We start from the raw sequence: 57,671 nt of genomic DNA, 5'->3' as shown, positions 1-57,671 counted from the left end.
CCCTCCGGGCTCACGGCCTCGACGGTGAGCACCGCCGAGGACCTGGTGAAGCTGGGGGAGAAGCTGGTCGAGTTCCCGGCGCTGATGGACATCACCAAGCTGCCGGAGTGGAAGGACCCGTCGGGCAAGACCTGGCGGAACTACAACACGCTCGTGCCCTACGACAACGCCCTGGGCATCAAGACCGGCTCCACCACCAAGGCGGGCGGCAACCTGCTCTTCGCCGCGCACAAGATGGTCGACGGCACGGACCAGCTCATCGTCGGGGCGGTGCTCGGGCAGTACGACAGCAGCTCGATCATCGACGCGGTGAACGCGGCCAGCAAGAAGGTCATGCTGGCCACGCTGGACCTGCTGGAGGGCGCCAAGATCGTCAAGAAGGGCGATGTCGTCGGCACGGTCGACGACGGTATGGGCGGCACCGTCCCCGTCGTCGCGACCAAGGACGTGAAGGCGGTCGGCTGGTCCGGTCTCACGATCAAGCTCGAGATCACCGACGGCGGCAGGACCATCCCGCACTCGGCGGCAGCCGGTACGCATGTCGGCACGCTCACCGTGGGTGAGGGTGCGAGCCAGGTGCAGGTGGCGGTCGCGCTCCAGAGCGACCTGAAGGAGCCGGCGGCCGGCGAGAAGCTGACCCGGATCGGCTGACCGGTTCCGGCCGGAGCCGACCAGCGGTTCCACCGGCCGGACGGCGGCCGAAAAGGCGGAACACGGGGTGGGTGAGGGGCGCCCGAAACGGCGCCCCTTCCCCGCTCGCGCACGTGTTAGCGTCCCGGAACAACCCAAGGACGCGGGGACGGCGTCTGCACGGGTGAACGGCGAACGGTGCACTGCGCATGAAGCCCGTACGGGGCCCGGTGACGGGGCTCGGGGAGACAGGGAGAGCCGTAGTGACCACCGCGGAGCCGAAGCCCGGCCGCGAGGCGGCCGACAGCAGGGGCGCGAGGGGAAGCGACACCAGCATGCGGACCAGAGTGCCTGCCCCGCGTGTCTCCGAGCCCGATGTCGGCGCACCCGTGCCGACCCGCACCATGAAGTGGCTGCGGCACCCGGTGACCATCGCGACGGCGGCCGCGGCTGTCACGCACGTCCTCTGGTTCTTCTTCTTCGCGAACAGCGGCGGCGACATCGCGGCCCAGGACGCCTGGGCCGAGTTCGTCGGCCGGCACCCCGGTACGGCATACAACCTGGCCTGGTACGGGGGGATGCACCCCGTCTCGTACAGCGTCGTGTCGCCGTACCTGATGTCGGTGCTCGGGGTCCGCACGACGATGATGATCGTCGGTACGGTCTCGGCGGCGCTGACCGCGCTGATCCTGGTCAGGGTGCGGGCGGTCCGCAATCCCATCGCGTGCTCGCTGGCCGGTGTCTTCGCGTACCTGTGCAACGCCCTGTCCGGCCGGGTGACGTTCGGCCTCGGCATGATGTTCGCGCTCGGTGCGGTGGCGGCGGTGTTCTGCTGGCCGTACCTCCGGTGCGAGCACCGGCTCCACCGGAGCAGCTGTCGCTGCGCCCCCCGTAGGCGGTGGGCGAAGGCGGCCGTGGCCGCTCCGCTCGCCGGGCTCGCGACCGCCGGCAGCCCGGTGGCCGGGCTGTTCCTCGGTGTGGTCGCCGCCGCGCTGTTCCTGAACAAACGCCGCCCCGGCGCGTACGCGCTGGGGCTGGCGCCGGTCGTGGTGGTGGCGCTGTCGGCGTGGCTGTTCCCGTTCTCCGGTACGCAGCCGATGTCGATCGCGACGCTGTCCCTGCCGTTCGTCTTCGCGGTCCTGGTCTTCTTCCTCGTACCGCGCGACTGGAAGACGGTACGGACGGCGGCCGCGGTGTACGGCATCGGGACGCTGCTGACGTACGTCGTGGACTCGCAGATCGGCTCGAACGTGTCGCGCATGGCGATGCTGTTCGCCGGTGTGGTGCTGCTGGCCGCGCTGCCGTACGTGGAGCCCCGCTCCCGGCGCTGGTACGCGCTGGTCCTCGTGTTCGCGGGGCTGAACTTCTGGATCGGGTTCAAGGGCGTTGACGACATCGTCAGGACCGCGCCCACGGCGTCCTGGACCCGCGAGCTGGCCCCGCTGGTCAACCAGCTCCAGAAGGTCGGCGCCGAACGCGGCCGCGTCGAGGTGATCCCCCCGAGCAGCCACCGGGAGGCGTCCGCACTGGCCCCGGTGGTGAACCTGGCCCGCGGCTGGAACCGGCAGGCCGACATGGAGCGCAACCCGCTCTTCTACGACGACACCCTCAACTCGGTCAACTACCGGCAGTGGCTCGACCGCTGGGCCGTGCACTACGTGGTGCTGCCGCAGGGCTCTCCCGATTCCAGCGGTGCGCTGCAGGAGACGGAGCTGGTCGGCAAGGGGCTGCCGTACCTGAAGCCGATCTGGTCCGACTCCAGTTGGCGGCTCTACTCGGTGGACAGCCCGGTGCCGCTGGCCGATCCGCCGGCGACGGTGGACGAGGTCGACGCGGGAAAGCTGACCATCCATGTGAAGAAGCCCGGCCGGGTACTGATCCGCATCCCGTACTCGCGCTGGCTCGCCGTGCTCGACGAGGAGGGCCGCAGCGTGCAGCGCCCCCAGGAGACCGAGGAGTCCAAGAAGCGTGAGGACCAGGACATCCCCAAGGACTTCGTCAACACGGACGGCTGCCTGATCAAGCTGGAGGAGGACCAGTACGGCGACGAGTGGACGGAACTGCTCGCCCCGCACGCAGGCGTGTACCGTCTCGGCGCCCCGTACCAGCTGTCGCCGGGCACACCGTGCCCGGACGAACTGCGCTGACGCCCGGGGCCGGTTCCGCGCAGAGGTGCGGGGACCGTCCGGACCGATTCCGGACGATCCCTCCCCTGCGGAGATGACGGAGACGGCGGAGACGCCGCACTGGGTTCGTGTGAGGGGCCGGTGCCCAGCGGCTGTCCGCCGGGCACCCGCCCCTCCGTCACCTGCCCGCGTGGTCAGGGCCTCGGCGTGACGGCCCCCGCATCACGGCGCCAGCGTCTGGCCGAGGTGGGCCGCCGCCGGGGTGCCGAGGTTGGAGCGGCCGTAGTAGACGGTGCTCTTGGCGGAGATTCCCGCGCTGCCGCTGTCCAGCTGGAGGAAGACGCCGTCCCCGGCGTTCTCGCCGTCCGCGCCGATCGCCAGGTCCGCACGGCCGTAGCCGGACAGGTCCTGGAGGAGGACGGAGGAACCCATCCGGTCACCGGACTCCGTGTCACCGGAGACGTCGGCCGTGTCCTGGCTGTAGGTGACCGAGCCGGCACCGGAGATGCCGGTGGAGGTGCCCTTGAAGAGGATCACCGCGCCGGCGTCCACCCGGCTCACACCGGCCCGGGTGATGTCCTCGTTCGGGGATCCGGCCATGACGTCCGCGTACCCGTCGAGGTCGTAGTCGCCGACGGCGACGGAGGCGCCGAGGTCGTCGCCCGTCTCGCCGCCGCCCGGCACATCGGCGGAATCCTGTCCGAGAGTGATCGCGCCGGTCGCGGTGAGGCCGGTCGTCGTGCCCTTGAGCAGGGTGACCGTGCCGCCCTTGGCGGTCGTACCGGACTCGGTCGTGCCCGGCTGGCCGACGACGAGGTCGTCGATGCCGTCGCCGGTGACGTCGCCGGCGGCCAGGGAGCGGCCGCCCTTCGCGGAGAGGATCCCGACGCGCTGCAGCCCGCCGGACGAGCCCTTCAGCCACAGGACACGGGAAACGCCGGTCGGGTCACGGAAGTTGACGGCGGCGTCCGCGTAACCGTCCCGGTTGAAGTCGCCCGTGGCGACGGCCGCGTAGGAGACGGCCGCGGTGTAGGCGGTGGTGTTCAGGTACCCGGACGTGGCCGCGCCGGTGCCGGAGTCGTACGACCACCAGCGGCCGGGCTTGCCGGGCGCGACGGAGAGGATGTCGGACTTGCCGTCCGCGTTGAAGTCACCGGCGGCGACGGAGGTGCCGAGCTTCTCACCGGCGGCGCGGGTCGCGGTCGCGGTTCCGTACGACGTGCCGGTGTTGAGCGCGGGGCCGTACATCACGGAGATCAGGCCCGAGTCGGCGTGGCCGCTGGTGTCGTCCTCGCCGGGTGAGCCGATGACCAGGTCGCCGTATCCGTCCCCGTTGACATCGCCGTACGCGTTCGACGCGCCGAAGAGGTCACCGGACTCGCTGCTGCCGGGGACGCCGGGGCTGTTCTGGTCGATGATCTTCCCGGCCGAGGCGACCGGGCCGTCGTCGCCGCCCGGGACGACCGTGAGCGAACCGGCGCTGCCGCCCGCCTGCGGAGTGCCCGCGACCAGGTCGGTCACGCCGTCACCGTCGAAGTCCGAGCGGGTGAGGGCGTGCGAGACGCCGGGCGAGGCGGCGAGGGTACGGATGAGCGGCAGCTTGCCGTACAGCGCGTCGCCGGGGCACAGCGTGGCGTTGGTGTCGCGGTGGCCGAAGACCCGGGGCAGCGTGATCGAGGTGCCCTCGGGGACCTTGTTGCCGTCCTGGCCGAGCGGCGAACCGGACACCAGGGTCACGTTGGAGCTCGGGCTGATGCCGTACATGCCGAACTTCCAGGCGACGACCCGGGAAATGGCCTCCAGGCCGGCCCGGGTCGGCTTCAGCGTCATCGTGTTGCCGATGTACGAGATGCCCACCGTGTTGGTGTTGAAGCCGACGTCATGGGCGCCGATCACCGGGAGGTCCATGCCGCCGCTGCGGCCCTCGAAGATCTGGCCGCAGCGGTCGACGACGAAGTTGTAGCCGATGTCGTAGTAACCGCGGGCGAAGTGCTCCTGCTGGATGGTGCGCATCCGGGCCATCGACTGGCTGCACGGGACGCCGTTGTCCTGGTCGACGCCGGTGTGATGGATGACGGCGGCCTTGATCTCCTGACCGTATTCGGGCGTGCCGTCGTAGTCCGTGGAGGCACCCCACTGGGCCTGGGTGATGATCGGCGGCTCGACGACGGTCGAGGGCAGCGGATCCGGGACGGTCGGCGACGGGGAGGCCGTCGCCGTCTCGCTGGGCGTGGCCGGCGCCGTCGGGGTCGCGGCGTCGGTGGACGGAGGCGTGGTGGCCGCCGGTGTGGCCGCGTCGGTGACCGGGAGCGACGGGGTCGGCGTGGCGTCCTTCGCGTACGCGACGGGCTTCGGGGTGCCTGTCGGGTCGGTGCCCGGGTCGAGGAGTTTCACGTCCATGCCGGACGGGAGCGCGGATGCGGAGCCGTCGGCGGCAACCACCCGCACCTCGACGCCGTCCGAGGGCCCGGTCCACACCGCGGAGGTGCCGCCGCGGGTGGCCGCGTCCTCGGCCTCTTTGCCGTCGGCGGAGAAGGGGTCGTCGGACAGCGCCTGCCAGTCCGACCACTTACCGGTCTCGACCTGCTTCGAACGTATCTGTGCCGTTCCCCTGAGCTCGGCGGCCGGGTCCGACCAGGTCAGCAGGACGGCGCTGTACTCCTTGGTGTCCTGCTTCGGCAGCCCCTTGCGACCGGCACCCTGACCGGCGAGCTCGACCGTACGCACGGCCGCGGCGCGCCGCTGGTGCTCGCCCGCCGTCCCGTGGCCGGCCGGACCGGCGACCGCGTTGGTCGCTGTTCCCACCCCGCTCAGGACGACGACGCCGACGGTCAGGAGCGCCCGCCTCCGCAGGCCCAGCGGTCTGGACGAATGCCTTCTTCTCGTGCTCAATTCCCCACCCCATTGATTCCGTTCGTGGTCACGTGAGCACCACAGGTCGCCTTGATGGCCCCATGCATCCAGCGTCTGTGAAGCGTGGAGTGTCACACCAAGAGGCTTGACCGGCCCGGCCATTGGGCGCGCCCGCCCGTCACGGGTGGGCAGTTGGACGCGGGCCGGCGAAACGCCCGGCGGGCGGCATGGCGATGACGATCAAGGTCTACGAGGTGGACCGACCCGGGCTCACCCGCGTGTTACGGCCTCAGGCCGAGGTCGTGCCCGTCGGGAGGGTGGACCGCAGCGCGGCATTCCCGGAGTGCGAGTGTCCGCGCCACCGGCCGCCCGGGTGCGACTCCGCGTACCGGCTGTTCCTCGGGCACCCCACCCAGTGCGCCGCCTGCCGAGCCGGGGCCGCGTGCCCCACCTCGGTGAGGCTTGGCCGCGCCTGTCGGGAGGCTCGCCGATGAGCCGGTCGATCATGCGGTTCGCGCAGTGGACGATCGGCGCTCCGCGAGGTGAGGCGCCCCGGCCGGTCCGGCGCATCCGCTGCTGCGGCCCCGGCTGCGAAGAGGAATCCGACCGCAGCCCCTCGCGCCTCGCCCCGGACAGCTGGGCGCTCCGCCATGCCGGCCGGACAGGGCGCACGGAGGCTGCGCTGACGGGGGCGGCGGGCTGGAGCGGCGGGCTGGGATGGTGGCCACTTTCCATGCTGGAAAGTAAATGCCATGATGGCAAGTGTCGGGCCGGTCGTGTGCCCTCGGGAAGGAATCGGTGTGCTCATGTCGTCGCAGGAGAAGTCGTCGCAGGAGAGCGGGTCCGCGCTTTCGGAGAACGGTGGCGGCCGGACGACGGCGTACGCCGAGGGCGCGCTGAAGGGCGTGGAGAGGGCCAGGGAGCGGGCTCGCATCGAGGCCGGGCGGACTCCCGCGTGGTACGGCCCGGCCGTGGCGGTGACTCTGGTGCTGCCGAGCGCGGTGCAGGCCTGGAGCCGGAGCCGGGGTGGCTGGGCGACGCCGTTGGCGCTCCTCGTGTCGCTCCTGGGGCTGGCGGCCGTGTTCGCGCTCGTCCGGGCGGCGAGGCGGACGGCTGGGGTGCGGGTGACGCGTTCCCTGCCCTCGCGTCTGAGCCGGAGCCGGATCGCGCTTCCGGCCGTCCTGGCGGCGGGCCTGGTGGCGGGGGCGTGCTGCTGGGCGGCGGGGGCCGGGGAGGCCGCGACCCGGATCACGGCGTTCGCCGTATGGGGGCTCGGCGTGTGGGGTGTGTGCCTCGTCCGTAACGCGGCGATCGACCGTGCGCTGGGGCGGCTCGCGTGAAGGGTGATCCGCCGGGGCGGGAGCGGGCGGCGCTGGACGAGGCCATTCACCATCCGACCCGGCTGGCCGTGGTCGCCTTCCTCTCCGCGTGCGACGAGGCGGATTTCGCCGCCGTCCGCGACGGCTGCCAGGTGTCCGACTCGGTCCTCAGCAAGACCGCGTCGGCACTGGAGGCCGCCGGCTACCTGGGCATCCGCAAGGGGCACGTGGGCAAGCGCCCCCGGACCTGGCTGTCTCTGACGTCCGCCGGCCAACAGGCCCTGGCCGGGCACATCGCGGCGCTCCAGGAGATCGTTGCCACGGCCAGGACCGCGGCCGCCCGGGAACCCGCCGGCCCGGGCGGGCGGGCGGCGCCCTCACCCGAGTGACGGGCCCCGGAAGATCCTGTCGAGGCAGTGCCGCAGGACGGCGATGGCGGATTCGGCGTCGCGCTGCCGGGTCAGAACGCTGATCCCCAGCCCCGCGGTCATGGCGAGCAGGCCGACGGCCTCCGTCCGTACGTCCACGTCGGGTCCGACGAGACCGGCGTCCTGGGCCCGTGCGAGCAGGCCGGCCACGGCGTCCTCGGCTGAGTCGGGGCTCTGGAGGAACGGCTGCGCGGCGAGCACCTCGTCCGTGACGGCAAGCACGGCGTACGAGGTGTAGACGAGGTGGAAGGCGCGGCTCTCCTCGTCGATGGGCAGCGAGGCCAGCAGCAGGGCCTCGATCGTCGCACGCGGCCCCGGGGTGTCACCGGCGGCCCGGACCCGGGCGGTGACCCGCTCGCCGAACTCCTCGGCCAGCTGCTGGAGCCCGTAGAGCAGCAGCTTCTCCTTGGTCTGGAAGTAGTACTGCACCAGCCGCAATGACACCCCGGCCTCCGCGGCCACGTCCCGCATCCCCACGGCGTGCAGTCCCAGTCTCCCCGCGACCCGGACGAGGGCCCGGCCGATCTCGGTGCGCCGTTCGTCGTGGTCCACGCGCTTTGGCATCGGCCGGATCTCCACCCGTCTGTACGACTCGTCAGCCCTGACCGGGCCTGCGACATGGTACCGCCGTACCACGAAGATGGTACGGTCGTATCATAAAACGAGCTGCTCCAGGAGGTGGCCCACCGTGTCCGATGCCAGGACCCGTAACCGTCCCCCGGCCGACGTCGGCCGATACGTGAACGACGCCTTGCGCGACCGGTACTTCGAGGCCTGCGACGCGCTGTACGCGCTGGGCGCCCCCGTGCGCTCGGAGCTCGACGTGGAGACCCGCTTCGGGACGACCCACGTGTACCGGTACGGCCCCACGGACCCCGCCGCCGCGTCCCGCACCCCGGTCGTCCTGGTGCACGGGGCCGGCTCCTGCTCCGCCATGTGGTACCCGAACACCGCAGCCCTCAGCGCCGAACGCCCGGTCTACGCGATCGACACCCCCGGCGACCCGGGGCGCAGCGTGCAGCGCGCTCCCATCCACCGGCCCGAACTCGCCGCGCAGTGGCTGGACGAGGCGCTGTCCGGCCTGGGCCTGGACCGCGTACATCTCATCGGCTCCTCGTACGGCGGCTGGCTCACCCTGAACCAGGCCCATCTCCGCCCCGGCCGCCTCGTGTCGGCCACCCTGCTGGACCCGGGCGGGCTGGAGAGGGTCGGCCTCCGCTTCTTCGCCTGGATCATCATTAGCCTCCTCGCGACCTCCGCCCCCAAGGCCCTGCGCCCCCGCCTGGCGGCCTGGCTGGCACAACCGGTGCTGGTCGTGCCGGAACTGCGCGCGATGATCAGGACGAGCGTCCGCGCCTACCGCGTACGCCGCCCGGCCCCGCTGCCCCTCGCCGAGGACGCACTGCGCACCATCCGTACGCCGCTCTACCTGCTGCTGGGCAAGCGGAGCCTGCTGGTGCACCCGCGCCGCCAGGTGGAGCGCGTACCGCGCCTGGTGCCGACTGCGACGGCCGAGATCATCGGCGCCACCGGACACGGACCACAGATCGACCACGCCGACGAGGTCAACGAGCGGATACTGGCCTTCCTGGCCAGGACGGACGCCGCCACAGCCACTGCCACGGGTGCCGACGCCGACTGACCCGCCCGGCCGGCGGGCGGGCGGGGGAGGAGGAGGGGTGGGGCGGAATCATCCCCCGGATCCCCGATTGGCTCGAACAGGCCCCTGCTCGACCGCCGCTCACGAACCACCAGCGCCCCCAGCCCCGGCTACGGCCGGTGGACTGGGAGGCTTTGGTGAGCGAGGCTCTGTGTCCAGCGCGTGAGCTCACGTAGGAGACCGTGCCGAGAGCAGGAAACAACGATGAAGGACCAGGCTGGGCGTGTGCCTTGACCCGGCCCTTCTTGGTGTCTGCTCCGGCAGACGCAATGGCCCGGCAGGATTCGAACCCGCGACACTTGCTTGAGCAGTTCGGTCGGGCGGATCTGACAGCGCATTTTGCCGTGCAAGGACCAGCCTCTCGCGACCGCCCAACGCCAGCCCTGTCTGATGTCGTTGATGTCAGATGGTGATGTCAGGCGCCGCACGTGGTCTTGACAACGGCTGCGCGCTCCTCGCTGAGTCGCCCCATGGGTTCCCGCATCTCCCCGTGACCGTATCGGGGACGCGACGGACACGCTCAATCGCCGGCCGGTCGATCTTCTTGACTGCGAGGAAGGGTTGCGCGAGGAAGGGTCGATCGGATGGACCACACAGCCACGAGCTGGGCGAGCCCGATAGGCACGCCGTCCCATGGCTGCGGCAACGTGGATTGAAGCCACCTGGTCCCCACGCAGATCAGTACGAGGACCAGGATCAGCAAAGGGCGCCGGACAATGTGCCTGACTATCGAGATGAACGACGCGCCGAACTGGCTCAGTCTCCCCAGCTTCATGTCCCGGGACTGTAGCGCCGCTTCCTCCGCCTTCACCACATACGCCAACCCGCCACTTGCCCCAGCTCCCATCCCGTCCGCCCTGAACCACGACCGCTCGGCTTTGCCTGGGGCGAAGGTCGTCGGGATGGGAGCCCACCACGCTCACCACGAATCCCCCGGCACTCGCGAACGGCGCCCCTCCCATTCCGGAATCTGAGCGCCCCCGCCGGAGGCATCGTCTTGAAGCCGTGGCTTGGTTCTCGGCTCATGCCCACGGGCCCATCCAGTGGGGTGAGTTCGCTCCGGGGTCCATGGTGGTTCAGCGTGCGGGGAATGCCGAGGGGGCAGGACTGAGTCGCGGGTGTCGGAGCGAAGCGTCATGGACTGGGCGGCTGATCAAGAGCGGCCCCGTCGTGAGCGGTCGTCGCCATTGCTGTCAGCTGTAGATGCCAAAGACCCCGGACCATGATCGGTCCGGGGTCTTTGCGCTTGTGCCCCCGGCAGGATTCGAACCTGCGACACCCGCTTTAGGAGTGGGATCGAATCCTTGCCGGGTAGTGCCCGAGCCTGCCGCGTGGTGCTGTCCAGCCTGGTCAGCGCCACGCGGCTTCGTACTCGGTCCTGCTCGTGACGCGTGGTGTCGGACCGTCCGCTCACGCATCGCGCACGCATGGAAGAGGTGTGAGGTCTCGCTGCCTCGGCGACGGCCGAAGGGCATATCTTGGCCGCCACCGACGACTGCCAGGGCCCGGAGGACCAACTGGGCGGCACCTGCGATTGAGGGTTGCGGTCGCTCGGTGCTGGTCGGAGGAGACAGAGGGCTGCCGTGCGTCAGGCGGGATCGTGTTCCTTCCAGGCCAGCACCTGGGCCGTTTCCAGGGGCCAAAGGTGGTCTCTGTTCTTGTCGGGGCGTCGAGTCTCGGCCCCCTGCACGTACTGCTCATGCCAGCGCAACTGTTCCCGGTGGAGCCCGGGGCGGGACAAGCGTCCGATGGCGGGATGACAGGCCGCGATCACCTGCGCGAGGACGAGTGTGGTCTCGGCGTCACATGAGGGATCACCGGGGCGGTCGTGCGGGATGCCGTACCACTCGGCGACCGCTTCTAGGGTGCGCCCACCGGGGCGGAATGGTTCGGCGTGTCGGTCCAGGACCAGCGGGTCGCAGATTGGCGACAATCCGTTGGCCAGGCGCTGGGACAATGGTGTGAGTCCATGCCGGAGCAGTTCGGTCTCCAACATAGTGAGCACGAACGGAGCGTGCCAGACCACTAGCGGTTCCTTGGCTGCCAAATGTTCGGCTAGCGCAGTCGCCAGTTCTTCCAATGCCTGGGAGGCAGGCTTCCCGCAGGCACGTGCGTGCTCCACCGAAATGCTGTGATTTTTGCGAGGTGCGACGGAGACAGGGCCGGAACCAGGGGCAATGAGCCAGGACTGGTCCGTTCCGTCGGTAATGCGCACGACCGCGCTGAGAATGCGGTCGACGCCGTAGCGGTTGCCAGTTGTCGCGATGTCTAGGGCCATGAGACGGCGTCGATGCCAGCCCGGATGGTGGCGGCGGGGCGGCGGCGCCGGCTCACGGACGTGTTCGCGGTGGTAGACGTCCCATCCGCCGAAGCCGGTATTCACGAGCACTCCGAGCCCTGCCGAAACGATCGATCCGCAGCCCTCGCACTCTCCGTCTCTCTGGTTGGAGCGCAATGCGGAGGCATCCGATGTGGTGCCGTCCGTGTCGGGTGTCGGTGCATGAGCCGGGTGGTAGACCACCCAGTCGCCCCACACGCTCCGGAGCAGCACGCCAGCCTCGGCCGCGACTTCCGCACCGCACCGGGCGCAGCGGCCAGCGTATTGGTTAGCCCGTACCGAACTGTTCACTACCTCACCTCGATGGTGATCTAACACCGGAGTAGAGCGTGGTACATGCTTCTTGGATCGACATGAGTAGGGCACTGACCCGGCGCGATGTCGTCGTGGCCGGCAAGCATTGGGCAGTGTCGGATTCATGGTGTTCCACCGTTGGGTCCGGCGAGGAGTCGCGCAGCACGATCGGGATCGAGGTCCCATTGCAGGGTGACCGTCGTCACGCTGTCCAACAGTTGGTAGTCGTCCGTTGGATGACCGGTGATGCCTTGAGCGATCGACGTCGCGAAGTTCGTTACGTCCGCATCTCGGAGAGCTGAGTCCTCAGCGAACTCGGCCTCCACCCTGCGAGCGAGGGAGTTGAGGAAGTCCATGACCTCGTCGATGACCGTGTCCACGGGGCGGAGTCTCGTGATGGTGCGGTGCGCCTGCTGGAACTGCCCCGCGGCTTGATCCGCGATGCTCTGGTGCAGAGCATGGGGCTCTCGCAGAGCCGTCAGATACGCCAGGCCGGAGAGAGTCTGGAGAGACTGGTGCGCACCGATAACGGCATCGGTGAGAGGAGTCGGATGGACCCCAGGTAGTGCCCTGCTCCAGGCATCAAAGAGGTCGATTCCAGGCCACAACGTCGTCTGGAGTTGGCGCGCGAGAAGCCTGATCGGTCTGCCGTCGACGAAGGGCACGAGCAGGACTGCACTGCGATTGCCCTGCGGCACGAGATGGTGACGCATCAGAGCGCTCAGCTGTTCCAGCGCTGCTGGCCATCGAGTGAGCTCGTCCAGCTCCACGCCTACCGCCAACTCAGTGGCAGGCCAGTACGTCGCGTCGGCAGCCGGGAGCGGCCGAGCGTAGACCTGAACAGAGAGCCCTGCGGCCTCGGCATCTGCCTGAAACCTGTGCTGGGCGGCGACTGCTCGTGCGTCGGCGGTTCTGCTGGCGAGTTCTGCCGCCCGGGCGAGCGCGCGCGTGGAAGGCCCGGACCGCGCTGCCGTCCTGAGTTTCCTCTCGTCCAGGGTGCCCCAGGCCAATTCCGCCAGGACCGCGTACAGGTCGGCAAGGGATTCTTCCAACCGATCAAGGACGGCTGGTGGTTCTTGACCGATCAGGTGCCAGCGCTCCTGGTCCCGCACGTTGGTCACGCAGTCCCGCAGGGTGTCGCGGACGTAGCAGGCCAATGCTCCGCGTTGCTGTGGGTCGATGATTCGCCGTGTGAGGTTGTCCGCGATTCCGTCCACGAGATGTTGGAGGTTATCCACCCCACCGCCTGGAGCAGCGTCGTCGGCGGACATCGCAGACAGGGAGGCGGTGTCGACTGGCAATGTGAGAGCTGCGGCCTGCTCGCCCAACGCCGCTTGCGCCGCAAGAAGTTTGGCGATGTCCTGAGGACGGCTGCGTCCGGTACACCAAATCCGGGTGAGATCCGTCAGGTACTTGTACAGCATGGGAAGCATGGTGCTTCCCGCAGATGCCCGACTCGTCCAGTCACCGGTTCCGGCCGCAGTCGTGGCTATCAGGGCCTGTGCGCGAACCCACGCCATCTGGACCGGTGCACGGTCGTTTTGGCGTGATATGCGGATGATTCCACTCGTGAAGTCGCCGAAGGTCAGAGGGATCCCGCCGGGCAATAGATTCTGGACGTCCTCGCTTTCGCAGTGCGGAAGACAGCGAAGCAGGATTTGGCCGAACGCCCGGGTCGACGGTTCCATATCCGGCTGAGCCAGATCGGACACGTGCAGCAAACGGGCGTACGCAACCGGACTACCATCTCGCTCCACCACGGACAGCTCGGTGATCCACGGGAAATGGGACCTGAGCCTTGTCAGGACGGCTTTCTCTCCGCCTACGAGCTCAAGCAAACCCACGGCCAGGGGCAATGACACCGCTCGCGCTGCCGTGAGGAGGTCTCCCAGCATCTCGACCGATGCGTCGGCCAGCAAACGGGCGAACGGGGAGCTCGTGAGTGCCGACGGCCAGCCTGTGAGGTCGAGATTGATTCCAATGAGCACCGCCAGGAACCGCTGAGCCTCAGCCGGCTCCCCGCACAGCGCTAGACCTCGCACCAACGCGGACGTTCCCAAACGCTCGGCCAACACGTCACGTAGAGGCGAGTCGAGTGGGCCATTCGTGGAGATTTCGGCCATGGCCAGGGCGATCTCGGGTTTCAGGTTGGGCAGTGGATCCCCGCCCAGCAGGGCCAATTGCAGGAGGGTACGACGAAGAGCGGGCGCCACCTCGTGCCGGTCGAGGATGCGCGCCCAGTCAGCGGCATATCGGCCGAAGTCAACCAGCCGCAGTGCCTGGAGAGCACCAGCCGTCGCAACCACCCCGGGCCTGTGTCCGAGCTCGATCGCGATCTGCTGCAGTACGACGGAGTCCAGGCTGGGACGTTCGCTGAGAACGCTCGCCACAAACGGCTGGAGTTGCGCGTCCGTCAGTATCCGCATCACGGCGATGACAGTCTCGCCCAACATCGGCGGCGGCACCGCATGCACAGCATCAGCCAGCCTGCCAGAACGCAGTTGATGAAGCCCGGACAGGTGTCCCGTCTGCTCATGAACGAGATGCTCGTCGACCAGCCGGGACAGTGCCACTCGCAGTTCTACGTCATCGATGCCAAGTTGCCGCTGGAGCGCCCGGATCGAGAGGTTGGCACCCCACCGATGGGCTACTGAAACCCTGGCCAGGATTTCGATCTCCGTCTGTCGTCCTTCGATAACCCGTCGGTCAATCTGCTCCGACAGAACATCCGAAAGCCGCTGTCCCCGCGTAAGGAGGTGGGTGAACTCCAGAGTCAATCCACCCGCTGCTTCGTACGCCTCCTGCCAGTGTGCGGCTTTCGTGACCCCGGACGCGGACAACCCGGCGTAGAGCTGCTGGGCGACCTCTTCATCGAGCGTGACCGTGATCCGGGTGCAGTCGGCCCGGCTGCGAAGCAGTAGCAAATCCTCGCTCCGAGCCGAGCCCAAAAGCAGGACGCCGGAAATGGGCGCGAGTTCACGGTGCAGGGCGTCCCACGCCTCTGCCGCTCCTATCCCGATGCTGTCTACCACGAATCCGACCGGTGAGCGTGTCGAGGGCTTCAACGCTCTAGCGAGTCGTACCAGCGAGGGGACGTTTTCGTTCCGCAAGAGCCTGACCCGATACCAGAGGACGTGCCTGGTCACGTAGGCGGCCGTCCACATAATCGTCGACTTGCCGACCCCTGACGGGCCGGTGACGAGGATGCTCTCCCCGCGGTCGATCGCCTTCGCGACCTGACCAGTCAGAGTCGGCCTGGGGGCGGGCAGCCCGGCAGCAATGTGGCCGGGCTGCACATCGATGCCTTCGAAGAAGCCGGTCGGCCGAAGCGGCCGGTCGAAGTCCACGGGCTCGCAGATGCCCGCAGCCAGCGCTTCTTCCAGCGATGCGCGATCGATGATTTCCGCGACTTCCTGCGCGATGCTCTCGATGCTCGTCCGGCTGAGCCCGGCCGCCTTCGCCAGGCTCATCTCCGCATTGATGTCAGCGTGGCCCGCCACAGCGTCGCGCAAGGCCAGCACGACCGGCTCCGCTGCTGTCGGCAGCAGCCCGAATCGTTGCACCACTGCGGTACAGGTCTCATCCGCCGCGATACGCCACGGCAGCACGTAGAGGCTGACAGTGGCGCACCAAGCGTCGATCTCCTCCCTTCTCAGACCGGCCTGAGTAGCCTTCGTGTCGAGTTCGCGCAGCACCGGATGATCCGTCGAAAGATCACTCAATGGGCTGCCCCATTGGCTAAACCACTCACCGTTCACAGGGCGTTCAAGAACGAGCACAGGTCGACCGGCCACTTCCGCCTGTTCACGCTTCGCGTGTGCCTTTGTCATGGTGATGAGATGCTCGGCAACGTCGGAAGCGGTGAAGTCACCGACCCGTTCCTGACGTGACTTCACCTGGACGTGCCAGGGCGTCTGGCCTTCACAGGAGAGGTCTTCAAACCCTTCGGGAACGATGCGATCGACGACGAGACCGCCGGACAGTACGCGGCCGCACAGCCACGCTCCGACGGCGTCCTGGTAGTGGAAGCCGCGGCCGGCCCGTGCGCCCGAGCGCGTCTTCGTCCACAGGTACCCTGCGGGTTCGTTACCCGGATCGTTCTGTTGCGTAGGCGCGGCGGGCCGCAGTCGTCCTCGCTGCCGTTGGTTCTTGCTGGCCATGCAGGAAGCATGACAGTTCAGTCGGATAGCCGAGGCGAATTATCCAGGCGGGCTCTGCACAGAGGGACCTCTGGAGGCGGAAAAGATCACGCGGGGACATTAAGCGCGGCTGCAGTCCTCGACCGATCAGCCCTGCGTTGGCGTGGCACCTAGATGGAGCCACTGGCGTCCCAGCCCCTCCAGTCGCTGAAGCACAGTATGAGCGGTAGCGATTGCTCGGTATCCGCGACTCGACCTCTCCACGACCGCGAGACGCGCTGATGCCAGAAAGGCGAGTGTGCTCGTCACCTCGTCCGCGTCCACGCGCTCCCCACGAGTACGAAGTTCACGCCTGAGGTCGGTTACTTCGAGCCATGCACCTTCGTGCAGCGGATCTCCGGCTTCGAGGAGGAGGATGTCGAGCAGAACACGTTCAAGCTGAGCGTGACGAAGCTGATCCTGTCGAGCTTGGCAAAGCAGGTCGTCGCGCTGGTCGGCAGGCATAGCAGGGTCGATGAGTGGGTGAAGAGAGGCGGGGGTGAGAGGGGTGAGCGCCTGCGCCCGGACGGCTTCGGCCAGAGTGCCGGTATAGACAAGGGCGATTGAGGGATCGTCGTCGGCTTCTTCCTGCAGCCTGGGATCGAAGCCAGGTCCGACGAGCAGGGTGAGCTCGGCACCGACTTTGGCTCGATGGAGCGGAAGACGTGAGAGGGACTGATGGACGACGCGCCCCTTGGCAGACGTCTTGGCTTCGACGGTGAGGACGCGACGGTACACGCCCACGCCAATACGGACCACGCCGTCGGCATGACCCTGACCGCCGATGTGATGTCCTGGCATGCCGAGGTAGGAGAGGGCCGCGATGATTGCCCGCTCTAGGCGCTCGGGAGATGAACTCTCGTATGCTGCCGACTCAATTTCCGTAGCCAGCGCTTCACCATGCGCAGCAGCTGCTTTCAGCTCGGGCATAACGGCGGTCTCTGGAGGCACCGTTGAGTCCAGCGGGGACATGCACGGGGTGGCCGCCCGGAAGGCGCGGCCCAGAGCCGTGACACGGTATGTGGTCCACGAAGACTTGGCCACCAGGCCGCAGGCCAACAGCAGATCCAGACGGGCCTTGACCGCGGTGGCGTGCAGTTGGCGATTGCGAGAGGGCGTATACACATGTGCCCGATCGGCAAGGCCGGCGGCGGTCGCAGTGGTCACGTTATCGAGTTCGTGCAGGATCTCCGCGAAGTAGAGGATGTGGCCTTGAATGATCCGGGCCAGGTCGAGGGGCTCGTTGCTTACCACCCAAGCGGCGCCTGCCTCCGTGGCCGCCCAACTGGTTGACGAATCACGGCGAATCAGGCCCAGTGCTTTGGCCGCTTCCCGGGCACTCTTCGCACTCGATGGGGTCTTGATGCCTGGGAATGCCTCTTGGAGCAGGGCGGTGAACGCATTGTCAGTGATGGAGGGGATGACTGCCTCCGTAAGGAGTCGCAGCGCCTCCAGCCGACCATCGTTGTCCTGTCGTCCCGGCACGTAGAGGACTGAAGCGTGAGGGCGGTCTTGCAGGGCTTGCTGATTGAGCCGCTCGAGCAGCATGGCCACGGCTGGCGGGGGTGTCGGTAGGTCGCTCGGCTCGTCGTCGATCTCCTGAGTGCCAGGGACGAGTAGAGGATGGATTCGCTGCCCCGTTGCGGTCAGATGCACCTGTCCGTCGAACAGATCGGCCAAGCCGAGGGCCCGCAGCCAGTTCGTCCGGTCGCGGACCGGAGTAGGTGAGTCCCACGGGAGCCCGAAGCGTCGTGCAGTGTCCACCAACTCTTGGTGTGTTGCAGGCTGCTCGGCCAGTGCTCCCATCAGTTCCCCGATGAACCGGACATGCCGGTGGAAGATGCCGATCAGATCGCACGGATCGCCGCTCTCCAACCACTGTAGAGCTGACGCGGTTGGCAGGAACCGGCCTTCTGCCCTGCTCAGCACACCTGCTCGGACGAGTTCCGGCAGTATGCGACTGGAAGCCCGGCCCTCTACGGGAAGCGTGGAGTCGTGAGTTCGACCATCTGCCGATTTATGCAGACCGCTGATCAAGTTGCGCAGCTGGCTTTCCCACCCCGATACCGAGCCAGACATCTTGGGAACTGAGCTCGTACGCAACGACCAGGCGAGCGGGTAAATCATTTGCCCCATGGAGCGGGACAATATTTACAGTGCTGAAACCAAAGGGAGGATGATTGCAAATTGTGTCAGATTGATCAAGTAGTTCCCTTTGTGGCTATTTCTGAACGTTTTTCGCCATTTCTGATCGGTTATCGGCTGGGCAGGTAGGCCGGTCAGTGCGGACTGCATCGTGGACGCTTGAATGCCTACTGGAGGACAGGGGGTCGGCCGGGAGGAGGTTCCGTGCTTCGGGAAATCTCCGCGCCCTCGTTGCTCGTCCTTCATGCTGACGGGCATGCACCCTCGTGACAAAGAGATATGGCTGGCGATAAACCAGGGCGTCCGGGCGATCGACTGGGAGGCGTGGTTCGGTTGCCCGGAGGGCGCCGACTACTTCTCGCGCGCAGGCCACGAGGTGACCGCACGTGCGGTGGCCGGGCTCACCGCGTTCCTTGGCAGCGGTTGGCTGCCAAGGGCCGTGACCCCCTCCCCTGCCTCGGGCCGGGCGAGCGACACTTTCGTCGGTCTGGGCCGGGCCGCCCCAGTACTCCAGATCATGAAAGGCGCCGAGCAGGGAGCATGGGTGGAAGCGGTCCGGTGGTGGGCTGCGTACGCGCTTCTGGAGGAAGCAGGGGTGCCTGGCCTTGCCTCGGTTAGGCGGGATGTCCGACGCGATATCACCCTGTCGCGGTTCCTACACACCCAGACGCAGGCCCGGCTCGCGCTCATGGGGGTGTCCCGGGGACTCCCGGTCGAGCTGGAGCCGACGAAAGCCAGCGGCGGTCCCGGCGATATCCGAATCGGTCCGGTCTTCATCGAGGTCGTGACCTTCGCCGAGGACCAGAAGCTCCAGGATTACGAGAAGTTCCGCCAGAACTGCCGAGTCCACCTCCTTACCCTGGACAGGGACCGCGACATCCACTGGGAAGGCGACTCCCCGAACTCCTCAACGGCGACGACTTCGAGACGTGGAAGAAGCGGACCGAGGAGGCCGCTCAACAGTGCGCGGACTTGGAGACTGCGGTTGAGGTTCTCAGTAACGCCGGGAGGCGGCTGACCGTCCACCCCGGAAATGCGCCCCAAGGCACCACCTTGACCGGGGAGACCGTGGAGAGCGACCAAGGCAGGCGGCTGCTAGGCAAGGTGCGGGGCAAATGCCACAAGACGGCAGGGGCAGGCACCGCGTGGATTTGGCTTTCCGATGCCCTTCGCTGCAATGTCCCTCCCGGCCAAGACTGACGCGCTCGCGGATCTGTTCGGGCCGCTCTTGGAGGAGTACGTCCATGTCGCCGGAATCATCGTGTCGAACGCGGCCCGCCGACGCCTACCGCTCCCGCTGGACGAGGACGCGCTGCGCCCTGCTGCACAGGGCTTCCAACGGGGCCTGCCCCTCGACCGGATCCGCGAGACGATCGTGATCCCCCGGAAGATACTTCTGCCTGATCAGACGAACCTGATCGCCAGAATGTGCGATGCCGAAGCTGCTGTACTCGACTGGGCCCTGCTGAGACTCGATGTCCCCGGGGGTGTGAGGTCGCTGCTGGCGGATTGGTCGACGACGCGCCAGGTTTCCCCGCTGTGGACGCCCTGAGCCGGCCTCGGCGGTAAAGGTGTGTGGAGTCACCTAACCCAGTACTAAGCACCCGAGAGCAAGCTGGCTAACGACTGGCCGGGTTACAGCCAACTTTCGCGGAATGCGGCTTGTTCACGTCGTTACTCGCCGGTCTCTGTTGATGAAACCGCTCCTTTCTCGCATCCTGGAAGGCTTTCCGTCGAGCCATGACCTGGGGGATAGGTGTCTCATAACTCTGCTCTGCGTGCGAACAATCCAGAGGCGGTCCACCGCACGCGCCAACTTATCGAATATATGCGCGAAATTGTTCGCGGGTCGTATAAGCCGGTGCGGGACTGCCAGAAGTATCCGGAGGTCCTCTGGCTCTCCAGCCTGCCGGACGACAGGCTGCGGAGGCACCCGGACGGCGACCGGCTGCTGCTCAAGGTGCCACACCGCCCGCCAAGGCCGGCTCCTGCGCTGCCCGAGGTGCTGGTGGGGTGGGTCGACCCCGAGGCCGCCACTACTGCGACGCCCGAAGCGCCACCGCTAGCCGAGTCGGGTCCGGGGCAGGGGTGGCAGGAGGACGAGAACGGAGACCTGTTCGAGGTTTCCGAAATCCTCCGGGAGGAAGCACACGAAGTGCTGCGGGCCTACTCGCGATGGCTCGATGCGTGGCGTAAGTGGTCGGAAAAGGAGCGCGTCGACCGGCCGTATCGGGAACTTCATCAGCAGCTGTACCGAATGGTGACCAGAATTCAGCAGGACGGTGAGGAATACGAGGCTGTGCTGGGTGCCGGATTCCTGAATATCGGATCTGCGCGTCCGTCGGCGCGGATAGCCCGGCACATCCTGACGGCGCCGCTGGCACTCGCTATGAATTCCACCAATATGACCATCACCGTCGCTCTCACGCCTGGCGACCCTGCACGGCTGGAGGACAGCGATTTCCTCGGCGCGGACGAGGGATACAGCACACGGCTACTGAGCCCGCTGCGGGACCGTGTCGACGCGGACGGCTTCCATCCGCTGTCCCGTGACTCCCAGGATGCGCTTGCTGATTGGTCGGAGAGGGCGTTTGGTACCGATCGCGTGGTGGCGTTCCACCATGGCTGGGGCCGCCCGCCCGCCGACCCGGTGCTGCCGGTGCCCACACTCGGATTCACGCCGGCGATCATTCTCCGTCAGCGGGGCCAGGGCGCCCTCGTGAACTTCTACGATGGCATCGCGAACCGCCTCGCCCGGCCTGGTGCAATCGCGCCCCTGGGGCTGGCTCAGTTGTTGTACCAGCTGGAAGCAGAGGACCGCAGGGTGTGGGGCACGGCGGGTGACCGGGACGTGCCCCCCGCCCTCGGCCCCGACCCGCTGTTTCCGCTGCTGTCGAACGAAGCCCAGCGGGAGGTGCTAAGGCGCCTTCAGACCGATACTGGCGTCGTCGTTCAAGGGCCGCCCGGCACGGGAAAGACGCACACCATCGCCAATCTCGTCTGTGCCTTGTTGGCAGACGGCAAGAGGGTGCTCGTGACGAGCGAGAAGAGCCAGGCGCTGAAGGTCCTGCGGCAACAACTGCCAGCCGAACTGCGCAGCCTATGTGTCCTCCAGGGCGGCCGGCGCGAGGACGGCAGTGGAGACCTTGAGCAGTCCGTGCGCGCACTCTCCCAGCTCAGTGCCACTCAGTCGACGGAGCGTCTCGACGTACGTATCAAGGGCCATGAGTCGCTGCGCTCGAAGCTGTCCGACACCCGCGCGCGGCTTCGGGACGAACTCCGCACTGTTCGTGAGGCGGAGTGGTACGAACACCTCGATGTGGCACCCGGTTACGGAGGGCGGCTCGCGGAGATCGTGGAGACCGTCGCTGCTGGTGCACCGAAGTACGACTGGATGCCCACCCTGCCCGCATCGGCACCCCGAGAACCTTCGCTTAGCGAGGACGAGGCCCAGCGCCTACTAGGGCTAGTGGCCCGGCATGGCGCTGAGGTGCTGGAAGAGCATGCCGCTCGCTGCCCGGACCCCGCAGACTTTGTGGCTCCCGTGTTGTTCGAAGAGGCGGTCAGCACCTTGGACGCAGCGGTGCGCTCCTGCGCCGAAGCATCATCCGACACGCTGTCCGTCGAACTCGCGAATCAGGGGCCCGATCTGATCACGACGTTGGTAGAGCTTCTGGATGCAGCTGAGCACGCACTCCAGAGTGAAGGGCTACCAGGTGAGCCAGCGGCGTGGTTGCCGGGCGAATGGACCACGCGTGCCCTGCGGGACGGTATGGCCGGCCAGCGTAGCCAGTTGTGGGACGCAGTGCGCCGGTCGGCCGCACGCGCTGAGGAGGTGCAGAGCGCGCTGCAGCGAAATCCCTTTGCCGTGCTCGACGTACCTGACGTGGCGCTCGCCGAGGAGTCGCGCCTTATCGCCGCTGGGAGGGACCTCGAACAGTTCCTGCGAGGTGGCGGCAAGCTGCGGAAATTGGTGCCGAAGCCGGTCCAGAAGGAAGCCCAAGTTTTGCTTCAAGGTTGCCGAGTGGACGGGCGACTGCCCACTACGCCGGAGGAGATTTCCGCACTCGTGGCTCACCTGGCCGCACACCAGTGCGTTCGGCAGCTGAACGAGCGCTGGCAGAGTGTCGGCGCACCTGCCGTCGAGGGTTCCACGGAGGTCGCTCTGTCGGAGCTGCTGGACCGGGTGCCGACGCTCCGTGCGGTGGACGGGTTCACTCAGTCCGTGCGTACGCTGCACGACGTTCTACTCAAGGCCCGAATCAAGGCCACAGTGCGGACGGCGCAGCAGTGGGACGACGTCCGTACATCGGCGAACTGTGCGGGACTGCTGCTGGAGGCCCGAGCGGCGGAGGAGAGGCTCCGGTCGATCGGCGAGCAGCTGCCGCGACCCGATGCCCACGGAGTGGCTGAGCTGGCGGAGGTGCACCGAGCCGTCACCACCCGTGATCCGCAAGCGTACGTGGCCGCGATCGAGTCACTGACCGAGGCATTCCATCGCGAGGCCGATCGCCGGGAGGCCCGCAGACTCCTGGACCGACTGTCCGGGGATCACCCCGAACTGTCCCGTCGCTTTGCCGAGTCCCCGACTGATGAGGCTTGGGAGAGCCGCCTCGTGCACTTGGACGGTGCCTGGGCATGGCGGCGTGCGCGTACCTTCCAGGACACGATGCTGACACCTGGCAGGGAACCCAAGCTGGAGGGGGAGCTGGAAGCGGTCGAGGCGCAGTTGAAGAGCACGGTGACCCAACTGGCGGCCGACAGGGCGCTGTACCACTGCTTGGACCGGATGACGGCCGGCCAGAAGCAGGCGCTGAGTGCCTACGCGTCGGCCACGGCGAACGCCGGCAGGGGAATGACGGCACTCGGCAAACGGCATCTTAAAGCGGCTCGTTCCGCGATGCGTGACGCACGTGACGCGGTGCCGGCGTGGGTTATGCCGATAAAGCAAGTAGCCGAAATGATCGACCCCGAACCGGACGCGTTTGATGTCGTCATCGTGGACGAGGCAAGCCAGGTCGGTTTGGACGGCCTGATGCTGCTGTGGCTCGCTCCGAGGGTCATCGTCGTGGGTGACGACAAGCAGTGTGTTCCGTTCTACACGGGCGGTAAGCACGAGCGCTTCAACGAACTCCTCGACTCACTCCTGCCCCATCTCACCGACTGGCAGCGGGACGGGCTCAGCCCCAAGTCGAACCTCTACGACCTGCTGTCCGCGCGATTCAGCGAGACGATCCGACTCACCGAGCACTTCCGATGCATGCCAGAGATCATCAAGTGGTCCTCCGCTCAGTTTTATCCCGACAACGAACTCGTACCCCTGCGGCAGTACGGAGCGGACCGGCTGCGGCCCCTCGAAGTCGTCCACGTCCATGAAGGCCACTGCGAAGGACGGCGAGAGACGCTGATCAACAGGCCCGAGGCTGAGCGCATCGTCGCCAAGTTGCAGGAAATCGCAGAGGACGAGGCGTACGCGAAAAAGAGTCTCGGAGTGATCGTGCTCCGTTCCGGACACCAGACACGGCTGCTGGAGAATCTCATCGACACACGGATCGACTCCGCGGTCCAGGAGCGGCACAACATGCGTGTGGGCACGGCCGAACAGTTTCAGGGGGACGAACGGGACGTCATCCTGCTCTCTCTGGTAGTCGATGCTGACAACACTCGGGCCCTGACTGGCCAGGGCGACGGAAGGCGATTTAATGTGGCCGCCAGCCGGGCCCGTGACCAGATGTGGCTGTTCACTTCCGTCACGCCGGACCAGTTGCGCAGCAAGGACCTGCGCCACTCCCTGCTCACCTATATGCAGGCGCCGCCGGAACTCCAGGGAAGCTCTCCCGGCCTTTCCACGGTGTCACCCGACGAACGATGCGAACCGTTCGACTCTCTGTTTGAGCAGCGGGTATTTCGCAGGATCAAAGAAAACGGCTACCACGTCGTTCCCCAGTGGAAGGCCAGCGGCAAACGTATCGACCTCGTCGTCGTCGGAGAGACGGGGCGCCTCGCCGTGGAGTGCGACGGCAGCCCGTATCACTCCTCCCCCGACCAGATCCGTGACGACTACGAGCGAGAGCGGGAACTGCGGCGGGCAGGCTGGCAGTTTTGGCGTGTCCGGAGTAGCGAGTTCGCTCTGTCTCCCGAGGATTCGCTAGCGCCGCTGTGGAAGCGCCTTGATGCTCTGGGCATCCGGCCCGGGGTCATCGAGCAGACCCAGGGCGAATCGGCGAGCACATGGGTCCCGGTCGAGGTGGACGATGCCGACCTCACCGCCGATGAACTCGACGCCATGCTCGATGAGGATGCGTCCGTCCATCTAGAAGGAGTCTGATGTGAACGAGATTTTTGACGACAGCACGCTGACAGAGATCGCCCACCTGATCTGCGGGGACGAGACGTCGCTTCACTACCGGAAGGGGTACGAGATTGCTGCGTTCTTTCAGCGGGCGGGCTGGGACGACGTTCCGGACTACGACGGCACACCTAGACACAAGTGGGCCCGGGAACTCCTCAAGGAGCGGCAGGAGGACGGCACGGACGACGCCAAGCGCGCAATCCTGCGCCTCGCGAACCGCCTTGAGTACTACAACCAACAGCACGAGTACCGCGCCACGCTAAAGCGGCTTAACGAGGTACTCGTGCTCGACGGGCGCCGGATCGGCGCGGACGGAGGTCAGCCGGCCCTCGTCCGCTGCGAAGCCGGTTTCGAAGACGAGGTACTGCAGCTGCCGCGTGTCGAGCTGAAGGTCTCTGTGAAGGATGTGGTGAGCGACCCGGATCTCGCTACAGCCGTGCAACTTAGGCTGGACGAGGCGCGCACCTGCTACGAGCACGGCGCCTACACGTCGGCGATCATCATGCTGGGCAGCCTTCTGGAGGGGGTGCTCGCCCATGCAGCACAGGTTCGCACCGCGGACGAACGCATGCCGAAGCCGTTGCGGAACATGGGGCTGAATGACTTCGTGGACTTCGCATTCAAGAACAAATGGATCGAGCACGATGCCAAGCTGGCCTCTGAGCTTGTCCGGCACTACAGGAATCTTGTCCATCCCCTGGCGGAGAAAAAGACCGGACACAGTCCGAACCGCGACACGCTGGACATGTGCTGGCCGGTGGTGAACGCCACGCTGAACGATCTTGCGGCGACAGCAACAGCCAGCCTTATCCCGACCTCTGTACCTGTACACGCAGAGCGAGGTCGTAGCCGAACCCCCAATGCCTCCACCCAGCGCCCAACGCCAGCCTCCGTTGCTCGTCGTCCGGGCGGCGCTCCAGTGGTGGGCACCTGAGCTGAGGGGCCAAGATGAACGCTTGCGGAGAAGTGCGCATCGCGCCATTTAGCGGCCGGTGCGGACTATCACCGTGAGGGCCGGCGAGGCCAAGACGAGTGCTGAAGTGCTCCTCGCAGGCGTTGCGAGGAGCACGGGTAAGCGTCCGTAGGCGATGGCGCCTCAGCGGTTGGAGGAGGCACGATATGCCGAGAATGGAGCCTGTGGTCGTGACGGTGCGCTGGCCGCGGTGGTCGATGATTCGGCCTACCCGGATGCAGGCGAATGGGGGGACCCGCGCGCCCGCCATCTCACTCGAAGGCAAGCCCACGAAAGGCGTTGCGGATGTCCGTCAAAGGCTGTCGGTCGCGGGTGTAGTAGAGCTTGTTGGTCAGAAGGACTGCCCAACGTTGCTGACGAGGTGAGATCCACATACCGGTGCCCGTGAACCCGTAGTGGACCCAGACTGCTTGGGCGGGAGCAGTACCGGGCGCGGGGTGCCAGAGCAGACCGCGTACCGGCTGCAGCTCGCCGGTCTGGATGGTCAGGGATTCCCCGGTCCAGGCGGGGCCGAACCCTGCCCGGCTGGGCGTGTTGCTGGGGTTGAGCATGTAGCGCAGGAAGGCGCCGATGTCGTCCATGACGGTGAAGGCGCCGGCGATCCCGCACACTCCGTCCAGGAGCCGTGCGGAGAAGTCGTGGGCGGTGCCCTTGAGGTGGGTGTCGGTCTCCGGGTCGAGTTCGGTCGGGGCGCATCGGGAGGCGGTCTCGGGGGGCAGCGGCCCGAAGCGGGTCGTATGCATGCCCAGTGGCTGCCACGTCCGCTGTGTCGCGAGCTCGTCGAGGCGCTGGCCGGCGAGATGCTCGGCGAGGTATCCGAGGATGAGGGCGGCTCGATCGGTGTACTCGACGGCCTCGCCGGGGGGACGGTGCAGGGCTTCGTGGAGGACTCCGTCGCGGACGTCTTGTGGGTCCGTGCCGTAGAGGTTCCTGAGCTGGGCTCGCAGCGGAACGCCGGCCGTATGGGTTAGCAGCTGGCGGGCGGTGACGCCCCCGAGGGGGTGGCCGTCGACTTCGGACCAGAAGGTGGCGAGTGGGATGTCGAGATCGAGTTTGCCTTCCTCCCAGAGGGCGCCGATCGAGGCCCACACCGCGAGGATTTTCGTCAGGCTGGCGGCGTCGAAAATGGTGTCGGGCCGCATCGGCGTACCGGGGGCGTCGGGGTCGAGCACGCCGGTGGAGCCGGAGGCGTGGATGCCGGCAGCGTCACCGACGGCCCATACGGCGCCTGGGTAGACCTTGTCGCGGACGCCTTCGCTCAGGAGCTGTTCGATGCTGTCGGTGCGGTACGTCATGGTCTCCCTGTTCGCCGTGTGCATCCCGCCGGGTCAGCGTAGTGACGTGGGCGGGTCCGGTGGGCGATCGGCGTGGCGGCACTGTCTGGTGTGTGACGTTCATGTGAGCCGGCGGCCCAGGTCGGTCAGGGCTTTAGCGGTCGTCGAGAGCGGGTAGCGGGCGGCGTTCGCGTAGCCCGCCTGTCGGAGAGCGGGCAGTAGTCCCGGTGCGGTCCGCAGCCGGTTCAGGTCGCGGGCGAGTGCGGTGGACTGCGTGAAGTCGGTGGCCACTCCGGACCTTGCGAGGACCTCGGTGAGGCCGGGCACTGGCTGGTACAGGACAGGCAGGCCGCAGGCTTGGGCCTCCAGGGCGACGAGGCCCATGGCCTCCAGGGTGGTGGACGGCAGGACCAGCACGTCGTGTTCGGTGAAGGCTTTCCACAGCTGTGGACGGCGGAGCCAGCCGAGATAGCGGGCCCGCACACCTGCCCGTCGAAGCAGCGGGGTCAAGGCGCGGAACTGGGCTCTGGGCGCGGCGACGCTCAGCTCGACGCCCGGCATGGGCGCCAGGCCGGTGATGAGGCGCTCGACGCCCTTCTCGGATGTCAGCCGTCCTGCGTACAGGACTCGCAGATGGCTGGTTGACGTGCGGGCGGGCCGGGCCGGTGGATCAGTGAGCAGATGGTCGGGGATGCCCCACGGGATGTGGACGACCTTGCGGCGGTCTGTTTGCGGGGCGAGTTTGAGCAGGTGATCGGCCATGGCGCCGGTGGAGACCACGATTGCGTCGGCGGCCCTCGCTGTCTCGCGCAGCACTTGGAGCTGGTCGCGGTGGGCTTCGGCAAACAGCAGGTCGGTGCCGTGAACCATCGCGATCCTCGGGTGTGCCGGAAGTGCCCGGAGCAATGCGGGGGTGGCGCCGAACGCGAGATGGTGCAAGTGCAGAACGCCGATCTGCGCCGGATCGATGGCTGTCATAAGGGCCCGGCGCAGGGCTGCGACGTAGCGACTGAAGCCGGCACCTTCCAGACACTTCCCGGATACGGACAGCAGGTCGAGGCCCGATGGGAGGCGGGGCCTGGGGCCGCCCGGGGGTGCCAGCATGAAGGCCCGTGCGGGAATGAGGGGCTCGTCGCCGGTATAGAGATCGAGGAAGAGTTCGACGCTGCCGCCAGGGCTACCCGCAGGAAGGTCGAGGCAGGTAGCAGCCAGCGGGCCCGCGGTCGAGCGAACGACGGACTTCACAAAGCTCCTTGGGGGATCTCTTCGTACAGGCGGGAGATGTCGATGCCGTTCGTCGCCGCGTATTTGGCTCGTTGTTGCTGGTAACTGGACGGGCTGCCGACGGTGGTGAGGAAGACGAGCTTCCCGAAGGTCATCCCCGGGTAGACGCGGGCGGGCTTGGCGACACGGATCTCCAAGGTCCAGCGAATCGCGTGGCCCTGGTGGCCGAGCGGAGCGGAGACGTGGACCCAGATGCCGAGGGCGCCGATGGTGCGGTCCCCGTTAAGGAGCTGTGCGTACGTTTCCGAGCCGGTCTTCTCCAGAGTGATGCCGAGGTAGAGCACTCCGGGTTTCAGGACCAAACCGGTCGTGGGGATGGGGTGTTCGGTGAAGGTGGTGCGGGAGGCGGCGTCGAGGTCGCCGTCACAGATGCGGATCGTGTCGCCCAGCCGCCAGTCGTAGGAGTTGGGTGAGATCCGCTCGGGCTCATAGGGGGAGATGGTGATCTCTCCCGTGCTGACGGCAGCGGCGATGGCTGAGCCTGTGAGGATCACGAGGCGACCGCCTGGATGGGCGCGGTGTCCTGCCAGTAGCGGGAGGACTGGGGGCCGGCGGCACCCTGGTACTTGCCGCGGTACAGGTCGACGTCGCCGGTTGAGACGAAGAACATGATCTGCCCGATCTTCATGCCCGCGTACACCCGTAGCGGGCGGATGGGCGAGAGCATCAAGGTCCACTGTCCGTGGAAGCCGATGTCGCCGATCGGTGCGGTGATCTCGACGAACAGGCCGAGGCGTCCGACCGAGGAGCGGCCGAAGAGCAGGGGGACGAAGATGTCCGAGCCGACCTCCTCCACGGTGTGGCCGAGGTACAGCTCGCCGGGCTGCAGGACGTATCCGTCGTCGCCGATCAGGATCGAGCGCGTGGGATTGGTCTGGTGGGCGTCGATCACCTTGGCGGCATACGTCAGCAAGGTCGGACCGAGGCGGACGTTGTAGCTGTTGGGGTTCGTCTGGTCCGGGGTGAAGGGGGTGATCCGTAAGCGCCCGTTGGCCACGGCGGCCTTGATCTCAGGTCCGGTGAGGATCATTACTGGCCTCCTTCTTGGGAGTCGGCGGAGCCGGGGAGCGGGGTGGTCAGGACATGGCTTACGGCTTGGCGAAGGCGTAAGCCGGCTTGATGAGTTCGCCCGCCGAGGTAGCTGTCGGCGAGGTAGTCGGTGGTCAGCACGGTGCGGATCGCCGGGGGAAGAGGTGCAGGGGCGACGATCAGGGGGCCGACGAGTTCGGTGAGGTGGTCGAGCAGCTTGCCGTGGTCATGGACGTGCTGCTCGGGGAGGAAGGCATGCACGAGCTGGTTGCCGAAGGGCTCGATGGCCAGCAGGTCGCCGAGGGTCAGCGTGGCGCCGAGTGGCGTGGGACGCAGGGCGGTCTCGTTGAGGATGACCGCGTCAGCGCCGAGGCCGGAGTGCAGTCGGCCGGCGATCTCTTCGAGCAGTCTGCGGCGATCCAAGGGCGCATCGCGGAGGCGCTCGTTCACAGCGCCGATGGGGCTTCTCAGCCGCAGTCCGATGGCTGAGATCTTTTCCATCAGCGAGGTGAGTTCGTGTGGAACGGAATGGGCATCGGGGAAGGATCCGATGCGGGCGCCCCAGCCGCTGCCGACAGGCTCGGCTGCGGCGTATCCGACACCGAGTTCGCGGCCCTTGACCACGCGGGTGTCGCCGACGTGCACGGGGCCGAAGCTGTCGCTGTGGCAGTGCCCGGCGAAGATGACATCGGCGCGCGGGCAGGCTGCGGCCAGCTTCAGGTCCTCCTCGAAGCCGGAGTGGGACAGCACCATCCACGCGTCGGCGCGGTGGTGGTTCTCCTGCATCACTTGGTGCAGAGCCTGTGCCGGGTTGCTGATGCGGTGGCCGGCGCGCTGGTCGGCAGGGATGGCGTTGAACGCCTGCGGGCCCAGCACCGCGGTGACAGCGACTCGTCGTCCTCCGATGTCCTGGATGCGTACGCGGTCGAAGAGCGGCGTGCCGCAGTCGTCGGTCGTGTTCGCGCACACCGTCATCCGGTGAAGCTGTGGCTCGAAGTAGTGCGGCCACCCGTGGTTTCCGGGCGCGAGCAGGTCGTACAGGGTGGTGAGGACTTCGCGCTCGATGCGTCCCTCGCCGAGGTGGTAGTAGCCGCTCCCCTCGAAGAAGTCTCCGCAGTCCACGATCAGGCTGTCGGGCCTCGCAGCGTGGAGGTGGGCGAGCATCGGAGCGGCCGCGTCGAAGGCGGAGTGGACGTCGGTCGTCGCGATGATCTGTCGCAGTTGCCGGTTCACGGGATCACCTCGCAGATGTCGGCTCCGAGGGCGTGCAGCTTGACGGGCAGGTCGGCGTGGCCGCGCCGGAGCTGTTCGAGGCCGCCGAGGGTGGTCACGCCGCGAGCGGTGAGGCCGGCGATGAGCAGGGCGGAGCCCGTGCGGATGTCGGTGGCCTCCACCCCGGCACCGGTCAGCTGCTGCGGCCCGGCGAAGCGGCACTGCGTGGGCGAGAGCTCGTCGATCGTGGCTCCGAGCCGGCCGATCTGGGGCAGCAGGTTGCGGTGGCGGCCGGGGTTGATGTCGTCGGCGAACAGGTGCGTGCCGGGCAAGGTGAGGGCCAGAGCCAGCAGCGCCGGCTCGAAGTCCGCGTCCAGACCGCCGGGGGACAGAGAGGCAACGGCTCGCAGCGGTCGGCCGGTGGGCTGAGCATCCTGGGCCTGCACGATGAGGGTGCCGTCCTCGGCGTCGGCGGGAATGCCGAGCCAGCGCAGCGCGGTGATCAGGGGGGTGATGTCATCGCGGCGTACGCCGAGGATGTGCGCGTTGCCGCCTGTTACCGCGACTGCGCAGGCCAGGGTGCCGGCTTCGATCTTGTCGCCGGGCACCCGCCACGCGATCTCCTCGCCGGAGACGGATCGAGGTGGCTGAAGGGTGAGGACGGCCTCGCTGACCCGGCACTCCCACCCGGAGAGCCTTAACGCCTCTACGACACTGAGTACTTCGGGTGACAGGTTCGGTTGGCCCAGTCGCAGCGGCCGTCGGGCGACGACCGTACGCAGGACAGCGGCGATGCTCGCTCCGCGGGACCGGAAGGGGAGCATGATCGACACCGTCCCGCGTCCGCCAGTGGCTGCTTCCACGAGGTAGCCGCGGTCATCGACGGTCGAGCGGTCACCGAACCGCTCGTACACCTTGAAGTGCTGCTCCATCCCGCGTTCTCCGATGGCGCAGCCGCCCGGCCACGGCAGCCGGGCCCGTCCGTAGGCGCCGAGAAGTGCCGGGACCAGGTAGTACGAGGCCCTGATACGTGCGGCGGTCTCGGGGTCGGGATCGGGCCGCTGCTTGTCGCTCGGCAGGATCACCGTGGTGTGTGGATCGCTGACCGGGCGGGCCGCGTGCCAGCCGGACTGCTGGAGGAGGGTGAGCATCGTTCCGACATCCGTGTTGGCCGGGACGTTGCTCAGGTTCACCGGGCGGTGCATGGCTGCGGCGGCGGCCAGCAGGGGCAGGGCCGCGTTCTTCGACCCGTCTACGGTCACGGCCCCGGCGAGCGGAACGCTCGGGCGCACGGCGACCACTTCTGCGGCGACTGGGGGAATGCGTACGGCTTGCAACAGTCAGCTCCTCATCTGGGGCACGTGTGTGGCGATGGTTGGAAGCGGAGCGCTGAGATCGAGCTCGGCCCAGCAGCGCTTACCGGAAGGCAGCGGGTCGAATCCGTGGCGGTCGGCGAGTGCGGCTACGAGGAACATGCCGCGTCCGTTTTCCTCTTCCGCATCCGGCAGGCCGACTTCCGGGATGTCGAAGCTGGTGTCGATCACGGCGATCCGCAGCGCCTCGTCGCTGAGGTCGGCGCCGGCTGTGATCGGTCCTTTGTGTGCGTGCCGTACCGCGTTGGTGATCAGCTCCGAGGCCACCAACACAGCCGCATCCAGGAGTGCAGGTCCGAGAGCGGCACCCCAATCTCGTATCTCCTCGGCGATCCGCCGGCGCGCCGACGCGGCGCCGGCAGGTGTGCCAGGGACGGGAATCCGGATGTGGTGCGCTTCCATGAGCGGCCTCCTGATCGGTTCGGCCACTCCACGTAACCGCCGGACGGGCCTCTCGGACCAGGGCGTGTGCGGGTGCTGCATCGTCTATGCAGGAGCTGCATCACGGTGCACTGCCGGTCCCTTACGCTCGGTTGGGAAGGCAGGATCGGCGACGGCAGGAGGAGCCGTGGCACAGATGGCCGAAGAGCACAGCGAAGCGAGACGGATCGGTGAAGTGATCCGTCAGGCCCGCGTATTGCAGCGGCGTTCGCAGAAGGACGTCGCCTCCGCCCTGGGCTATCACCAGTCCAAGGTGAGCCGCCTGGAAGGCGGCAGGGGCACGGACGACATCCGCATGCTGCGCGAGGTCTCGCGCGTGCTGGCGATCCCGCCACACCGCCTCGGCATCGCCGCCACCTCGGACATCAACCACTCCGAACCCGAGACAGAGGACATGCACCGCCGTACCGTTCTCGCCGCCGGCATCGCCGCGCTCGCGGCACCGACCCTCCCCAGCACCGCCCATCAGGACCTGGTCCAGTCCCTGCTGCCTGGAACAGCCCGTGTGACTGCCGAACCGGTGCCGGATCTCCAGAGCATGCGAGACCAAGTCACAGGTGTACGACGCCTCTTCTACACCTGCGATTACACAAAGCTGGAAGGAACGCTGCCCGTCCTGATCGGGCAGTTACGGCAGGCCATCAGCGACAGTCCCGGATCGAGCGACCTGTCCGGGCTCCTCGCCACGGTGTACCAGACCTCGGCCAGCCTGCTGCTCAAGCAGAGCGACCAGGGCAATGCCTGGCTCGCGGTCGGACACGCCATGTCCGAGGCCGAACGCTCCGGCGATCCCGTCGTCCTCGCCTCCAGCGTCCGCGTTCACACCCACGCCCTGGCCCGTGACAGCCACACCGCTCAAGCCGTCACCCTCGTCCGGCACACCGCCGACCAGCTCACGGGCTCGTACGACCAGCGCTCCCCGAAGTACCTCGCGGCACTCGGACTGCTGCTTCTGCGCGGGGTCACCGCCGCCAGCAGCGGCGGCGACCGCTCCGCCACCCGGGACTTCCTCACCGAGGCGAAGGAAGTCGCCCGCTACGTGGCACTCGACAGCCCCGACGCCTGGGCCAACTTCAGCCCGACGAACGTCGCCCTGCACGGACTCAGCGCGGCGGTGGCCTTCGGCGACGCGGGCGTCGCCCTGGACACCGCCCGGCCTCTCATGCGCCGCCACATCCCCGTCCCCGAGCGTCGTGCCGCCCTGTGGATCGAGGCCGGCCGCGCCTACAGCCAGCAGGGCCGCCTGGCGGACGGGTACCAGGCCCTTCGCATCGCCGAGAGCTGCGCGGCCCAGGACATCCGTCGCCCGGCCGTCCGTGAGCTGGTGGCCGACATGGCCGCCCGCGACCGCCGTCGTACGCTGCCGGAACTGCACCGTTTCAGCCGTCAACTGGGAGTCCCCGCGTGAGTGATCAGCCGGACCGGCAGACCAAGAAGCCCTTCCTCTATGTCGTCGTATGCGCCTCCGGCATCGCCGGCGACGTCGGCATCCTGATCACCGCGGCCCAGAAGGCCAACTGGGATGTGGGCGTCGTCGCCACCCCGCAGGCCCTCGGCTTCATAGACACCGAGGCGGTCGAGGCACAGACCGGCTACCCGATCCGCTCGGCCTGGCGCTCGCCCAGCGACCCACGGCCGCTGCCGCCCGCCGACGCCATCGCGGTGGCCCCGGCCACCTTCAACACCATCAACAAATGGGCTGCCGGGATCTCGGACACCCTGGCGCTGGGCATCCTGTGCGAGGCGTACGGCTTCGGCATCCCCACTGCCGTCATGCCGTACCTGAACTCGGCGCAGGCCGCCCATCCCGCATACAGCCAGAGCCTGGATCGGCTGCGCGAGATGGGCGTCCTGATCGGTTCGTACGAGCCCCACAAGCCGAAGGCCGGCGGTGGCGCGGACCAGTACCGCTGGGAAGAGGCGCTGGAGCTGCTTACTCCCACGCTGTCCGCACCGGCCTGATCAGCGTCGCCGTGCCGACGGCGCCTGCGGCGGCGGTGGCGATGCTGCCGAGTGGATCGGGGCAGCAGCGCGGTGCGTGGTGCTGCGCGCCCTGGCCGCCTGTGCGCGGGGACCGGGGGCATGACGGTCACCGAGACGGCGGATGCGCCAGGTCAGCGCGCGGGCGGGGCTGTGGGCGTCGTCCAGGGTGCGCTGGCCGAGGGCCTGAACGAGCACGGTCGTCGCGTTGTGTCCGGCAGCCTCTGCTTCGGAGAGCACGGCGGTGAGCGCGTCCCAGGCGGGGTCGTCGAGGATGCGCTCGGCGTGCTCCGGCACGGCCTGTCGGAGGTGGTGGGCGTAGCGGTGCTTCATCTGGGGGCTGGGGGCGCGTTGCGCGAGGCCGGCCAATACCGGCTCGGCGACCTGGGCGTACGCGACCTGAAGGTGTACGAGAGCCTGTTCTGCTGCCGCTTCCTGCTGAGCGTGCTGGTGGGTGCGGTGCCAGTGCATGGCGAGCACTACTGCCGTGAGCACGGTGTCCAGCAGCATGGCGATACCGGACCCGTCGCCGTCCGAGGGCCGGTCTCGCCAGATCGTTTGGACTCCGCGCCGCAGAGCGTGGGTGCTGGCGAGGTCGGCCGCGATGCGGGAGCGGGTGGCGCGCTCGAAGGCGACAGCGGCTCGTTCCAGTTCGGCCTTCGCCGCGGTCGGTGCGTTGATCGGCAGTAGATCCAGCGTCGCGCCGAGTAGGACCAGTTGGCCTTGGGCGGTCTGGTCGTCGCCGCGGGTGAGGTGGTGGGAGATGCGTTCCGCGGCGGCGGTGGCTTGGTGCCATGGGTTGCCCGGCCGGACGGTGACCGGTTCGGAACTGGTGGTGGCGAGGCTCTTGCGGATCTTAGGCAGAGACAGGTCGGGGGCGAGCGTGGAGCCCGCGTAGAAGACTGATTCGCCCTTGTCGTTGGTGTCGTAGGGCAGGGCGAAGTTGCAGCCGAGCGCATCACCGGAGGGGCCGCGTTTGAAGCGCACAGCCACTCCTGTGCTCTCCAACAGTGCGAAGAGCTCGGCCTCGTCCGACGCGGCGGCAACCGCGCGGCGTACCCGCAAACGCAGGACGTCACGGGCGGCGGCGCCCTGGCCCAGGCGCTTGGCCTTGAAGTACTCCTTGCTGGTGAGCCGCTTGCCGCCCGTACCATCGCCCGGCTTCAACCGCCGGAGCCCGTAGTCGGCCTCGATTGAGCGGGCCTCACGCTGGACTGCGCGCTGGTCGTAGCCGCGCTCGGGACGGCGGCCGTCGTGGCGTACGAGGGTGGCGGCGATGTGGATGTGGTCGTCGGCGTGGCGGACGGCCACCCAGCGGCAGGCTTCCTCATCCCCTTCGGGGGCAATGCCGGCGGCGGCCACCATCCGGCGGGCGATGTCCGCCCACTGCCCGTCGCTGAGGATCGGGTCTTCGGGCGCGGCGCGGACGGGGCAGTGCCACACGGTGTCCCTGGGTGCTTTGTCGCCCAGCATCTTCACGGGCTGATCCAGTTGCGCGACGAGCTGGGCCTGCACGTCCTTCGGGTTGCGGTGGGGGCTGCGGCCGGGGTCTGGGGCGAAGCCGTTCCAGGAAGCCACCAGGTGTGGGTCGGTGTGCTCGTTGGACCGCCCCATGCCGAAGAGGTAGGCGATGGTCCGTTGCGTGGCTTTCGGGCCCGCGCCGAGAATGATCTTGGGTATCACCGGCTCACCGGGCCTCAGTGACCTGGGCGATGGCAGTGTCCAGTTCGTCGATGGACGCCTCGACGCGGGCCAGGAGCCTATGGACGGTGGCGGGGTGGGGCCAGGCGCCGTCCTTGTTGAGGTGATGGGCGAGCTGATTGAGGTTGCTGCCGATCTTGCCAAGCTGCCCGTTGGCGGCCATGAGCGTCTTCACCATGGCGCGATAGTCGGCGACAGCTGCGGTGGGATCGCTGGCACGGGCAGCGGCAAGGGAGCACTCGGCCACGTAGCCACCGGTCGCCATGCCGCTCAGAGCGGCGGCGTTCCTGACGAGGACGAACTCGTGATCGTTGTAGCGGGGGTGGACGCGGCGCTCGCGCAACTGCTTGTCACGCAGGCGGCGACGCGGCGCTGGCTGCTGCGGCACGCTCGACGATGGCTTGGTGTCTCCTGACCCGGCCGGCTCCCCCAGGCCGGCCGACTCCGGTGCCGCCTCGGCGCCGGATGCCTCCGCCTCCCCTGGGGCGGAGGTCGGGTAAGGACTCCTTACCCGACAACTTGCTCCGTCTGAAGCAGCCCGTCCGAATGCCTGCCGTACACGTTCCGTCAGCGCAGGCGGCTTCGTCAGCGGTATCTGTTCCTTGGGGTGGTGTGGATCGTGCGTCATGAGCGGTTCTCCAGACGAGGGGGTGGGGCGGGCTCTCGGGAGGGCCCGTGTGCTGCGAGCGGTCACACGGACCCGTCCTTGGGTGTGGTGAGCCAGTAGTGACCGGCCTGGCCGGGTGACCGGAACGGGTTCCGGTCACCCGGCGGGTTCCTGGTCAGCCGCTGGCTGGACCGCTTTCGGCGGAGGCTGTGAGTTCGTTCCGGAGGACGTTCGTCACCTCGGTCAGCCGCTCACTGGAAATCGGAAGGCCCTTGTCCTCAACTGCCTTCCGGACAGTCGCCCGGGTGAGTTTTCCCTGCTCAGCACAGGCAGCCCTGCCGATCTCCACGAGATCCCCGAGCGGGGCGCCGGGCGGGCGGCCACCACGGGACTTGGTCTCCGCAACGTCCGCAGGAGGTTGCGGAGACCAAGCGGGCACGGCGGCCGGTGGCTCGGTGAGCGTGCCGGGTTCTGCTGGCTCCGCTGGTATTCCGGCGGCCCGGAGGGGTGTCGTGACCGATGCCCTCAGCACTTGCCCGGAACCTGCGGTCGGGTGCTGGTCCACGAGCTGGTGGATCTGCCGCATCAATACGGCGAAGGCCACCATCGCGGCTGCCGGTGGAACCGCGGCCACCACGTAGTCGAGGAACGGAACGTCACCGGTTTCGCGTGTGCCGCTGACCCCGGCAACGTTCAGGGCGATGGAGCCGACAGATCCGATAGCGGTCACGGCGATGGCCCATCGGTCGGTGACCCGGCGCAGCCCTGCGCGGAGCATGAGCAGCTCACCCGCGACGATGAAAGCGCCCAGGGTGGCGGGCCACGCCCAGCGGCGGACCGGTGAATCTCCCAGCCCGTGCTGCCCGGCGACGTCGGCCAGGTGCGCGTAGGAAAGACAGAACGCTCCGGCTGTCAGGGCGACGATGACGATGCCGGCCGCGATGAGCGCGTAGCGCTCAGCAGCGCCACCGGGCGCTGCGGGCTGTCCTTCGGTCGTTCGGTTGACCGGCTGGTGGTGCGGGGGTGAGAGGGGAGGGGTGGGCAAGCGGGTGCTCCTGGGATGGTGGTGTGGGGCGTCTTTGGCGTCTTGGCCGTTGCAAGTGCAGGTCAGGGCGGTACGGCAGCGGCTTCGGCTGTCCGTCTCGGTGGTGCCACCAGCCGTCTTCAGCTCTGTCGCAGTAGGCGCTAGGCGGTTCGCCGCGCCAGTGCCCCACCGGGGTGCTCCTGTCCCGAGTCGGGACACGGCGTCTGTCCCTGCTCGGGACAGGGGCGTCTGTCCCGAGTCGGGACATCGGCATTGCGTCTTCCGTCTCACTGGCCAGGGCTGTGACCTGCACCGATACGGCAAGGACGCGGGAGACGGTGCAAGACGGATCCGGACAGCGTCTTGGACGGCCACGCCGGTGGCCGTGATCGCGTTGCCGTCTTGGCCCCGGTCGCCGTCTCGCTCGCAGGCCGTATGACCTGCGAGATCACGGCAGGGACGGCAGGGACGGCAACCAGGGCGACGGGCCTCAGCCCCTGTCGGGGGCGGGGCGGGTGCCGACGGGGTGGACGGTGGGGCAGTACCGCCGCCAGCTGTCGAGGAACTTGTTGCGCGTGTAGCCCTTGCGCTGCGTTCCGTCGGCCATCCGGACGTTGCCCGGCCCCACGCCGAAGCCTCGCAGCAGCCTGCCCAACTCACGGGCGTTCAGCCCGCCGCGCCCCCACTCCGCCCAGGGGCTCTCGGGGTCCTGGCGCAGGTGGTGCAGGAGTTCCTCGGTGGACAGGCTGTCCACCTCCCGCTGGGCAGCGAAGATCCGACGGATGTCGGCGAGGATCCGTGCGCCGCCGGGGTTGTCCTCCTCGGCTGTCACTTCGGCGGCGACCATGCGTGCGCACGCCATTCGAGCCCGGCGCGGCCAAGACCCACCGGCCAGCTCGGCGACGATCACCAAGGGTTCCCAGGTGTCGGCGGCGCGGTCCTCGACCGGCATGTCCGGCTCAAGGATGGCCGCCTCCTCCAGAAGCGGCCCGGCCCACGCGTTGACCCGGTCGCGCAGTTCGTGCAGGGCAGGGATGTCACGGCGGGAGCGGAAGGGCTTCACCTTCTCCCCTTCGGCCCGTCGACGCATCCGGATCACGACCGACCGGTCCATGATCGTGTCGGGTAGGTTGCCGATCCCCGCGATGGCCGCCATGGCGAAGGTGGCGAACTTGTGCGGGGTGTGGTCGTTGCCGACGACCCGAGTCACGTAACGCCCCCGCTGGTGACCGGCGTTGAGTAGGCCACGCGTCTCCTCGTTCCGCTCCGCCTGCTTTGGCGTACCGAAAATGGTGTCTGCCTCGTCCACCAGAAGGGTCGGCGGCTCCTCCTCTGTGATCGAGCGGAAGATCGCCGCCGGCGTGGTGTTGATCGTCAGCATCGGCTCGTGGACCGTCTCGGTCAGCACGTCCAGGAGCCGCGACTTGCCGCACCGCTTCGCCGGCCCCACCACCGCCAGACGCGGCGCGTGCTGCCACGCGGGCTGCAGATGCGTGGCCACCACCCACAAGGTGATCGCATCGAGCGCCTCCGCTGACGGCGGGATCACGAACTGGGCTATTCGTGAGTGGAGTTCATCCAGCAGCACGGAGCCCTGCGTCGGCTCCACATCGGGGAGGTCCTCCAGCCCGCTCGGCGCCTGAGCCTCAGCGCCGCTGTCGGCGGCCGAACCGCCGGTCAGGCCCGGATCGGTGTCCACGGGCTGGGCGGCGCCCAGGTGGGCACCCGGCCGGCCTGGGATGGCGGTCGTGGGCCAGTTCGCCTTGGCGGGTTCGGAATAGTCCTTGGGGTTGTCGGGTTCCACTGGGCAGTTCCTCGTCTGGCGGTGGCGGGCTCGCCCGCCCTTTCCGCCGGGTCGGTTCTCATCGGATCGCTGGGGAGCTATGGGGCCTCCGGCGTTGGACCGCCGGGGGCTCTCCCCCTTCCCGCAGGTACTGGGGTGCCGCGAGGGACCACGGACAGTACGGTCACGCCCGGCCACAGTCCAGCGTTTCTGTGTCAGCTCAGCGCAGAACCGTTTGCTACGCTTCCGCCCTCTCACGCGGCCAGACCCAACAGGATCAGCAGATCCGCGGTCACAACCCGGTAGGCGTTGCCCAGCCGCAGGACCTTGCACGGGTACGCGCCGCGCTTCGCCAGCTCATACCCCTTGCTCCGCCCGAGCCCCAGGGCGCGGTTGCTGGTTTCGAGGTCAACGGCCACCGGCAGGGCCAGCAGGTCCTCACGACTCATCCCCTTCGGCGATCCCTCCGTGGTGTTTTCGCGCATGCGCATCCCCTTTCGGTACAGCCGTCGGCGAACGCGGGCATCACGTCCGACTCCAGGCAGCCACCAATAAGAATCCACAAGCTAATGTGTCTGTATGACACAACGTGGTGTGGATGATGAAGCGGACGACTTCCCGGAGTGGGTGGACCGGGTCCAGGCGAACGTGGCCGGCGAAGTCCGCCGCAGACGAAAGGAGATGGGGTGGAGCGCGCAGGAACTCGCCGACCGGTGCGAGCAGCTCGGGCACCCGATTCCGCGCAACGTGATCGCCAACATGGAGTCCGGCCGCAGGGCCGGCCTGCCATTGGTGGATGTCCTGGTCCTGGCCGCTGCCCTGGAGACGTACCCGGCCTGCCTGATCTTCCCGGTCGGCTACGTCGAACAGATCCAGGAACTCCCCTTCGAGCACCTAGTGCCGACCTGGGACGCCCTGCGGCGCTTCACCGGCGAGCAGGAAGTACCGGGGCACGATGCCGGCCTCGTGCCCGACTTCGAGATTCACGCCAGCCTCGTGGGCACCGCCCTGGCTGCGCTCGACGAAGAAGAGCAGGCACGGTTTGCCGCCAAGACGGCAACCAGCCGCGCCCAGCAGGAAGAAGCCGAACGCAAGCGGATCGAGTACGCCGACCGGGCCGTCTCCGCGAAGTACAACCTTCGCTACCTCCGCCGAGACCTGCTCGACGACGGAGCCGTCCCGCCCGACCTCCCACCCGCACTCCACGACGTCGACCCGCCCGAATGGGCCCCCGATACCACCACGGAGGAACGCCCTTGAAGGGATCCACCCACCGCCGCTGCTACTGCCGCGACGCCGAGACCGGCAAGCCGCTCGGCAAGAAGTGCCCCAAGCTCACCAGCCGCAAGCACGGCTCCTACTCCATACGCCAGGAGCTCCCACCCCGAGCCGATGGAATACGCCGATCCTTCAGCCGTGCCGGCTACGAGAGCATCAAGGCCGCCCAAGCCGACCTCGACCACATACGCGCGCTTCTCGGCCTCGCCGACTCCGATGACTCCGAAGGTCTCGATCAGATCGCCGAGTTGCTGGAGAAGGTGGCAGACGAGAAGGCTCCGCTACCGGACATCGAGGCGACCCGTCGGCGCCTGAGCCACGGCCTGGACCTCACCAGCCGCCTCACGGTCGGCGAGTGGCTGGACGTCTGGCTGGCGGGCAAGAAGGGGCGGCAGAGTGCAATCAGCCGCGACGAGAGCAATATTCGCGTCCACCTTCAGCCGCGCATCGGGCACGTACGGCTCGACCGCCTTCGGGTCACTCACCTCTCGGAGATGTTCGAGGCCATAGCCGAGGCCAACGTCGTAATTGCCGAGGGGAACGCCGTACGACGTAAGGCGTTCGAGGATCTCGCACAGATTGCCTGGAAGGGGCGCGAGCCCCGCGCCCGCCGTAAGGCGATGAAAGCGGCCATCGCCGAGATGGATCCCTACCGCCGCATTGTCGGTCCGGCGACGCGGCAACGTGTTCGCTCCACACTGCGGGCAGCGCTGAACGCGGCGATCGCCCAGCAGCTGATCACCTTCAACCCGGCCGCCCACGTCGAGCTGGAGGCCGGCAGGCGCCCCAAGGCGCTTGTGTGGACTGAGGAGCGCATCCTCCATTGGAAGCGCACCGGAGAGAAGCCCTCGCCGGTGATGGTCTGGACGCCGGAACACACCGGGCTCTTCCTCGACCATGTAGCCGAGGACCGGCTGTACGCGCTGTTTCACCTGGTCGCCTTCCGCGGACTTCGGCGAGGCGAGGCGTGCGGTCAGAGGTGGACCGACACGAACCTGGACGCCGGGCTCCTCACGGTCGCCAAGCAACTCGTGGTGAACGGCTGGGAGGTGTACGAGGACGATCCGAAGACGGACGCCGGAGCGCGCACCATCGCCCTCGACTCCGACACGGTCCAGTCCCTGACACGGCACCGTGCCCAGCAGGACAAGGACCGCAAGGAGTGGGAGAGCGCCTGGGTGGAGACCGGAAGGGTCTTCACCCGTGAGAACGGAGAGCTGCTCCACCCTGCCAACGTCACGCGGCGGTTCATCGAGCTGCACGAGGAACTCGGGCTACCGCCGATCCGGCTCCACGACCTCCGTCACGGTGCCGCCACCCTGGCTCACGCGGCCGGTGCCGGCCTGAAGGACATCCAGGAGATGCTCGGTCACTCCTCGATCACCATCACGTCGGACACGTACACGAGCCTGCTCCCCGAGGCGGATCTGGCGATCGCGGAGGCTGCGGCCCGGCTCGTGCCGCGGGCCCGGGTCGCATCCTGGGACACCGGGTCCGAGGTAGATCCTCAGTCCGAAGAAGCGGAAAGCCCTGTGCCAGATGGTGCCGATCAGCTGGGTGATCCTCAGACATCCGGCCGCCGTCCACCCACGCAATAGGCCCCGAACGAGGAGTTCGAGGACGGATGAATCTGCTACCTAGACCCCAGGCCAGATCGGTAATTCGTTCTGCCTTGACGGATCCGAATCTGCGGCATTCGCTGCCGTGATGCGTTTAGGTGTACCCGCGACCGGTGAAAAGGCCGACCACTGAGGTCTCGCTCGGGTCTAGCTCTTCGTAACTCTCGCGTGCTCTGCAGTCTGACTTGCCCTGAAACCGCCCTGCTAAGCGCCCGAATCGCCTGGCGAGGCCCACTCATAGGGCACCGGGTCTGCGCCGGTGGGAAGGCTACGGGACAGTACGGCACTTAGGGTTGCGCCGCAGTCCGCCTCGGCCTGTGCGGTCGCCGGCGGAGTAAATCCCAGCGCCCGGTAGAGCCGCACACGATGAATAGCGAAGAGGCTGGCCACGTGACGGCAGTACGCGTCGACGCCAGCCCGAATGGAACGGTGCGCGCCCCAGACGAGCAGTACGCATACCGCCACCCATAGCAGCCGCGGTAGCACTCCCGGGATCACGGCCGCCCAGAGAGCGGCCCCCGCCGCGCACACAAGCCCTTGCACCCGGGCAAAGACGCGGGTCGCGGCGATGGTTAGTTCGCTCCGTACGGGTGCTTCAAGGGCCTTTACGAACGGGTCCCAGCAGACGGCGAGGTCGAGTCCGTATGTGCGACGTGCTTCGGCCGACACGGAAACGAGGGCATTGCCCACAGACGTAGGGAGCAGCTGGTGGGAGTCGGTCATCCGTGGGTAGCGCGCATACGCGGCCCGCCTTCGGGTGGCGCGCCACCCGTTCTGACTGTGCCAGGCATCAAGGTTTTCGCTGTTCAGGCCGGCGGGTGGCGTCTGACGCCAAGTAGCGAGGTCACTGCGGCGGGCGCGATGCCGGGCTATGCGGTGCCGGGTATACGCGAGGGCGATCTTTGAGGTACCCCAACGGCCGGCGAGTATCTCGAGTGCGAACCCTGCGGACGCTGACAGTGCCCACGCCGACATCACGATCACCGCGGTCGCAACGGCAGCCCAGAGGATCGGCCCCAACGGCCTCTGCGCAGCGATCGTGCACAGCACGTCGGTGTGGAGCTCATGCAGGCGACATAGGCCCTTGCCTGAAGCCCGCCGCCACACCACGGCCAGCGCACCCGCCAGCCAGAACAGAAGCAGGGGGCCACCCATGACCGCGCTCCACCGCTTCGCGATGGGTTCGAGGAGTCCTTTGACAAGGCCGCCCAACTCTGCCCCTAAGCCAGAATGAACGCGTTGTCGGGGTGGCTCGGGCAGCAGTCGGCGTCGAACGGGGAGTCCATATCGCCGTCGGCCTGCTGGATGCAGTCGTCCAAAGGACACTTCCATACGATGGCGGATGGATCTGGCCCGGGGAGGCTTGCGAAGATCGGCAGACGAAGCCCCGGGTTGCCAGACGCCGAATCGTCACTTTCTGGGAGCCTGGCAACAGCTGAGGAGACGACCGAGTCCTGAGTGGCCGATGCGTTTCCGAGACCCTGATGCACGAATGCGGCCCAGGACGAAGGGTCTCCAGCCAGAGCCTTGGCTTTGGTCTTCTTCCCTCGTGCTCGGGCCCGGGCCTCCCGCAAAGCACGTAGTTGCGCCGTGCGCAGTGCCTCGGCGGGCGGCAGTCCCTCCAGATTGAGTAGTGTGTGAAAGTCGCGCATCAGAGCAGCGGTCGTGGCGTCGTCCACCGCCCACAACGACCCCACTACGGCCGCCGCGCCTGCTGCCCCGAATGCTGTGGCGAGACTCAAGGCGCTGTCATAGTGCGCTCCCGGTACGGCCGTGGCACAGGCGGACAGCACGACTAGCGGTGCTAGACCCGGCCTTTGGCTATCCCATCGGAGTTGGTCGAGAACCGTGGCGACGCTGAGCCGTTGCTCGTTCGCCAACACCAGGTGCGACTCGTTAGCGAGTGCCAGACTGCGCGCATGGCAAGCGAAATGGGCCACCGGGTATGCGGGTGAAAGGTCGTCGAACGTATCACTCAGTGCGGACAGCACTGCTCGCGGAGTAGCGGGCACCGAGCCGGGCTCGCCGGATCCGCTGAACCGTCGACCCTTGGAGTAATACCAGCGGTAAACGTCCTCGCCCTCCTGGCGGGCATGCGGTAGGTCCCGGGTTGGGTCGACGACAACCACGCCGCTTCCCGTGAGTGGCAGGAGGGCACGGAAGGCGTACCAGGATAGAGCTCGTGCTGACGGCGCGTAGGTGAATGCCATCGATTCGATCGCGAAGCGGTGTCCCCATCCGCCGGGTTCCTTCACACGGTGCCGGGCCGCGTGCCATGGCACGAGGCCCAGGGGCCCGGCCGGAATAAGGGCGACGCGCGGTACACCTTCGATTCCTACGGTGGCGAGATGTTCGTGCAGTGCCCCGATCGCAGCCTTCCAGGCCCAGTCGCAGACATTGCGCATAGCCGTCCGTCGGGAGAGATCGTCTGGCGGGTTCCCGGCGCCTTGAACACGTAGCTGGCCGTCGTGCGCTGCCGTGAAATGAACCAACTCGGTTGCGTTCAGTCGAAGGAGGGGCAGCCGTAGAGAAGCGATGCGCCCATCCCAGAGGGTGATGAGAGCCCAGCCACAGTGCCGTCCGGCGAAGAGATGCACCACGGCATCGATGCCCAGCGAACCACACCACTCCGCAATGTCGTGCGCCGTGGGTGCGGGAATGACGTCATGAAGGGCAGCACGCACAGACTCCCGCATGCTCTCTGGCAGGGGAAGGCGACTGCGCCCGGAGACTACCTCGGGTAGGGCATGGCGTGGGTCGGCGTTGGCCAGCCGGCCGGCTTCCGCGGCATCGATCGCGACCCGGGTTTCCATACCCTGCTCCTGTAGGGAGGAAAGGGCCCGCAGGGCAATCCGGTCTCCGATCATGTCTGCTCCTGCGGCCGCTGCCGCCAGCACAGCCCGACCCGACTCCGTGACTTCGAGGGCGGCGTGGATCTCACCGGCCTCCAGGCACCAACGAGCAAGAACGTCGGCCTTGGCCGTAACCAACCGGGCCTGCACGACTGGCCCGGCGTCGGGGTGTTCCATCACCACATCGACGACACGATGGTGAAGCTCGTCCCGGATCGCCGCGAGGTTGCCGCGGAGGTCGTCCGTCGCTCGTGGCCGCCTGTTGTCCGTGGCCCGCTCCTCCAGGACGGCGTGAGCTTGCCGCCGCGCGTCGGCGCCAAGATGACTGTCGTAGTCGTCCTCAGCCCGTCGAAGGGAACGCGCGCGGCGCTCCCTGTCCAGTGACACGGCTTGCTCCAGAAGGCTGGCAGCCCGTGCTTTGACCCTCTCCCGAGGGCCGGGATTAACCAGCACCTCCGTGAGAGTCACAACTGCAGTTTCCAGGGTGCTGATATCCGGGGGGTCGCCCCCCTCGTGGCCCGATACTGGGGACGTCCGTGCCTCATAGAGCGTCAGTAGTGCGTGTCCGTACTCGACGGTCTGCAGTGCTAGCTGTTCGGATGGCTGGTCGGACCACCCCAGGCAGTGTTTAAGCAGATCGGCTGCGTGCTTTGCGTCGTCTGGCGCACTCAGCACATCTGCGCGGGCGAGCAGGCACTGAGCGAGCTGGAAGGCTGCCGGGAGGTGTGCACCTTCCGGCCCCACAACAGCTCGAACCGCTGCGACGGCGGCCAGGACTGCGCTGTCCAGAGCTCGCAGGTCGCTGGCGCGTAGATACTCAGCGTAATGTGCAGCGGCGAGCAGAGCGTCTGAGTGGGCATGGTTCAGGAGGCCGCGAGCGGCGTGCAAGTTCGGGGCGGCGCCGGTGAGTTCATAGCGCCACAGCAATGCCTCACCGAGCTTGTTGCGCCACCTCGTACGGTCTGGGCTCGACTCCGGTAGGGCTGGGGACTTCAGGCCGAGGGTGAGGACGGTGACCAGCCGCTCTAGGGACGCGGAGTCGCCCTGCTGTTCGAATCGGAGTCGCAGAGCTGTGGCGAGAGCTCCTGTCCACTCGGTCCACTCGACCGGGCCGCGTTCCTCGGAAGCTGCCCGGTCCAAGGCGCTGTCCAGGGCATGCGCGGCTCTGCTAAGCAGGTCCGGCTCGGCTGAGTGCTCATACATGGTGAGGCTGCTGTAGCCGAAACTGGCGTACATCGCGGATGAGGAGGTGCCACGAGCATCGCGTAGATCGAGCGATGCGTGCGCTTGCAAGAGGCCGAGATGGGTCTCGAACGCTTTCTCCAGATAGGAAACTTCATGCGAGACGGCGTAGTAGTGCCGCTGCACGGCCCCTACCGCTCGCAACCACCCGTCCAGCGCGCCCCGTTCGATGGTCAGCCTGCTCAGGTCATTGGTCTTCCATAGTGCGTCGGCGGCAGCTTTCAGATCTTCGCTGTCGCCGTCGGCATCGTGCCGCATCCGTAGCGCAACCCCGAGCACACCCGTCCACAATACGGACAAGTCTCGATCGTTGACGCTCCGAGCCAGCCGCGCCGCTGCCCTGGCATTGCTCACCGCATGTTCGAGGTCAGAAGGTCGTTTGAGGGCCTCGTAGCGCAGCAGCAGAGCCTGAGCCAGATCGCCGAGCGCGTAGCTCCGCCCCTGAGGATGCCTGTCGTTGGTGCTGGCGTCGACGGCAGTCTGCAACCCGTCGACCGCTTGGTCCAGTACGGCAGAGGCTCGCGTGCGGACGGCCTGGAGGAGGCGAGCGCGGTCATTAGGGGAGAGCTGAATGTGTTCGATGGGCGTGGTGCTTCTGACCTCCTCCAGGTGGGTGTCGAGTGCGTCGCGTAGCTGGCAGGTGTAGACGAGCAGGGCGAAACCGGGGGCTTCGCTCTCATAGCCGCGGGCGGTTTCCAGGCTGGGCCGGAGAGCCCGGTAGGCGGTTCGGCTCTCACTGGCCTGTACGCGAAGAAGTTCGTGCAGCTCGTCAAACCGGGTCACATCCGGTTCGGAGTGGTCGCGGAGCTCTGCATTTTGGGGCCGGGCATACCTGACCGCGTCGGAGAGGTGCCCCAGCCGCTGCCGCAGGGCCGGAAGGTTGGAGCCGAGGGCGTTGGCTGCACCGAGCGCCGCGAGGGCGTCGGGGAGAGCGCCCTCGGGCGCCGTGCTCTCGTATGAGTCGAGGGCCCGTTCTCCGATCAGTTCCGCACGCGTGCGGACGGGCAGTTCTCGCTCGCCGCCCTGAAGCCACCGTGCCGTGAGCTCTTCTACGACGGCGACGAAATGTTCACGCCCCACTTGCGCCACTGCTGCCCCTCCCCGTACTGCTCCGGCAACGAGGGAAGCCTAGTCGAGCTAGGAGCCCCCTCGCCGCAGATCGCCGGGAGTTAGTGGGCTGCCGAGGGCACTCGTCCGACACGACGGCGGCGTCTGTGCCGACTGATGCTGATCAGGCGGGAGAAATTCCGGCCCTGGCGGCCCGTCCGCTCACGCACCGCTCACGCAAACGGCCCCGGACGAGAGGTCCGAGGCCGAGTAAGACCCCTCCCTGGGGGAGAAACCCCAGGTCAGAGCGGTAACGCGTTGTGCCCCCGGCAGGATTCGAACCTGCGACACCCGCTTTAGGAGAGCGGTGCTCTATCCCCTGAGCTACGGAGGCGGGGGCTTGGAGAAAACCTTGGAGAAATCCAGTGAATGGATCTCAACAAGAGCGCCAAGCCCTCTGGTCAGACGTGGTGTGGACCTTGCTGAGCAGCAACGCTGCCCGATATGAGCTACGCCAAAGACCGACCAGTGAACAGGGTAGCGGATGACGATCCACCAGGGGTGCCACGTCCCTATTCTGGCTTGCACGATGGGCTCTGACCAGCATGTTTGTCGTGATCGACGGGGGTGGTGGCCCGACCCTGGCAGGGGTGCAGGACCGTTCTGTCCCCTGGAGCGATCTGACCCAACCGACGAGGCTCCGGTTGCCACGCGGCGTGAGCATGCAGTACGCGGCAGCCAGCAGTGCCGCGGTGGTCCTGGTGCTGTATGGCCTGCAGTACTACGCGCTGGAGAGCTTCTACGGTCGGTTCGGCATCACGCCCGAGCAGCTGGGGATCGGCAAGACGGAGCTGCTGACCAGGCTTGCCGTCCGGCTCGGCTTCCTGGGCTTCTTGGTGGTCCTGGTCCTGCCAGTGATGCTTGCGGTTGGTACTGGTCGACCGAGGGGCGTATCGGAATTCCTTCGCCACCGGTCTGCTGCGCGGGCTTGGTTCCGACGAGGTCTACTCGTTCTGGGAACGGCGGCATGGCTCGCCCTTACTACGGAGGAAATCGCTGAGGGCCACGTCTTCGGCCCACCTACGGCCTTCGAGTTCGTGATTGCCCTGATCTATGCGGCAGCGGTCGTCGCCGCAGCCCGTCCTGGACCGCCCCGTCGCCGGAAAGCGCTTGAGCTCGGGATCACGCTCGCCGTGTGTGTGCTCGCCTTCAAGTATTGGCTCGGCAACGCGATGGAGGAACGGGCGGACCACGTACGAGCGAGCGGGCATGCCGGGCTCTTGGAGCAGCTCGTGCAGCACGCTTTAGGCGGTGTCATCCGCGCGACCCGGGACCGATGAGGGCTGCACGCCGCCTATCGGGTCCCAACTGCTTGTCGAACTTGTCTGGTTGGCTGAGGGTAGGCCGTGAATGCTGCCGTGATGAGCGAGACGGCTGCCAGGGCTGCGAACAGGCGTGGGTAGCCGCCGAGGAGCAGGCAAGCGCAGCTCCGGCCCAGGGAGCCAGCGCCGCGGCGCCGTGAGGCGGAGAGCCGAAGAGGGCGGATAGGCGGCCGTAGCGAATGGCGGCCCAGCGGCCCGTGACGGCGGTGGCCTGCAGGAGGGGTGGGGTTGCCGTGGACGGCGCGGGCGAGGACCCTCGTACGTCACCCGCCAGCTCTGGCGCTCGGCCAGGGCCGCGGCCACAGGGGGCGAAGGTGGCGAGGTCAAACCGCGCCCCGGCGCCGGCAGCAGTCTTGAGGCAGGCGTCCTGGCGTCAAAGGCGGGCTGGCCGGACTGACCTCCCTGCTGAGACGGCATCAGGTGGTTCGTCGCCTCATGCGCCCCGAGACGGCCGGGGTAGCGCCAGCCGACCTTTGCCCGTTCTTTGATTCGTCCGCAGTTGCGAACGATCGGTCGCGATTAGGGTCGTATGGATGCGAGGTAACTGGAGGGGATACGGGTGGGCGACGAGGGCAAGATCCTTGACATCAGGACGGCTGATCTGAAGACGGCAGGACCGGTGTTCCACGCCCAGGGGCAGGCGCTGGGCACGGCTCTGAGCACGCTTACCGCGTCGCTGGAGAAAGAGGGAGCCGCCTGGGGAGACGACGAATCGGGCAAGAAGTTCCACGAGAAGTACGGGCCGATCGTCGCCCAGATGGAGAAGTCGGCGGGCATCATCAAGGACGGCCTGATGAGCATCCACATGGCGATGGTCGACATGGCAGACGGCCACATCGACAACGATGACCTGGTCGGAGCCATGTTCCGGAAACACACCCCCCGCCACACGGAGGGCTTGATGGCCCGGAGCACCAGCAGTGAGCACTGGTGACAAAGTCCGGGAGATCGTCACCGACGTCACCGGGATCGAGTGGCCCGCCGCCGACGTGGGCAAGCTGCGCGCCATCGCGAAAGCCTGGCGGAAGTTCGCGGACGACATGGAAGACGTCGCAGCGGCCTCCAACAAGGCGGCGCAGGAGCTGATTCACCACAACACCGGCGAGGCCATCTCCGCGTTCGCCGACCCTTTCTGGGCCCGGTACTACGGGGAGAAGAAGGGGTGGCTCCAGGATCTCGTCGGCGGCCCCCGTTCCCTGGCGGACGGCATCGACCAGTACGCGGATGCCGTGGCGGACGCGAAGAAGAAACTCGACCGCGAATTGGAGATCGCGGGCGCCGTTATTGTCGCCGGCACAGCCTTGGCGTTCTTCACCCTTGGTGCCACCGAAGTCGCCGCGGCGGCGGCCACCGCCACCATCGTCGAGTTGGCCGCGACGGTGGGCGTAGCCCTCACGACGGAAGTCGCCACCATTGCCGGTACGGTCTTCGCGACCGCGGCCATCGCGGGCATCGAATCCGTGACCGTCGACCTCGCGGTCGCCCAGCCGCTCAAGATTGCCGCGGGTCTCCAGACCGGTGGCCTCAACCTCGACGAGGCGCAGGACGCAGGATTCTACGGAGCCCTCACCGGTGGAGCCTTCGGAGGAGCCGGGAAGACGTTCCAGCTCGCGAGTGAGGGGGGTGGCTGGACCAGCCTCCTGGGAGGTGCCCGTCTGCCGGGCTTCACGCCGCAATTCGCGCTGCCCAGCGGGCTCGGGGGCGAGGCCGGCGACCTCGGGATGCTCCTTCGAGACGGAGAGCCGAACGCCTGGCCGCGCAACAAGCGCAAGGGGCCTTTGAGTCCCAAGTACCGTGGCGATATCGCGGGTGACGAAGGCAAGAACGGCTCGCATACCATCGAGCGGCACGTGGAGATGACGACGCGAGACCTGCGTGCGCGTCTTCGAAGCAGTCCCGGGATGGACGCGGCATCCAGGTACATAGACGAGGGGTCGGCTCAGAGATTCTCTGACGCGGCGATGCTCAAGCATCAGAAGGAGATCGGCGAATGGCTCGCCAGCCCCAAGAAGAAGCTCGCGCTTTCTGAGTACTTCGACGAGGCGACCGGGATGAGTCTGACCCGGGAGAACTTCAAGCGCGGAACCGCCGCACAGTGGGTAAACGGAGTACAAGTGGTCCTGAAACGCGATCCGTCCGCGGCGAACGGCTACCGCATCCTCACTTCGTATCCCATTGCATAGCCCGAGAGTAAGGCGTGAACAGGTGACACCGTCGACCGATCGTTTTCGTGAGCTGCGCAGACTTCTGCGCTCTTATGAAGTGACCGGCTTCATCTTCGATGACACGGAGGGCCGGCGCGGGGTTGCGCTCAGTGCCTACCTCAGGCAAGTCGCGCTCGATCCCGCACGTGCAGCCGAGGCGGCGGCAGAGGTCGACGACCTCCTCGGGACAGGCCTGTTCAACGAAGAGATCGCGGATGACGTCGACCTCTTGCCTCACATCAACCCGCCCCACGGGAAGACGGTGGAGAGCTGCCTCGCCGTCATCGGCGGGCACCTCCGGAACTTCCTCGCAGAGTCGGAGACTCCCCCCCAGTCGCCTCCTCAAACCGCATGGGAATGGAGAGAGCGTTTTCCCGGACTCCGAAACCTGCTGGCGGCGTACTTCCATCAAGATTTCTCGTCGGAGTATTCCTCGCACAGGGAGGCTCTGGACGACTACGTTTCGGACGCTTCGGAGGGCGAGCTCCGAAGCGTGGCCGACGAGATCCACGATTTTCTGACGATCAACGAATCGGACCGGTCGCTCAAGGAGTCGGCGTCGACGCTGGGGCTCGGCGTTCTTCCGCCACGAGGCGTACGGCTGCGTCAATGGCTGGCCGATGTGCGGGAGATCTTTCTCCACCAGTCCCAGGGATGAGTAGCGGGTAGTCGCACGGCTTGGTGCTTGATACCTGACCGGCCCGGTCAGAAAGTCGGCTCGGTCCCACCCTCGGGGGCGCTCCGCAACCCCGCAGGTCCGGTGCACGAGGGGTTCGCGGACCGGACCTGCTCCGAGGATGTGGAATTGCGGATCAGGGCGAGCCGCAGCAGCCGCCCTCCGGTTGGAGGGGGTCGGCTCGTATTCGGAGTTGCCGAGCCGCTTGGCCTTCAGCCGGCCGATCGCCTTGGCCGGCTTCTCTTCGGCTGCTCTTGTCTGCGGCCTGGTGGCCGGAGTCGCGGCCGGTCTGACGTTGCGGGTGGCCGTGGGCCGTAGCCGCGCGGTTGGCTCTCTTGACGGAGGGCAGGTCCGGGCATAGCGTCGCGAATGCCCTGAGCAAGCGCTTAGAAAGGTCGTTCGTGCCGCACACCGACCCGACCCCAGCCACATCCGCATCCGAGCCTCCCGGTACATCCGCAGCCGCATCCGCATCCGCCGGCGTGGTAGCCGCGCTGGCCGGGCCCGGGGCCCCGTTCGCCGTCGTGCGTTCCGAGGACGGGCCGTCGGCCGGCTCGCTCGTGTACGTGGACGGTCCCCGGACGCTGCGGGAGTTCGTGGAGACCACCTGGGCGTTCGGGGACCGGCCGTTCCTGATCTCGGGGGAGCGCAGCTACACGTACGGGGAGTTCTTCGCGGCGGCCTCCGCGCTGGCGTGCCGGTTGAACGGGGAGTACGGGCTGCGGCCGGGGGACCGGGCCGTGGTGGCGATGCGCAATCATCCGGAGTGGCAGATCGCCTTCTGGGCCGCCCAGTTGGCCGGTCTTGTCGCCGTGCCGCTGAACGCCTGGTGGACCGGGGATGAGTTCTCGTACGCGCTCGACGACTGCGGGCCCCGGGTGCTCCTCGTCGACGGGGAGCGGTTGCCGCTGGTCGCCGGCTGGGCCCGGACCGCCGGGGCGCGGGTGATCGTCTTCCGTGACGAGGAGCGCGGGGCGGAGCCGTCCGGCGGGGTCGAGTGGTACGAGGACCTGCCCGCGCCCGATCCGTACGCCGCGCCGCCCGAGGTCGAGATCCGGCCCGAGGACGACGCGACGATCATCTACACCTCCGGCACCACCGGCAGGCCCAAGGGGGCCGTCGCCACGCAGCTCGCGCAGGCGGGTGCCGCGCGCAACCCCGGTTTCCACGCGGCCGCCTCCGCGCTCGGCCGGGGGGTCATCCCGGGACAGGGGCCGGCGCCCGTCACGCTGCTCACGTTCCCGTTCTTCCACGTCGCCGCGTTCACCAGCTTCTACGCCGCGATGTCGGCGGGCGGCGCCCTCGTCCTGATGCACAAGTGGGACGCGGAGGAGGCGCTGCGGCTGATCCGCGAGCACGGCGTGACGCACTACGCCGGGGTGCCGGCCACCGCGCTGCAACTCCTCGCCGCAGCCGCCCAGAAGCAGGACGAGCAGAAGCAGGACGCCCAGGAGCAGGACGGGCTGGAGGGGCTGCAGATGCTCAATACGGGCGGGGCCGCCGCCCCGCCGGATCTGGTGGCCCGGCTGACCGCCCGCTACGGGGAGCGGATCGAGCCGCGCAACGGGTACGGGCTGACCGAGACCAGCGGCGGCGTCCTGGCGAACTTCGGAGCCGAGTACCGCGCGCATCCCGGCAGCGTCGGCCGCCCGACCCCCGCCACGGAGGTGCGGATCGCCGGTCCGGCGGGGGAGGAGCTGGCCGAGGGCGAGGTCGGCGAGCTGTGGCTGCGCGGGCAGGCGCTGGTCCGGGGCTACTGGCAGGACGAGGCGGCGACGGCGGGGGCGTTCAGCGGTGGCTGGTTCCGAACCGGGGACCTGGCCGTGGTCCACGAGGGGCGGGTCGCTGTCGTCGACCGGATCAAGGACATGGTGATCCGGGGCGGCGAGAACGTGTACTGCGTCGAGGTCGAGGGCGTGCTCCACGGCCATCCGGATGTCCAGGACGCGGCGGTCCTGGGCGTGGCCCACCCGGTGCTGGGCGAGGAGGTCGCCGCGGTCGTCCGGCTCCGCGCCGGGGCCGTCGTCACGGCCGATGACCTGCGGGCGCACGTGGCACGCAGCCTGGCCGCGTTCAAGGTCCCGGCCCATGTGCTGGTCACCGGGGAGCCGCTGCCCCGCAACGCCACCGGGAAGATCCTCAAGCGCGAGCTGCGCGGGCCCGTCGAGAAAGAGGTCCGCGGGGCTTGAGGGGGCCCGGGAAGGGGGCCCGGGAAGGGGGCAGAGAGGGGGTCAGGGGCGGGTCACGCGTACCCGGTAGTCCCCCTTGGAGTCCTTGTCGACCACCGATATGCGTATCCCGGTGGCCCGGTCGGTGAAGGTCTGGCCGGGCTGGAACGGGGCGTCGGAGAGCTCCGCGTGCACATTGGGCAGCCGGGTGCAGCCGCTGCTGTCCTTGGTGCTGTCCGCGACGGAGATGGGCCCCTGACCGGTGTCGACGTCCGAGCTCACCTTGTAGATCAGTACGCCGGGCCGGCAGACGGCCTGGTCGTTGCCCGTCTGGGTCCGTACCTCCACCGCGTAACCGGACTCCGCGCTCAGCGGCACGAACGCCAGCTTCGTGCCGCCGCGGGTGGCCAGCGGCTCCAGTACGTGGTCACTGGTGCCGGTCCGCGAGGCGCAGCTGATCTGGTTGTTGTCCAGCCAGCCGAGCTTCCACTTGTGCCAGCCCAGCAGGTCGTTGTTGGCACCCCAGTCCTCGGACATGATGTCCCAGTGCCCGACCGAGCCGCCGCCCTCCATCGTGTAGAGGTCGGGGAGACCGAAGACGTGGCCGTTCTCGTGCGGCAGGACGCGGTATCCGGTCTGGGCGTACGACCCCGAGCCGTCGTCCTGCCGGCTGTAGACGAAGGACGTGTTGGCGAGCGGCACCCCGTCCGCGTAGGGCGCGTCGTCGTTGCCCGAGAAGGTCACCGACAGCACGGTGTCCAGGGCGGAGGGCCCGGCGTTCGGGCTGACGAGGATGTTGACCAGGTCGTACGCGCTGAAGTCCACCTTCGGGTCGGCGGCGGCGACGATGTCCTGGACGAGGTGGCGGTAGCCCGGTTCGTACGGTGATCCGCGCTCGATCCCGTAGCCCGAGAACGGCAGCGGCATCCGCAGCCAGGACTTCACCGGGGCTTCCGGTACGTAGGTGAGCCGCCCGTAGGAGCTGGTGCGGAACCAGTCGGTGGTCTGCGGGAAGAACTCCGCGAGCCGGTCCATGGCGGGCTCGGTGCCCGGCGCGTCCGAGAAGTCGACCATCAGGTTGAGGGCGTGGATCTGACCGGTGGAGCGGGCGTAGCCCGGCTGTGTCGGCATGCCCTCCGACATCTGTACGCCCATGGCCGCCGATATCCGGCAGGGGCCGATCCCGGCCGTCCCGGTGCTGGACACCGGCCCGGCGGACGCCCGGCTGGGGAGGGGGAGCGTGTTGCTGGCCGAGGCCAGCGCCGCGATGACCAGGGCTGTTGCCGCGCCAAGGACGACCGGGTGGCGGTGCTTGCGTATCCGGTGGCGGGGCTGCTGCATGAAGGCGCCTTCGGGGCCGCGGCAGTCGGCCGACCCTGACTGCGCTCTGCGGATCAGCCTGTGTCGGGTGGTGCGGCGCCGCGCGTTGGGTGCGCCGAAGGGGTGGGATTCTCCCGATTCACTGGGGTGTGACTCAGGTCACATTGGGCCGGGAAATAACCGGGGACCGTTTCCCCGTTTGAACTCGTGTCCCCGCGAAACCGGGGAGGCGGTCCCCGGTTAAGCGGAGAGGTCGCCCGAGTAACGCGAGTACGTAACGCACCTACGAACAGCACAGGCCGCAGGATCAGGAAGAGAAGGAGTGCCGCCGTGGACACCGTCGCCCCCGCCGCCGCCGGAACCGCGCAGCCGCGTACGCCCCGCCCGCGGGCCGACGCGCTGCGCAACCGGGAGCGGATCGTGACGGCCGCGCGCGAGATGTTCGTCGAGTTCGGGCCGGACGTGCCGCTCGACGAGGTCGCCCGCCGCGCGGGTGTCGGCAACGCCACGCTCTACCGGAACTTCCCCGACCGGGCCGCGCTGACCCACGAGGTCGTCCTCGCGGTCACCTCCCGTACCACCGACCGCGCCGAGGAGGCCGCGAACGAAGGGGGAGACCCCTTCGTCGCGCTCAGCCGCTTCGTGCACGCGGCGGCCGACGAACGGATCGGCGCCCTGTGCCCGATGCTGTCCGGCGGCTTCGACAAGGACCACCCCGAACTGCTCGCCGAGCGCCGGCGCCTCGAAGAGGCCGTCGAAGGGCTCGTCGGGCGCGCCATGTCCGCGGGGCGCCTGCGTACCGACATCGCCGTCGGTGACGTACTGGTCGCCCTCTCCCAGCTCACCCGGCCGCTGCCAGGCATCGCCTGCATGAACATCGACCGGTTCACCCACCGCCACATCCAGCTGTTCCTGGACGGACTGGAGGCCCCGGCCCGGTCCGTCCTGCCCGGAACGCCGGCGACCTTGGAGGACCTGCGGAGCCGGACCTGACCAGCGCTCCGGGCCGCTGAAACGGCTGCCCCGCCGCGCGTCCGCCCCGCCTCGACCACCCTTTCCCACCCCTGATCCACGCCCGACCCACGCCTTCACGAGCCTTCGCCGCATCCACGGTTCACGGCCCGATCCACGGTTCACGACTTCGCGCGCCCGAACGCGCCCTTAGGTGGCTACTCCCATGTCAAAAACACCTGATATCCGACTCCCTGATCCGAGTCGCTGGAAAGCACTGGCGTTCATCGCGCTCGCTCAGTTGATGGTCGTGCTCGACGCCACGATCGTGAACATCGCGCTGCCGCACGCCCAGACGGACCTGGGCATCACGGACGCCAACAAGCAGTGGGTCATCACGGCCTACGCCCTCGCCTTCGGCGGACTGCTGCTCTTCGGAGGCCGGATCGCCGACCTCTGGGGCCGTAAGCGCACCTTCGTCGTCGGACTGATCGGCTTCGCGCTGGCCTCCGCGCTCGGCGGAGCGGCCCAGAACCAGGGCATGCTCTTCGGCTCGCGCGCACTCCAGGGTGTCTTCGGCGCCCTGCTCGCCCCGGCTGCCCTCTCGCTGCTCGCGGTGATGTTCACCGATGCCAAGGAGCGCGCCAAGGCGTTCGGCATCTACGGTGCGATCGCCGGTGGCGGCGGCGCCGTCGGTCTGATCCTCGGCGGATTCCTCACCCAGACGCTGAACTGGCGCTGGACGTTCTTCGTCAACATCCCCTTCGCCATTGTCGCCGCGGCCGGTGCGTACTTCGTGATCCGCGAGCCGTCCGGCAGCCGCAACCGTTCCGCGCTCGACATCCCGGGCGTCGTCCTGTCCGCGCTGGGTCTGGTCTCGCTGGTGTACGGATTCACCCGCGCCGAGTCCAGTGGCTGGTCGGACGCGCTGACCATCGGCACGTTCGTCGCCTCGGGCGTGCTGCTGCTCGCCTTCGTGCTCACCGAGTCCAAGGTCAAGTCGCCGCTGCTCCCGCTGCGCGTCCTGATGGACCGCAACCGAGGTGGCGTCTACCTCTCGCTGGGCCTCGGCGTCATCGCGATGTTCGGCCTGTTCCTCTTCCTCACGTACTACCTCCAGGTCGTCCAGGGCTTCTCGCCGATCAAGACGGGATTCGCCTTCCTCCCGATGATCGCGGGCATGATCACCGGTTCGACGCAGATCGGTGCCCGGCTGATGACCCGGGTCCCGGCCCGGATGCTGATGGGTCCCGGCTTCCTGACGGCTGCCGTCGGCATGCTGCTGCTCACCCAGCTGCAGGTCGACTCGTCCTACGCGGCGGTCATCCTGCCGGGGCAGCTCCTGATGGGTCTCGGCATGGGTACGGCGTTCATGCCCGCCATGTCGCTGGCCACGCACGGCATCGAGCCGCGTGACGCCGGTGTCGCCTCCGCGATGATCAACACCTCGCAGCAGGTCGGCGGGGCGATCGGTACGGCGCTGCTCAACACCATCGCCGCCTCCGCCGCCACGGCGTACGCCACCTCGCACGCCGCGCTCGGTGCCACCGACCCGGAGCAGCTGAAGCTCCAGTCGATGGTGCACGGCTTCACCGGCGCCATCTGGTGGGCCGTCGGCATCCTGGTGGTGGCCTCCGCGATCGCGGCGACCTTCGTCAACGCCGGCCGTCCCTCGATGACCACGACGTCCGGTGGCACGGGTTCCGGCTCCGGTTCCGCCGACGGTGTCGAGGACGAGGTCAGGATCCCGGTCGTCGCTCACTGAGCCGCCGGCCGCGACGTCCTCGTGACGCGAGGTCCGTGACGTGAAGCGACCGCTGCCCCGGTTCCGTTCGGCGGGTTCTATCGATCCCCGCAACACCCTGGAGTTCAGGGAGTTGCGGGGATCGTGGATTTCGCGGTGTTGAAGGCGCGGTTCTTCGAGGCGT

At 67.8% G+C, this 57,671-nt stretch carries 39 protein-coding genes and 1 tRNA gene (1 of these 40 running past the window's edge); 20 read left to right on the top strand and 20 right to left on the bottom strand.

The annotated features are described in order from the left end of the window. Nucleotides 1-651, top strand: the final stretch of a protein-coding gene (locus tag ACGFU6_RS34510) for a hypothetical protein (RefSeq protein ID WP_393616519.1). Its footprint begins 1,944 nt before the window's first position; only the last 651 of its 2,595 coding nucleotides appear in the window; the start codon falls outside the window, past its left edge; its stop codon occupies nt 649-651. Between the two features lie 242 nt (nt 652-893). Continuing rightward, complete coding sequence (locus ACGFU6_RS34505; RefSeq protein WP_393616518.1) at nt 894-2,777, top strand: MFS transporter; 1,884 nt, start codon at nt 894-896, stop codon at nt 2,775-2,777. A gap of 201 nt (nt 2,778-2,978) precedes the next feature. Here the strand turns inward: ACGFU6_RS34505 and ACGFU6_RS34500 are convergent, their stop codons facing one another. Continuing rightward, nucleotides 2,979-5,648, bottom strand: coding sequence for an FG-GAP-like repeat-containing protein (locus tag ACGFU6_RS34500; protein ID WP_393616517.1), 2,670 nt, complete (start codon nt 5,646-5,648; stop codon nt 2,979-2,981). Between the two features lie 767 nt (nt 5,649-6,415). Between ACGFU6_RS34500 and ACGFU6_RS34495 the strand changes: the two genes are divergently transcribed. Both ACGFU6_RS34495 and ACGFU6_RS34490 read left to right on the top strand, forming a co-directional pair. After that, nucleotides 6,416-6,949, top strand: a complete 534-nt coding sequence (locus ACGFU6_RS34495) for a hypothetical protein (RefSeq protein ID WP_393616516.1) — start codon at nt 6,416-6,418, stop codon at nt 6,947-6,949. After that, the gene (locus ACGFU6_RS34490) at nt 6,946-7,317 is read left to right on the top strand and encodes a winged helix-turn-helix domain-containing protein (protein ID WP_393616515.1); all 372 of its coding nucleotides are present in this window, start codon (nt 6,946-6,948) and stop codon (nt 7,315-7,317) included. Before ACGFU6_RS34495 ends, ACGFU6_RS34490 begins: the two co-directional genes overlap by 4 nt. Here ACGFU6_RS34490 and ACGFU6_RS34485 read toward each other — a convergent pair. Then, nucleotides 7,306-7,920: a TetR/AcrR family transcriptional regulator gene (locus ACGFU6_RS34485; protein WP_393616514.1), complete on the bottom strand. Its 615-nt coding sequence runs from the start codon at nt 7,918-7,920 to the stop codon at nt 7,306-7,308. The genes ACGFU6_RS34490 and ACGFU6_RS34485 overlap by 12 nt on opposite strands. A gap of 124 nt (nt 7,921-8,044) precedes the next feature. On the opposite strand from ACGFU6_RS34485, the gene ACGFU6_RS34480 reads away from it, so the two are divergent. Further along, nucleotides 8,045-8,998: an alpha/beta fold hydrolase gene (locus ACGFU6_RS34480; protein ID WP_393616513.1), complete on the top strand. Its 954-nt coding sequence runs from the start codon at nt 8,045-8,047 to the stop codon at nt 8,996-8,998. A gap of 1,606 nt (nt 8,999-10,604) precedes the next feature. Here the strand turns inward: ACGFU6_RS34480 and ACGFU6_RS34475 are convergent. The 3 genes from ACGFU6_RS34475 to ACGFU6_RS34465 all read right to left on the bottom strand — a co-directional run bounded on the left by ACGFU6_RS34475 (nt 10,605) and on the right by ACGFU6_RS34465 (nt 17,962). Then, on the bottom strand, nt 10,605-11,645 hold the full coding sequence (locus ACGFU6_RS34475; RefSeq protein WP_393616512.1) for a hypothetical protein: 1,041 nt from the start codon (nt 11,643-11,645) through the stop codon (nt 10,605-10,607). A gap of 125 nt (nt 11,646-11,770) precedes the next feature. Next, the gene (locus ACGFU6_RS34470; RefSeq protein WP_393616511.1) at nt 11,771-15,808 is read right to left on the bottom strand and encodes a hypothetical protein; all 4,038 of its coding nucleotides are present in this window, start codon (nt 15,806-15,808) and stop codon (nt 11,771-11,773) included. Between the two features lie 126 nt (nt 15,809-15,934). Further along, on the bottom strand, nt 15,935-17,962 hold the full coding sequence (locus tag ACGFU6_RS34465) for a hypothetical protein (RefSeq protein ID WP_393616510.1): 2,028 nt from the start codon (nt 17,960-17,962) through the stop codon (nt 15,935-15,937). Between the two features lie 265 nt (nt 17,963-18,227). Between ACGFU6_RS34465 and ACGFU6_RS34460 the strand changes: the two genes are divergently transcribed. The 4 genes from ACGFU6_RS34460 (at nt 18,228) to ACGFU6_RS34445 (ending at nt 25,257) form a co-directional block, all read left to right on the top strand. Then, nucleotides 18,228-18,989: a hypothetical protein gene (locus tag ACGFU6_RS34460; RefSeq protein WP_393616509.1), complete on the top strand. Its 762-nt coding sequence runs from the start codon at nt 18,228-18,230 to the stop codon at nt 18,987-18,989. Between the two features lie 144 nt (nt 18,990-19,133). Beyond that, complete coding sequence (locus ACGFU6_RS34455) at nt 19,134-19,523, top strand: hypothetical protein (RefSeq protein ID WP_393616508.1); 390 nt, start codon at nt 19,134-19,136, stop codon at nt 19,521-19,523. A gap of 276 nt (nt 19,524-19,799) precedes the next feature. After that, nucleotides 19,800-24,299, top strand: a complete 4,500-nt coding sequence (locus ACGFU6_RS34450) for an AAA domain-containing protein (protein WP_393616507.1) — start codon at nt 19,800-19,802, stop codon at nt 24,297-24,299. 1 nt (nt 24,300) lies between these two features. Beyond that, nucleotides 24,301-25,257, top strand: coding sequence for a hypothetical protein (locus ACGFU6_RS34445; protein WP_393616506.1), 957 nt, complete (start codon nt 24,301-24,303; stop codon nt 25,255-25,257). Between the two features lie 290 nt (nt 25,258-25,547). Here the strand turns inward: ACGFU6_RS34445 and ACGFU6_RS34440 are convergent, their stop codons facing one another. From ACGFU6_RS34440 to ACGFU6_RS34410, 7 genes are all read right to left on the bottom strand, one after another. After that, a complete protein-coding gene (locus ACGFU6_RS34440) occupies nt 25,548-26,591 on the bottom strand; it encodes a serine hydrolase domain-containing protein (RefSeq protein WP_393616505.1) in 1,044 nt (347 codons plus the stop codon). A 99-nt stretch (nt 26,592-26,690) separates the two neighbouring features. Next, nucleotides 26,691-27,782 carry a glycosyltransferase family 4 protein gene (locus ACGFU6_RS34435; protein WP_393616537.1) on the bottom strand — a complete coding sequence of 364 codons (1,092 nt, stop codon included), beginning with the start codon at nt 27,780-27,782 and terminating at the stop codon, nt 26,691-26,693. A 29-nt stretch (nt 27,783-27,811) separates the two neighbouring features. Further along, nucleotides 27,812-28,348 carry a deoxycytidine triphosphate deaminase gene (locus ACGFU6_RS34430; protein WP_393616504.1) on the bottom strand — a complete coding sequence of 179 codons (537 nt, stop codon included), beginning with the start codon at nt 28,346-28,348 and terminating at the stop codon, nt 27,812-27,814. Beyond that, the gene (dcd, locus tag ACGFU6_RS34425; protein WP_250301783.1) at nt 28,345-28,884 is read right to left on the bottom strand and encodes a dCTP deaminase; all 540 of its coding nucleotides are present in this window, start codon (nt 28,882-28,884) and stop codon (nt 28,345-28,347) included. Before dcd ends, ACGFU6_RS34430 begins: the two co-directional genes overlap by 4 nt. Next, nucleotides 28,884-30,116 (bottom strand): metallophosphoesterase, encoded by a 1,233-nt coding sequence (locus ACGFU6_RS34420; RefSeq protein ID WP_393616503.1) that lies wholly within the window; start codon nt 30,114-30,116, stop codon nt 28,884-28,886. The genes dcd and ACGFU6_RS34420 overlap by 1 nt, the downstream gene beginning before the upstream one ends. After that, the gene (locus ACGFU6_RS34415) at nt 30,113-31,396 is read right to left on the bottom strand and encodes a UDP-N-acetylglucosamine 1-carboxyvinyltransferase (RefSeq protein ID WP_393616536.1); all 1,284 of its coding nucleotides are present in this window, start codon (nt 31,394-31,396) and stop codon (nt 30,113-30,115) included. The genes ACGFU6_RS34420 and ACGFU6_RS34415 overlap by 4 nt, the downstream gene beginning before the upstream one ends. A gap of 39 nt (nt 31,397-31,435) precedes the next feature. Next, the gene (locus ACGFU6_RS34410) at nt 31,436-31,870 is read right to left on the bottom strand and encodes an ATP-binding protein (protein ID WP_393616502.1); all 435 of its coding nucleotides are present in this window, start codon (nt 31,868-31,870) and stop codon (nt 31,436-31,438) included. 175 nt (nt 31,871-32,045) lie between these two features. Here ACGFU6_RS34410 and ACGFU6_RS34405 point away from each other — a divergent pair, with 175 nt between their 5' ends. Further along, the gene (locus ACGFU6_RS34405; protein ID WP_393616501.1) at nt 32,046-33,317 is read left to right on the top strand and encodes a helix-turn-helix domain-containing protein; all 1,272 of its coding nucleotides are present in this window, start codon (nt 32,046-32,048) and stop codon (nt 33,315-33,317) included. After that, nucleotides 33,314-33,871, top strand: a complete 558-nt coding sequence (locus tag ACGFU6_RS34400) for a flavoprotein (RefSeq protein WP_393616500.1) — start codon at nt 33,314-33,316, stop codon at nt 33,869-33,871. Before ACGFU6_RS34405 ends, ACGFU6_RS34400 begins: the two co-directional genes overlap by 4 nt. On the opposite strand, the gene ACGFU6_RS34395 is transcribed toward ACGFU6_RS34400, so the two are convergent. From ACGFU6_RS34395 to ACGFU6_RS34375, 5 genes are all read right to left on the bottom strand, one after another. Next, on the bottom strand, nt 33,872-35,572 hold the full coding sequence (locus ACGFU6_RS34395) for a mobilization protein (protein ID WP_393616499.1): 1,701 nt from the start codon (nt 35,570-35,572) through the stop codon (nt 33,872-33,874). A gap of 4 nt (nt 35,573-35,576) precedes the next feature. Then, entirely contained in the window at nt 35,577-35,978 is a 402-nt protein-coding gene (locus ACGFU6_RS34390) for a plasmid mobilization protein (protein ID WP_393616498.1), read from the bottom strand. Nucleotides 35,979-36,372: 394 nt separating this feature from the next. After that, nucleotides 36,373-37,242, bottom strand: coding sequence for a DUF2637 domain-containing protein (locus ACGFU6_RS34385; RefSeq protein ID WP_393616497.1), 870 nt, complete (start codon nt 37,240-37,242; stop codon nt 36,373-36,375). Nucleotides 37,243-37,711: 469 nt separating this feature from the next. Next, on the bottom strand, nt 37,712-39,025 hold the full coding sequence (locus tag ACGFU6_RS34380) for a DUF3631 domain-containing protein (RefSeq protein WP_393616496.1): 1,314 nt from the start codon (nt 39,023-39,025) through the stop codon (nt 37,712-37,714). Nucleotides 39,026-39,258: 233 nt separating this feature from the next. Further along, nucleotides 39,259-39,489, bottom strand: coding sequence for a hypothetical protein (locus ACGFU6_RS34375; RefSeq protein ID WP_393616495.1), 231 nt, complete (start codon nt 39,487-39,489; stop codon nt 39,259-39,261). Nucleotides 39,490-39,598: 109 nt separating this feature from the next. On the opposite strand from ACGFU6_RS34375, the gene ACGFU6_RS34370 reads away from it, so the two are divergent. Further along, complete coding sequence (locus ACGFU6_RS34370) at nt 39,599-40,264, top strand: helix-turn-helix domain-containing protein (RefSeq protein ID WP_393616494.1); 666 nt, start codon at nt 39,599-39,601, stop codon at nt 40,262-40,264. After that, a complete protein-coding gene (gene xerC / locus ACGFU6_RS34365; RefSeq protein WP_393616493.1) occupies nt 40,261-41,880 on the top strand; it encodes a tyrosine recombinase XerC in 1,620 nt (539 codons plus the stop codon). The genes ACGFU6_RS34370 and xerC overlap by 4 nt, the downstream gene beginning before the upstream one ends. 1,241 nt (nt 41,881-43,121) lie before the next feature. Here xerC and ACGFU6_RS34360 read toward each other — a convergent pair. Together ACGFU6_RS34360 and ACGFU6_RS34355 are read right to left on the bottom strand one after the other, a co-directional pair. Continuing rightward, on the bottom strand, nt 43,122-47,084 hold the full coding sequence (locus ACGFU6_RS34360; protein ID WP_393616492.1) for a CHAT domain-containing protein: 3,963 nt from the start codon (nt 47,082-47,084) through the stop codon (nt 43,122-43,124). Nucleotides 47,085-47,363: 279 nt separating this feature from the next. Beyond that, nucleotides 47,364-47,436: transfer RNA gene (locus ACGFU6_RS34355), tRNA-Arg, on the bottom strand. A 211-nt stretch (nt 47,437-47,647) separates the two neighbouring features. Here ACGFU6_RS34355 and ACGFU6_RS34350 point away from each other — a divergent pair. The 5 genes from ACGFU6_RS34350 (at nt 47,648) to ACGFU6_RS34330 (ending at nt 53,493) form a co-directional block, all read left to right on the top strand. After that, nucleotides 47,648-48,382 carry a hypothetical protein gene (locus tag ACGFU6_RS34350; RefSeq protein ID WP_393616491.1) on the top strand — a complete coding sequence of 245 codons (735 nt, stop codon included), beginning with the start codon at nt 47,648-47,650 and terminating at the stop codon, nt 48,380-48,382. Between the two features lie 601 nt (nt 48,383-48,983). Then, nucleotides 48,984-49,358 carry a hypothetical protein gene (locus tag ACGFU6_RS34345; protein ID WP_393616490.1) on the top strand — a complete coding sequence of 125 codons (375 nt, stop codon included), beginning with the start codon at nt 48,984-48,986 and terminating at the stop codon, nt 49,356-49,358. Continuing rightward, entirely contained in the window at nt 49,345-50,607 is a 1,263-nt protein-coding gene (locus ACGFU6_RS34340) for an RNase A-like domain-containing protein (RefSeq protein WP_393616489.1), read from the top strand. Before ACGFU6_RS34345 ends, ACGFU6_RS34340 begins: the two co-directional genes overlap by 14 nt. Nucleotides 50,608-50,686: 79 nt before the next feature. Then, complete coding sequence (locus ACGFU6_RS34335; protein WP_393616488.1) at nt 50,687-51,286, top strand: contact-dependent growth inhibition system immunity protein; 600 nt, start codon at nt 50,687-50,689, stop codon at nt 51,284-51,286. A gap of 500 nt (nt 51,287-51,786) precedes the next feature. Beyond that, on the top strand, nt 51,787-53,493 hold the full coding sequence (locus ACGFU6_RS34330) for a class I adenylate-forming enzyme family protein (RefSeq protein WP_393616487.1): 1,707 nt from the start codon (nt 51,787-51,789) through the stop codon (nt 53,491-53,493). A gap of 42 nt (nt 53,494-53,535) precedes the next feature. Here ACGFU6_RS34330 and ACGFU6_RS34325 read toward each other — a convergent pair whose 3' ends face one another. Further along, the gene (locus ACGFU6_RS34325) at nt 53,536-54,813 is read right to left on the bottom strand and encodes a M6 family metalloprotease domain-containing protein (protein WP_393616486.1); all 1,278 of its coding nucleotides are present in this window, start codon (nt 54,811-54,813) and stop codon (nt 53,536-53,538) included. 309 nt (nt 54,814-55,122) lie between these two features. Here ACGFU6_RS34325 and ACGFU6_RS34320 point away from each other — a divergent pair, with 309 nt between their 5' ends. Both ACGFU6_RS34320 and ACGFU6_RS34315 read left to right on the top strand, forming a co-directional pair. After that, entirely contained in the window at nt 55,123-55,785 is a 663-nt protein-coding gene (locus tag ACGFU6_RS34320; protein WP_393616485.1) for a TetR/AcrR family transcriptional regulator, read from the top strand. A gap of 184 nt (nt 55,786-55,969) precedes the next feature. Beyond that, nucleotides 55,970-57,508: an MFS transporter gene (locus ACGFU6_RS34315; protein WP_393616484.1), complete on the top strand. Its 1,539-nt coding sequence runs from the start codon at nt 55,970-55,972 to the stop codon at nt 57,506-57,508. Nucleotides 57,509-57,671 lie beyond the last annotated feature (163 nt).

The organism is Streptomyces sp. NPDC048462 (assembly GCF_043200175.1).
GTDB lineage: Bacteria > Actinomycetota > Actinomycetes > Streptomycetales > Streptomycetaceae > Streptomyces.
The sequence above is the reverse complement of the archived record's forward strand: the minus strand, read 5'-3'. Positions and strand labels throughout refer to the sequence as shown.

What these genes read in the sequence shown, in the direction of transcription:
- ACGFU6_RS34495 (WP_393616516.1), top strand. Translation starts at nt 6,416, where the DNA reads ATGTCGTCGCAGGAGAAGTCGTCGCAGGAGAGCGGGTCCGCGCTTTCG.
- ACGFU6_RS34485 (WP_393616514.1), bottom strand. Translation starts at nt 7,920, where the DNA reads ATGCCAAAGCGCGTGGACCACGACGAACGGCGCACCGAGATCGGCCGG.
- ACGFU6_RS34470 (WP_393616511.1), bottom strand. Translation starts at nt 15,808, where the DNA reads ATGGCCAGCAAGAACCAACGGCAGCGAGGACGACTGCGGCCCGCCGCG.
- ACGFU6_RS34465 (WP_393616510.1), bottom strand. Translation starts at nt 17,962, where the DNA reads ATGGGGCAAATGATTTACCCGCTCGCCTGGTCGTTGCGTACGAGCTCA.
- ACGFU6_RS34460 (WP_393616509.1), top strand. Translation starts at nt 18,228, where the DNA reads ATGCACCCTCGTGACAAAGAGATATGGCTGGCGATAAACCAGGGCGTC.
- ACGFU6_RS34455 (WP_393616508.1), top strand. Translation starts at nt 19,134, where the DNA reads ATGCCCTTCGCTGCAATGTCCCTCCCGGCCAAGACTGACGCGCTCGCG.
- ACGFU6_RS34450 (WP_393616507.1), top strand. Translation starts at nt 19,800, where the DNA reads ATGCGCGAAATTGTTCGCGGGTCGTATAAGCCGGTGCGGGACTGCCAG.
- ACGFU6_RS34440 (WP_393616505.1), bottom strand. Translation starts at nt 26,591, where the DNA reads ATGACGTACCGCACCGACAGCATCGAACAGCTCCTGAGCGAAGGCGTC.
- dcd (WP_250301783.1), bottom strand. Translation starts at nt 28,884, where the DNA reads ATGATCCTCACCGGACCTGAGATCAAGGCCGCCGTGGCCAACGGGCGC.
- ACGFU6_RS34410 (WP_393616502.1), bottom strand. Translation starts at nt 31,870, where the DNA reads ATGGAAGCGCACCACATCCGGATTCCCGTCCCTGGCACACCTGCCGGC.
- ACGFU6_RS34405 (WP_393616501.1), top strand. Translation starts at nt 32,046, where the DNA reads ATGGCCGAAGAGCACAGCGAAGCGAGACGGATCGGTGAAGTGATCCGT.
- ACGFU6_RS34375 (WP_393616495.1), bottom strand. Translation starts at nt 39,489, where the DNA reads ATGCGCGAAAACACCACGGAGGGATCGCCGAAGGGGATGAGTCGTGAG.
- ACGFU6_RS34350 (WP_393616491.1), top strand. Translation starts at nt 47,648, where the DNA reads ATGTTTGTCGTGATCGACGGGGGTGGTGGCCCGACCCTGGCAGGGGTG.
- ACGFU6_RS34325 (WP_393616486.1), bottom strand. Translation starts at nt 54,813, where the DNA reads ATGCAGCAGCCCCGCCACCGGATACGCAAGCACCGCCACCCGGTCGTC.
- ACGFU6_RS34315 (WP_393616484.1), top strand. Translation starts at nt 55,970, where the DNA reads ATGTCAAAAACACCTGATATCCGACTCCCTGATCCGAGTCGCTGGAAA.